General features: G+C 62.3%; 57 protein-coding genes, 1 tRNA gene and 1 pseudogene (2 of these 59 running past the window's edge). 15 read left to right on the forward strand and 44 right to left on the reverse strand.

Features of this window, described 5'->3' with window-relative positions; all coding sequences use genetic code 11:
* Both ACOGJC_RS17970 and ACOGJC_RS17975 read left to right on the forward strand, forming a co-directional pair.
* Positions 1-1,003, forward strand: the 3' portion of a protein-coding gene (locus ACOGJC_RS17970; RefSeq protein WP_419846361.1) for a HipA domain-containing protein. Its footprint begins 452 nt before the window's first position; the window shows 1,003 of its 1,455 coding nt (coding positions 453-1,455); its start codon lies off the left edge, out of view; the stop codon is at positions 1,001-1,003.
* A 172-nt stretch (positions 1,004-1,175) separates the two neighbouring features.
* Positions 1,176-2,381 (forward strand): hypothetical protein, encoded by a 1,206-nt coding sequence (locus ACOGJC_RS17975; RefSeq protein WP_419846362.1) that lies wholly within the window; start codon positions 1,176-1,178, stop codon positions 2,379-2,381.
* A gap of 61 nt (positions 2,382-2,442) precedes the next feature.
* Here ACOGJC_RS17975 and ACOGJC_RS17980 read toward each other — a convergent pair whose 3' ends face one another.
* The 6 genes from ACOGJC_RS17980 to ACOGJC_RS18005 form a co-directional block, all read right to left on the reverse strand.
* Complete coding sequence (locus tag ACOGJC_RS17980) at positions 2,443-2,862, reverse strand: type II toxin-antitoxin system VapC family toxin (RefSeq protein WP_419846363.1); 420 nt, start codon at positions 2,860-2,862, stop codon at positions 2,443-2,445.
* 3 nt (positions 2,863-2,865) lie between these two features.
* Entirely contained in the window at positions 2,866-3,114 is a 249-nt protein-coding gene (locus ACOGJC_RS17985; protein ID WP_419846364.1) for a hypothetical protein, read from the reverse strand.
* A gap of 156 nt (positions 3,115-3,270) precedes the next feature.
* On the reverse strand, positions 3,271-3,627 hold the full coding sequence (locus ACOGJC_RS17990) for a type II toxin-antitoxin system PemK/MazF family toxin (RefSeq protein ID WP_419846365.1): 357 nt from the start codon (positions 3,625-3,627) through the stop codon (positions 3,271-3,273).
* A complete protein-coding gene (locus ACOGJC_RS17995; protein ID WP_419846366.1) occupies positions 3,617-3,781 on the reverse strand; it encodes a hypothetical protein in 165 nt (54 codons plus the stop codon). The genes ACOGJC_RS17990 and ACOGJC_RS17995 overlap by 11 nt, the downstream gene beginning before the upstream one ends.
* A gap of 154 nt (positions 3,782-3,935) precedes the next feature.
* The gene (locus ACOGJC_RS18000; RefSeq protein WP_419846367.1) at positions 3,936-5,168 is read right to left on the reverse strand and encodes an NAD(P)/FAD-dependent oxidoreductase; all 1,233 of its coding nucleotides are present in this window, start codon (positions 5,166-5,168) and stop codon (positions 3,936-3,938) included.
* Positions 5,169-5,259: 91 nt separating this feature from the next.
* Entirely contained in the window at positions 5,260-5,538 is a 279-nt protein-coding gene (locus ACOGJC_RS18005; protein ID WP_419846368.1) for an SDR family oxidoreductase, read from the reverse strand.
* A gap of 349 nt (positions 5,539-5,887) precedes the next feature.
* On the opposite strand from ACOGJC_RS18005, the gene ACOGJC_RS18010 reads away from it, so the two are divergent.
* Together ACOGJC_RS18010 and ACOGJC_RS18015 are read left to right on the forward strand one after the other, a co-directional pair.
* Positions 5,888-6,625 (forward strand): SDR family NAD(P)-dependent oxidoreductase, encoded by a 738-nt coding sequence (locus ACOGJC_RS18010; protein WP_419846369.1) that lies wholly within the window; start codon positions 5,888-5,890, stop codon positions 6,623-6,625.
* A 31-nt stretch (positions 6,626-6,656) separates the two neighbouring features.
* Positions 6,657-7,475, forward strand: coding sequence for an alpha/beta fold hydrolase (locus ACOGJC_RS18015; protein WP_419846370.1), 819 nt, complete (start codon positions 6,657-6,659; stop codon positions 7,473-7,475).
* A 41-nt stretch (positions 7,476-7,516) separates the two neighbouring features.
* Here ACOGJC_RS18015 and ACOGJC_RS18020 read toward each other — a convergent pair whose 3' ends face one another.
* From ACOGJC_RS18020 to ACOGJC_RS18040, 5 genes are read right to left on the reverse strand one after another with little or no spacing between them, the layout of a single operon-like run.
* Positions 7,517-9,898, reverse strand: coding sequence for a xanthine dehydrogenase family protein molybdopterin-binding subunit (locus ACOGJC_RS18020; protein ID WP_419846371.1), 2,382 nt, complete (start codon positions 9,896-9,898; stop codon positions 7,517-7,519).
* Positions 9,895-10,377 (reverse strand): (2Fe-2S)-binding protein, encoded by a 483-nt coding sequence (locus tag ACOGJC_RS18025; RefSeq protein WP_419846372.1) that lies wholly within the window; start codon positions 10,375-10,377, stop codon positions 9,895-9,897. Before ACOGJC_RS18025 ends, ACOGJC_RS18020 begins: the two co-directional genes overlap by 4 nt.
* A 2-nt stretch (positions 10,378-10,379) precedes the next feature.
* Entirely contained in the window at positions 10,380-11,240 is an 861-nt protein-coding gene (locus ACOGJC_RS18030; protein WP_419846373.1) for an FAD binding domain-containing protein, read from the reverse strand.
* Between the two features lie 48 nt (positions 11,241-11,288).
* Positions 11,289-12,329, reverse strand: a complete 1,041-nt coding sequence (locus ACOGJC_RS18035) for a Rieske 2Fe-2S domain-containing protein (protein ID WP_419846374.1) — start codon at positions 12,327-12,329, stop codon at positions 11,289-11,291.
* A 33-nt stretch (positions 12,330-12,362) separates the two neighbouring features.
* On the reverse strand, positions 12,363-13,379 hold the full coding sequence (locus ACOGJC_RS18040) for a Rieske 2Fe-2S domain-containing protein (RefSeq protein WP_419846375.1): 1,017 nt from the start codon (positions 13,377-13,379) through the stop codon (positions 12,363-12,365).
* 119 nt (positions 13,380-13,498) lie between these two features.
* On the opposite strand from ACOGJC_RS18040, the gene ACOGJC_RS18045 reads away from it, so the two are divergent.
* Positions 13,499-14,080 carry a helix-turn-helix domain-containing protein gene (locus tag ACOGJC_RS18045; protein ID WP_419846376.1) on the forward strand — a complete coding sequence of 194 codons (582 nt, stop codon included), beginning with the start codon at positions 13,499-13,501 and terminating at the stop codon, positions 14,078-14,080.
* A 179-nt stretch (positions 14,081-14,259) separates the two neighbouring features.
* Here the strand turns inward: ACOGJC_RS18045 and ACOGJC_RS18050 are convergent, their stop codons facing one another.
* The 14 genes and pseudogenes from ACOGJC_RS18050 to ACOGJC_RS18115 form a co-directional block, all read right to left on the reverse strand.
* Complete coding sequence (locus tag ACOGJC_RS18050; protein WP_419846377.1) at positions 14,260-15,204, reverse strand: ABC transporter permease; 945 nt, start codon at positions 15,202-15,204, stop codon at positions 14,260-14,262.
* Positions 15,197-16,315, reverse strand: a complete 1,119-nt coding sequence (locus tag ACOGJC_RS18055) for an ABC transporter permease (protein WP_419846378.1) — start codon at positions 16,313-16,315, stop codon at positions 15,197-15,199. The genes ACOGJC_RS18050 and ACOGJC_RS18055 overlap by 8 nt, the downstream gene beginning before the upstream one ends.
* Before the next feature lies 1 nt (position 16,316).
* Positions 16,317-17,870, reverse strand: a complete 1,554-nt coding sequence (locus tag ACOGJC_RS18060) for an ABC transporter ATP-binding protein (RefSeq protein WP_419846379.1) — start codon at positions 17,868-17,870, stop codon at positions 16,317-16,319.
* Between the two features lie 76 nt (positions 17,871-17,946).
* Positions 17,947-19,191, reverse strand: coding sequence for an aminomethyltransferase family protein (locus ACOGJC_RS18065; protein WP_419846380.1), 1,245 nt, complete (start codon positions 19,189-19,191; stop codon positions 17,947-17,949).
* 48 nt (positions 19,192-19,239) lie between these two features.
* Entirely contained in the window at positions 19,240-20,406 is a 1,167-nt protein-coding gene (locus ACOGJC_RS18070; RefSeq protein ID WP_419846381.1) for a BMP family lipoprotein, read from the reverse strand.
* Positions 20,407-20,720: 314 nt separating this feature from the next.
* Entirely contained in the window at positions 20,721-20,903 is a 183-nt protein-coding gene (locus ACOGJC_RS18075; RefSeq protein WP_419846382.1) for a ferredoxin, read from the reverse strand.
* 33 nt (positions 20,904-20,936) lie between these two features.
* Complete coding sequence (locus ACOGJC_RS18080; RefSeq protein WP_419846383.1) at positions 20,937-21,482, reverse strand: nucleoside deaminase; 546 nt, start codon at positions 21,480-21,482, stop codon at positions 20,937-20,939.
* Positions 21,479-23,755 carry a xanthine dehydrogenase subunit D gene (gene pucD / locus ACOGJC_RS18085; RefSeq protein ID WP_419846384.1) on the reverse strand — a complete coding sequence of 759 codons (2,277 nt, stop codon included), beginning with the start codon at positions 23,753-23,755 and terminating at the stop codon, positions 21,479-21,481. The genes ACOGJC_RS18080 and pucD overlap by 4 nt, the downstream gene beginning before the upstream one ends.
* Positions 23,752-24,243: a (2Fe-2S)-binding protein gene (locus tag ACOGJC_RS18090; RefSeq protein ID WP_419846385.1), complete on the reverse strand. Its 492-nt coding sequence runs from the start codon at positions 24,241-24,243 to the stop codon at positions 23,752-23,754. The genes pucD and ACOGJC_RS18090 overlap by 4 nt, the downstream gene beginning before the upstream one ends.
* Positions 24,236-24,382 (reverse strand): annotated as a pseudogene (locus ACOGJC_RS18095) (molybdopterin dehydrogenase); the annotation flags it as partial. The gene ACOGJC_RS18090 and the pseudogene ACOGJC_RS18095, both read right to left, overlap by 8 nt.
* A 753-nt stretch (positions 24,383-25,135) precedes the next feature.
* Positions 25,136-25,223 (reverse strand) — tRNA-Leu (locus ACOGJC_RS18100).
* 113 nt (positions 25,224-25,336) lie between these two features.
* Entirely contained in the window at positions 25,337-26,119 is a 783-nt protein-coding gene (locus tag ACOGJC_RS18105) for an MBL fold metallo-hydrolase (protein WP_419846386.1), read from the reverse strand.
* Positions 26,120-26,137: 18 nt separating this feature from the next.
* A complete protein-coding gene (locus ACOGJC_RS18110; RefSeq protein ID WP_419846387.1) occupies positions 26,138-26,944 on the reverse strand; it encodes a TetR/AcrR family transcriptional regulator in 807 nt (268 codons plus the stop codon).
* 37 nt (positions 26,945-26,981) lie between these two features.
* Entirely contained in the window at positions 26,982-28,220 is a 1,239-nt protein-coding gene (locus ACOGJC_RS18115; protein ID WP_419846388.1) for an amidohydrolase family protein, read from the reverse strand.
* A 306-nt stretch (positions 28,221-28,526) separates the two neighbouring features.
* Here ACOGJC_RS18115 and ACOGJC_RS18120 point away from each other — a divergent pair, with 306 nt between their 5' ends.
* The 5 genes from ACOGJC_RS18120 (at position 28,527) to ACOGJC_RS18140 (ending at position 33,642) form a co-directional block, all read left to right on the forward strand.
* Positions 28,527-29,354, forward strand: a complete 828-nt coding sequence (locus tag ACOGJC_RS18120) for a 3-hydroxyacyl-CoA dehydrogenase family protein (RefSeq protein WP_419848272.1) — start codon at positions 28,527-28,529, stop codon at positions 29,352-29,354.
* 101 nt (positions 29,355-29,455) lie between these two features.
* Positions 29,456-30,670 (forward strand): ABC transporter ATP-binding protein, encoded by a 1,215-nt coding sequence (locus tag ACOGJC_RS18125; protein ID WP_419846389.1) that lies wholly within the window; start codon positions 29,456-29,458, stop codon positions 30,668-30,670.
* Between the two features lie 76 nt (positions 30,671-30,746).
* Positions 30,747-31,892 carry an extracellular solute-binding protein gene (locus tag ACOGJC_RS18130; protein WP_419846390.1) on the forward strand — a complete coding sequence of 382 codons (1,146 nt, stop codon included), beginning with the start codon at positions 30,747-30,749 and terminating at the stop codon, positions 31,890-31,892.
* An 86-nt stretch (positions 31,893-31,978) separates the two neighbouring features.
* Positions 31,979-32,812: an ABC transporter permease gene (locus tag ACOGJC_RS18135; protein ID WP_419846391.1), complete on the forward strand. Its 834-nt coding sequence runs from the start codon at positions 31,979-31,981 to the stop codon at positions 32,810-32,812.
* Positions 32,813-32,886: 74 nt separating this feature from the next.
* The gene (locus tag ACOGJC_RS18140; RefSeq protein ID WP_419846392.1) at positions 32,887-33,642 is read left to right on the forward strand and encodes an ABC transporter permease; all 756 of its coding nucleotides are present in this window, start codon (positions 32,887-32,889) and stop codon (positions 33,640-33,642) included.
* Between the two features lie 360 nt (positions 33,643-34,002).
* Here the strand turns inward: ACOGJC_RS18140 and ACOGJC_RS18145 are convergent, their stop codons facing one another.
* The 7 genes from ACOGJC_RS18145 to ACOGJC_RS18175 all read right to left on the reverse strand — a co-directional run bounded on the left by ACOGJC_RS18145 (position 34,003) and on the right by ACOGJC_RS18175 (position 40,304).
* Complete coding sequence (locus ACOGJC_RS18145) at positions 34,003-34,269, reverse strand: hypothetical protein (protein ID WP_419846393.1); 267 nt, start codon at positions 34,267-34,269, stop codon at positions 34,003-34,005.
* Between the two features lie 13 nt (positions 34,270-34,282).
* The gene (locus ACOGJC_RS18150) at positions 34,283-35,185 is read right to left on the reverse strand and encodes an alpha/beta fold hydrolase (protein ID WP_419846394.1); all 903 of its coding nucleotides are present in this window, start codon (positions 35,183-35,185) and stop codon (positions 34,283-34,285) included.
* 21 nt (positions 35,186-35,206) lie between these two features.
* Positions 35,207-36,409: an aromatic ring-hydroxylating oxygenase subunit alpha gene (locus tag ACOGJC_RS18155; protein WP_419846395.1), complete on the reverse strand. Its 1,203-nt coding sequence runs from the start codon at positions 36,407-36,409 to the stop codon at positions 35,207-35,209.
* Positions 36,410-36,582: 173 nt separating this feature from the next.
* Positions 36,583-36,939: a hypothetical protein gene (locus tag ACOGJC_RS18160; RefSeq protein ID WP_419846396.1), complete on the reverse strand. Its 357-nt coding sequence runs from the start codon at positions 36,937-36,939 to the stop codon at positions 36,583-36,585.
* 54 nt (positions 36,940-36,993) lie between these two features.
* Positions 36,994-38,190, reverse strand: coding sequence for a CaiB/BaiF CoA transferase family protein (locus ACOGJC_RS18165; RefSeq protein ID WP_419846397.1), 1,197 nt, complete (start codon positions 38,188-38,190; stop codon positions 36,994-36,996).
* Complete coding sequence (locus ACOGJC_RS18170) at positions 38,187-39,020, reverse strand: hypothetical protein (RefSeq protein ID WP_419846398.1); 834 nt, start codon at positions 39,018-39,020, stop codon at positions 38,187-38,189. The genes ACOGJC_RS18165 and ACOGJC_RS18170 overlap by 4 nt, the downstream gene beginning before the upstream one ends.
* Before the next feature lie 63 nt (positions 39,021-39,083).
* Positions 39,084-40,304, reverse strand: a complete 1,221-nt coding sequence (locus ACOGJC_RS18175; RefSeq protein ID WP_419846399.1) for an amidohydrolase family protein — start codon at positions 40,302-40,304, stop codon at positions 39,084-39,086.
* Positions 40,305-40,654: 350 nt separating this feature from the next.
* Here ACOGJC_RS18175 and ACOGJC_RS18180 point away from each other — a divergent pair, with 350 nt between their 5' ends.
* Positions 40,655-41,860 carry a serine hydrolase domain-containing protein gene (locus ACOGJC_RS18180; RefSeq protein WP_419846400.1) on the forward strand — a complete coding sequence of 402 codons (1,206 nt, stop codon included), beginning with the start codon at positions 40,655-40,657 and terminating at the stop codon, positions 41,858-41,860.
* A 108-nt stretch (positions 41,861-41,968) separates the two neighbouring features.
* On the opposite strand, the gene katG is transcribed toward ACOGJC_RS18180, so the two are convergent.
* From katG to ACOGJC_RS18210, 6 genes are read right to left on the reverse strand one after another with little or no spacing between them, the layout of a single operon-like run.
* Positions 41,969-44,152, reverse strand: a complete 2,184-nt coding sequence (katG, locus tag ACOGJC_RS18185; RefSeq protein WP_419846401.1) for a catalase/peroxidase HPI — start codon at positions 44,150-44,152, stop codon at positions 41,969-41,971.
* 43 nt (positions 44,153-44,195) lie between these two features.
* Positions 44,196-44,645 carry a Fur family transcriptional regulator gene (locus ACOGJC_RS18190; RefSeq protein WP_419846402.1) on the reverse strand — a complete coding sequence of 150 codons (450 nt, stop codon included), beginning with the start codon at positions 44,643-44,645 and terminating at the stop codon, positions 44,196-44,198.
* A gap of 55 nt (positions 44,646-44,700) precedes the next feature.
* Complete coding sequence (locus tag ACOGJC_RS18195) at positions 44,701-45,573, reverse strand: metallophosphoesterase family protein (RefSeq protein WP_419846403.1); 873 nt, start codon at positions 45,571-45,573, stop codon at positions 44,701-44,703.
* A gap of 49 nt (positions 45,574-45,622) precedes the next feature.
* Complete coding sequence (locus ACOGJC_RS18200) at positions 45,623-46,009, reverse strand: type II toxin-antitoxin system VapC family toxin (RefSeq protein ID WP_419846404.1); 387 nt, start codon at positions 46,007-46,009, stop codon at positions 45,623-45,625.
* On the reverse strand, positions 46,006-46,248 hold the full coding sequence (locus ACOGJC_RS18205; RefSeq protein ID WP_419846405.1) for a type II toxin-antitoxin system VapB family antitoxin: 243 nt from the start codon (positions 46,246-46,248) through the stop codon (positions 46,006-46,008). The genes ACOGJC_RS18200 and ACOGJC_RS18205 overlap by 4 nt, the downstream gene beginning before the upstream one ends.
* A 40-nt stretch (positions 46,249-46,288) precedes the next feature.
* Positions 46,289-47,179 (reverse strand): YceI family protein, encoded by an 891-nt coding sequence (locus tag ACOGJC_RS18210; RefSeq protein WP_419846406.1) that lies wholly within the window; start codon positions 47,177-47,179, stop codon positions 46,289-46,291.
* Between the two features lie 194 nt (positions 47,180-47,373).
* On the opposite strand from ACOGJC_RS18210, the gene ACOGJC_RS18215 reads away from it, so the two are divergent.
* Positions 47,374-47,571 (forward strand): cold-shock protein, encoded by a 198-nt coding sequence (locus ACOGJC_RS18215; protein WP_419846407.1) that lies wholly within the window; start codon positions 47,374-47,376, stop codon positions 47,569-47,571.
* A gap of 51 nt (positions 47,572-47,622) precedes the next feature.
* Positions 47,623-49,293 carry an AMP-binding protein gene (locus ACOGJC_RS18220; protein WP_419846408.1) on the forward strand — a complete coding sequence of 557 codons (1,671 nt, stop codon included), beginning with the start codon at positions 47,623-47,625 and terminating at the stop codon, positions 49,291-49,293.
* 28 nt (positions 49,294-49,321) lie between these two features.
* Here ACOGJC_RS18220 and ACOGJC_RS18225 read toward each other — a convergent pair whose 3' ends face one another.
* Positions 49,322-50,428 (reverse strand): acyl-CoA dehydrogenase family protein, encoded by a 1,107-nt coding sequence (locus tag ACOGJC_RS18225; protein WP_419846409.1) that lies wholly within the window; start codon positions 50,426-50,428, stop codon positions 49,322-49,324.
* A gap of 7 nt (positions 50,429-50,435) precedes the next feature.
* Positions 50,436-50,669, reverse strand: coding sequence for a preprotein translocase subunit SecG (gene secG, locus ACOGJC_RS18230; protein WP_419846410.1), 234 nt, complete (start codon positions 50,667-50,669; stop codon positions 50,436-50,438).
* Positions 50,670-50,771: 102 nt separating this feature from the next.
* On the opposite strand from secG, the gene ACOGJC_RS18235 reads away from it, so the two are divergent.
* Both ACOGJC_RS18235 and ACOGJC_RS18240 read left to right on the forward strand, forming a co-directional pair.
* Complete coding sequence (locus ACOGJC_RS18235; protein WP_419846411.1) at positions 50,772-51,797, forward strand: M23 family metallopeptidase; 1,026 nt, start codon at positions 50,772-50,774, stop codon at positions 51,795-51,797.
* Positions 51,798-51,850: 53 nt separating this feature from the next.
* Positions 51,851-53,716, forward strand: a complete 1,866-nt coding sequence (locus ACOGJC_RS18240; protein ID WP_419846412.1) for a flavin-containing monooxygenase — start codon at positions 51,851-51,853, stop codon at positions 53,714-53,716.
* Between the two features lie 26 nt (positions 53,717-53,742).
* On the opposite strand, the gene ACOGJC_RS18245 is transcribed toward ACOGJC_RS18240, so the two are convergent.
* The 4 genes from ACOGJC_RS18245 to ACOGJC_RS18260 all read right to left on the reverse strand — a co-directional run.
* Complete coding sequence (locus ACOGJC_RS18245) at positions 53,743-54,153, reverse strand: type II toxin-antitoxin system VapC family toxin (protein WP_419846413.1); 411 nt, start codon at positions 54,151-54,153, stop codon at positions 53,743-53,745.
* Entirely contained in the window at positions 54,150-54,404 is a 255-nt protein-coding gene (locus tag ACOGJC_RS18250) for a ribbon-helix-helix protein, CopG family (protein ID WP_419846414.1), read from the reverse strand. Before ACOGJC_RS18250 ends, ACOGJC_RS18245 begins: the two co-directional genes overlap by 4 nt.
* Positions 54,405-54,476: 72 nt before the next feature.
* Positions 54,477-55,433, reverse strand: coding sequence for an LLM class flavin-dependent oxidoreductase (locus ACOGJC_RS18255; protein WP_419846415.1), 957 nt, complete (start codon positions 55,431-55,433; stop codon positions 54,477-54,479).
* A 50-nt stretch (positions 55,434-55,483) separates the two neighbouring features.
* Positions 55,484-56,861, reverse strand: the 3' portion of a protein-coding gene (locus ACOGJC_RS18260; protein ID WP_419846416.1) for an ABC transporter permease. It continues 104 nt past the right edge of the window; 1,378 of the gene's 1,482 nt are visible here — the last part of the coding sequence; the start codon falls outside the window, past its right edge — the gene reads right to left on this strand; the stop codon is at positions 55,484-55,486.

The following is a 56,861-nucleotide window of genomic DNA, read 5'->3' on the forward strand; positions in this document are numbered from 1 at the left end:
CAGCCTCGCTGGGATGCAGCCAAAAGTCGCTGTGCGCCGAACCGACGACGGCGGGTGGGCCGTGCCCTACGGGGCCGTCCCTACCACCCACATCATCAAAGCGACCAGGCCCGACCCCTACCCGCACGAAGCCATAGTCGAGCACCTCACCCAGGCCACCGCGTCCAGAATCGGCCTCCCCACGGCCCGCACCACTGTGGCTGTCTACGAAGGAGTCGAGGTAATCATCGTCGAGCGCTTCGACCGGCCCGCAGGCGGAGCGCACCGCATCCATCAAGAGGACATGTGCCAGGCACTCGGCCATCCGCCGAACATGAAATACCAGCGGGATGGCGGACCTGGGCCCGACGACATCGCAGGTGTGCTGCGGGAGCACTGCGATTCGGGGAACACCGGCGATGTCGAGAGGTTCTGCGATTACCTCCTCTACCAGTGGATATCAGCTGCCACCGACGGGCACGCCAAAAACTACGGACTCTTGCTTCCCGGCTCTGGGATCGTGCGCCTCTCGCCATTGTACGACACGGCAAGTTGGCTGCCCTACCGAGCGGGGAAGCCGATCCGCAATATCCGCCTGGCGATGAAGTTAGGCAAGGACTACCGGCTGTCGAGCGCTGACCGCCCCTCGGGGTTGCGCCGTACAGCCGACCGGCTCGGCCTAGACCCTGTGTCCGTAGCTGCCCGTGCCTCCGAGCTCGCTGCCGCAGTACCCGATGCTCTCGCCGCCGCTATTGCCGCCCTCCCGCCCGGCATGGGCACGAGCCCGGAAGTCGCGTCACTAAGGGCGGCGATGACATCTCGTTCCCAGAAGTGCAAGGCAACAGCTGAGGAGGCTGCTGCCAAGGCCCGCACAGGCGGTGCTGGCGGACCCACTCCTAGTGGGATCGCTGTGCAAGTTCAATCACTCCCTGCGAAGGCATCACCCCGCTGCGGACATATCGGGGTGCGTACAGGCAAACCGTGCATCCGCCCCCCGCATCGCGGAAACGATCACCGCTACTGAACAGCAGCCGTGCAACCGCTGTCCCATGCCGTGTTCGACGATATCGACAAGAGGCGAAACGGCGCAGGTATCGGTCGGCGGTGAATCCGGGAACGCCATCATGGGCCAAGGCTGACTGGCGGAGTCGTCTATCGCGCAGTGCTCCGCATCATCGACTGACTACCGTTCCGACATGTCTCAAATGCAGCAGGCTTGGATCGACTTCTGCGAGGAGTTGAAGGGGTCGGTCGACTACGTGTTCGCCGACGATCAGGTGACGGAGTCCCCCATCGACGAGGCCGAGGGGGTTCGCCACGTGGTTAGGTCGCTGGTAAAGGCGTGCTTGGCGACGTTCGAGAACGCCGACCCAAGGCTCCCGGAGCTTGCCTGGTTCCATCCGTCGAAGATGGGACTCGACAATCCTGATGCGCTCTATCAGTCCGCCCCGATCGATTTGGTCCACGACTACGAGTTCTCCGGCAACATCGGGTCGGTTGCGTACCTCGGTATCGCCTTGATGAGCATGAAGTGGGGCACGGGCGATTTCGAGTTCGTGAGGAACATCCACGTCTCCGAGCTCGGTGCCGACGAGAACGGCAACTTCACGGTGACGCTGAGCTCGCAACCCGATCCGGGGACCACCGGCCGTCCGTGGTTCCAGCTCCCTGCCAAGCGCACATCCCTACTTGTGCGCCAGTTTTTCTCGGATTGGGAGAGCGAGTCGCTGGCAGCCCTGTCGCTTCGATGCCTCTCCGAGGACCCGCCGGCATCTCGGATCACCCCTGAGCAACTGGCCTCCAAACTGCGCTCCGTAGCCGCCGAGGTGAACCGTGTTCCCCCGTTCTGGAACAGCTACTACCGGGAGCACATTGACCGGGGGGAGGTCAACTCGTTCGAACACATCGAGCCGACCCCACCCGAAGATGTCGGATCATTGGGCGGCGCCACCGATCAGGCGTATGCCGAGTGCTGGTACGACATTTCCCCAGGCCAAGCGCTCCTCATCGAGGTCGAGGTCCCCGATTGCGTCTACTGGAACGTGCAACTCGGCGACATCTGGGGACAGTCCACCGACTGGGTCAATCGGCAATCCAGCCTCAACGCCGGACAAGCGGTGCTCGACAACGGCACCCTTCGTGTGGTTGTGAGCGAAGCCGACCCCGGCTACAACAACTGGCTCGATCTCGGCGGCTGCACGCAGGGCCAGATCCTCTTCCGGTGGAATCAAGCCAACGTGATACCCAAACCCGTCGCCCGGCTGCTCGCAATCGAGGATCTCCCTGCCGCGATGCCCGGCTCCGAGGCCGTGCTGACCGCCGACGCACGATCAGCCGCCGACGCACGATCAGCCGCCCTCGCCCGAAGACGCCGAGCCGCCCTCACCCGCTTCCGCCGATGACCTAGTCAGCGTCGGGCGTCGATGATCTCTATGTCGTAGGAATCCAAGGCCCGGTCAGAGGTCATGGCGCAACGGTGAAGGCGAGGCGGCGGCCGGGTCCGAATCGGTAGATGCGGAAATCATTGTCGAGCGAGATGACATTATGGATCCCAAGCCGCTCCATGACGGCCCAGCTAGTGCGGTCCGATAGCGAAAAGTCCTGGTCGGCGAATGCACCCCCGATCGCAGCGGCTGCTTCGAGATCGGCCAGCCCCGAGACTTCAATTCTGGCGATTCCGCTTCGGATGGCGTTGATGAGCTTTTCGGCGGTGTAGGCGTTGTGCCGGTAGCGCATCACCGCCCAGGTCTCGTGGAGCACATGATCACTCGTGACCAAGTGGCCCCGCCGGATGCGGAGTGCTTCGGCTACAGCACCATGGGACGCCTCGGCGCTGTCTGCCATCGACACCCACGCCGAGGTGTCCGCATAGGATGACTCCATCCCCTACCCGGACACTTCGGGATTCAGCTGATTGACAGCCTCGGCGGCGATCTTGTTTCCGCCTCGGGCCATGTCGAATGGCGCGCCGCTGACCATGCCGCAGATGGCTTCGATATCTCCCTGGGGGGTGGGCGCCTCCAGCTCTTTCTCGAATAGGCGGCGGGCGAACTCCGCAAAGCTGATGCCCAATTCCGCCGCGCGCTGCTTGGCTCGGGCATGCATCTGATCTGGAATGGTAATGACCGTTCTCACCAGTGATATCATAGCATCATCCATCCAGCGACATGGGGCCTGAATTAACGAAAGATCCCCTCCCCACCAACGCATTTTGAACAAGCCCTTAGCAGGGCACCGAAGGCCTGCTTAACGCCAACGGGAGTCCCTTCATATGGACACGCAGGCCAGCAATCACAGGCTGAGCGCATTTCGCAGGATCTCATCCATTGCTCGCAAGTACATGGGATCGAGCCGACCTAGCCGTTCGACGAATCGATGAGTCGATACCGCCCGCACCTGTTCGACTTGGAACGCGGTGGCGGCAACAAGTCCAGTCCCTGCATCGGGCTCAACCACGACATTCAGCGGAACCGAGCGAATCGTGGACGTGCCCGGTACCACGATCACCATCTTCAGATTTGGGTGGTGCAGCCTGTCGTCGGAAACAATCAGTGCCGGGCGACGAAAGGCCTGCTCGGGATGCGCAGGGTCGGCGCCGAAATCCACCGACCACACATCACCCCGGGTGAACCGTCCCTCAGTGTTCATCCAAACCGTCTACTGAGCCAGTATCCATCCGCCTGCTCTCCATCTGGTAGGCGTCAACTTCCGACGGGGTCAGATCATCGAGCGCATCCCGGACCGACGACCACCACTCATCACGGCCGAGCTGATGTACCGCGTCGGCCACGACGTCAACCATGGACGTGCCTCGCTGTTCAGCGATCCAGGCGATCTCATCCCGCAACTCGCTTGGGACCCGCAATGTTGTCGTCTTTGAAGGCGCTATAAAAGTAGACTACCACGGCTATCTCACAGGCGTCTACCCCGCCAGCGCCGACGACCAAAGGAGCGTGTCAAGTTCGATTGATGACATCAACTGCGTCATCCCAGCCAACCGATCCCTGCATTGACATCCCGCGCAACCGCATGAGCGGCCAGGTCCCGTCGATCGCCAAGACGCCGGCCAACTCGGCTTCGCGGCGGTACATGGCGAAGTACCGAGCCTCCCCGACTTCGAACTCCTCGATGTCCGTATCTCGCGTACGACCAAAGAACTGAATGCGGTGGCCGTATTGATCAGACCAGAAGTACGGGATCGCGGTGCACTCACGAGGGGCGTCCGGGTTCGAGATGTTGTGGGCGACCACCTGGGCCTGCTCGACAGTGGTCGTCCAATGCTCGACCCGCATCGACTCCCCGTATCGAGGGTTGAACCATTCAGCGACATCACCGACTGCGTAGACATTGCTCGAGCCGGCGCATAGGAACTCGTCGCAGCTGACACCATTTCCCAAAGGAACCCCGCTATCCACCAGCCAGTCGATGTTCGGCTGCACGCCGATACCGGCAACCACCAGACCTGCTTCGTACCGGTCACCATTGTCGAGGACCACAGCCTCGACGTGGCCGTTGCCCTCTAGGTGCGAGACACTTGTACCGCACACCAGCGTCGTGCCGTTTTCGGTGTGAAGGTCGGCGCAGGCATGGCCGGGGCCTTCGCCGACGGCGCGGCACAGAGGGTTGGGAAGAGCCTCGATGACGGTGACCTGGAGGCCGAGCTTGCGCGCCGAGGACGCGACCTCTGCGCCGATGAAGCCCGCGCCAACGACCACCACGTCGGCGTCGGCCACGAACTCGCTTCGGATCGTCCGGGCGTCCTCCAGCGTGCGCATTGTGTGGACCCCAGCGAGCTCGGCGGCTCCGGGGAGCGTTCGAGCGCGTGCACCCGTTGCCACCACAAGGTGGCTGAACCGCACGGTCCGGTCCTCGAACAACACGCTCGAGGCGTCTAGGTCGACGGCGAGCGCCGCTGCGGCGGTCTCCAAATCGATGCCGTTCTCGTTCAGTTGGCCTTCGTCGCGGAAGCAGCACTCCTCACCCGAGACGTCCCCCGTGAGAAATTCTTTGGAGAGGGGCGGTCGATCGTATGGCAGGTGTGCCTCGTCCCCTACCAGCTTCACCGTGCCGTCGAAGCCGAGCTTCCGGAGTCCCTCGGCCACGCGAAGCCCACCCAGTGACGCTCCAACGATGAGCACGTCGACCTCTTCCGTCTGTGAGGAGTTCATGTCTTCCTCCATGTTGCGCATCGCGCTGAGACCTCGCCGGTCGCGCGCTGTACGGAGGCCCAAGCGAGGGGCGATTGCAGGGGCAAGCTCGCGTCGAGACGCATCGTCAGCCCTAGTGGAAGCCCGAACCGCCGTTGACCCACACGTTCTGTCCGGTCACGAGGTCCGACAGTGGGGACAACAGATAGACCGCCGTGCCGACCATGTCGTCGGGCATTTGCGTTCGCGGGAAGCAGCGCCGCGCCTCGATCTCGCGCACAACCTCGTCGCATCTCGCCAAATCTGCGGCCACGACTCTGGCGCCTTCCTGACAGAGCCCGAGAGCGTACGCGCGTCCGATTCCCTGGGCAGCGCCAGTCACAACCGCGACCTTGCCGTCCAACAGCCCCATAGCGGTCCCTCCTCACTGGGTTCGTGCGGATTCGCCGGCTCAGCACTTGGCGGGCACTCCGCTAGCTACCGAACCGGAACCCGGGCGAACCGAACTTTGACAGTATCAATTTCCTATCCTACAGGCCGGGCGAAAATCTTTCCAGGAACAAAATTCCGCGGCACTGTGTCGGTGGTACAAGATGTGAGTAACAACCCACCGCACAGCGTCTAAGCCAGCATGTTGGGGGTCGTCACGACCAACATCTCCGCTCGGGCCCGTGCCCCGCACTCCGATGCCAGTGGCTGAATAATTATTGACACAATCAATGGAGGTCACCTAGCATTCGGCCAGAAGAACAGGGGACCAGGTGACGGGAACTGCAATTGTGACGGGAGGGGCGCGAGGGCTCGGGCGGGCGTACTGCCTCGCTCTCTCCGATGCGGGCTTTCGGGTGGTGGTGAGCGACCTTCTCGATGGACAGTCTGTCGCCTACGAGATCGCCCAGGCTGGAGGTGAGGCAATCTACGTCACGGCCGACATCAGCTCGGCCGAGGACAACGTTGCGCTCGCGTCAGCAGCAGCGGACGCCTTCGGCTCGATCGACGTTCTGATCAACAACGCGGCCTATTTCTCCGAGACCACGCGAGGTCCGTTCTTCGAAGTACCGGAGATGGAGTGGGATCGAACATTCGAGGTCAATGTTCGAGGTGTATGGCTGTCCTGCTCTGCGGTCTACCCCTACATGCGAGAGCAGGGCTCAGGCAAGATCATCAACATCGCATCCAACACGTGCTTCAAGGGCACGGTTGGCTTCCCTCACTATGTGGCGAGCAAGAGCGCGGTCATCGGGTTGACCAGGTGTCTCGCTCAGGAGCTCGGCCCCGATGGCATCACCGTGAACACGGTGTCGCCCGACCTCATACCGGATCCATCGCTACGGCCGGCCGATTCGACGAGCGATGAGTTCGTTGTTGCGGGCCGCGCTCTCAAGCGCACCCAGGTCCCTGAGGACATGATTGGCACGATCTTGTACCTGGCGAGCTCTGGCGCCGACTTCGTGACCGGGCAGAACATCCTCGTCAACGGCGGTGCCCACTACCACTAGCGCTTCGCTCCAAGCGAGGCCAAGGATCACCATGAACTCCACCCTCCCCGTTTCCCACCACTACGTCGACATCCCCGACGGAAGGCTCCATCGGCTCGAGTATCCCGGCACGGGGCCTCCACTAGTGTGCGTTCACGGTGTCACTGGGACCGGCTGGGTGTGGCACGACGTCGCCGACCATCTCGCAGACGTGGCGAGCATTCACGCCGTGGACATGCGGGGACACGGCGACAGCCTCTGGTCTCCTACCCACGACTACTCGACTGCATCACAGGTCGAGGCGCTCGCTGCCCATATCGACGACGTAGGACTCGATGGCGTGAATCTCTGCGGAGCTTCTTGGGGAGCGCTTGTCGCACTCGAGTACGCCGCGGCGAATCCTCAGCGCGTGACCAGGCTGATCATCGTCGACATCGAGCCGTCCTTTGGGGTCTCGCCAACCGACGTACCGCCGCGTCCGCAGTGGTTCGACACATTCGCCGACGTGGAGGCCTGGTTGGCCGACAACCAACCTGATGCGCCGGCCAGTGCTATCGCGGCGATGGCGAACGGCTCGTTTCGCGGTGCCGATGGCGGCAAGATCGTCGCCCGGCACGACCCATTCCTCTACGAGCAGTGGCCGTTCCGCGACGGCGACCACTGGCCCGCGTTGTCGAAAGTCGCCTGCCCCACGCTGTTGGTGCATGCGACTGCAACGTTCGTGCAAGCAGACGCGATGGAGCGGATGGCTGAGCTGATCAACAACTCTCAGCTGGTGCAGCTGGAGCAGTCCACGCATGTGGTCCCGCTCGATCGGCCCGCCGATCTGAGCAATACCATCCGCGACTTCTTGGCGGCGAACCCCAGCTGAGCCCGCCACAGCTCGAGCCCACCGGTAACTGCGCTCGGTGGTCACGACGTGGATTTGAGCGTTTCCACGAGTGCAAGCACGTGCTCGGGAGACAACGGAGTCGAATCGATGGCTACTCCGGGCCCGAAGGCATCGGCGAGCGCGTTACCGATTGCTGCCAAGGCTCCGACGCAGCCCCCCTCGCCAACACCCTTGATGCCCAGTGGCGTGTTCGGAGACGGCGTGTTGTGGTGGAATATCTCAACCGTCGGCATCTCTTCAACCGATGGCACGAGGTAGTGCATGAAGGGCGTAACTGGTTGGCCGAACTCGTCGAACCTCAGATCTTCATACAGAGCCCCGCCGACGCCCTGCGCGACGGCTCCCAGGATCTGTCCCTCCACGATCGGGGGATTGATCACCCTCCCACAGTCGTGAGCTACGTGGTAATCCAAAATCTTGAGCTCGCCGGTCTCGGTGTCGAGGCGGATCACTACGCCATGCGCCGAATTGGGATAGGCCGCATTCGCATTGATCTTGCCCTCGTGATCCGGCACGTGTTGCACCGTGTCCGATTCATACCGCGCCGTCGACTCGAGCCCGGGCTCGACGCCGGGCGGCAAGTCCAGAGTGCGCACTGTCGCCACGGTTGCGATCTCGGCCAGGATGACGGATGGAGCCTCGCTCCCGGCCACATGAGCCCGACCGGCCTCGACGACGATGTCGTCTTCATTGGCCTCGAGGAGGTGGCCGGCGATACGCCTGATCTTCTCTTGGATTGGGCGGGCTGCCTTGAGGATTGCGCCACCACCGAAGATCGCCTGGCGTGAGCCGAACGCACCCAATCCGTAGGGTGTCGAGTCGGTGTCACCGAGCTCAACGCGGACGCTACCGCGCTCGACGCCGAGGGCATCGGCAACCATCGTCTCGACGAATGTTCTCGTGCCTTGACCCTGGTCGGTCACTCCCATCGCGACTAGCACGCTCCCGTCGGGTGCGACCGAGATCGAGCACGACTCATGCCCGGTCCAGTGGCTCGATGCGCCGAAGTGCGTCGGCCCCGTTCCTTCCCGATACACCGCGTAGCCAACGCCGATCTTGTAGGGCCCTTCACCGGAGTACTGGCGGCGGGCAGCCTCGACCGCGGTTTCGCCGGCCGCGACCACAGCGTCCAGGGTCTCGCGGAAACTGCCCGAGTCGAGCAACGCGCCCGAGGGCGTCACATACGGCATGTCAGCGTCGGACACGAGCATCTTGCGCCGGAGTTCGATGCGGTCGACGCCGAAATGGACGGCGATCTCGTCGACATAGCGTTCGAGGGCGAAGATCGCCTCTGGGACGCCGAACCCGCGGTAGGCGCCGCTAGGAGTCTTGGTGGTCACCCCCGCGGTAACCGAGACGCTGCACGTTGGAATGTCGTAGGCGCCGGTCATGTGACCGGCGGTCGTGAGGGCTGGCGCGAACGCAGCGGGAAAGACCTCCGCGGAACCCAGGTCCTGGAGGACATCGACCTTCAGTGCGGCGATGGTTCCATCGGGTCGGATCGCTCCATCGATCGTGATCACTTTGTCGCGCGCATGAGTGCCAGCGATCATGTGCTCGGCCCGGTCCTCCACAAACCGGACCGGTCGCATGTGACGCATGGCCAGCCAGCTGACAAGCACGTCTTCGGGGTAGACGTGTTGCTTCAGTCCGAACGCGCCGCCGATGTATGGGGCGACGACTCGTATGTCGCGCTCGGCCAGTGGGAGGACATGGGACAGTGTCGTTCGTGCGATGTGCGGGAGTTGGTTCGTGCTCCACAGCGTGAGTCGGTCGTTGACGAACTCGGCCACCGCGCCTCGGCACTCCATTGGCATGGCAGTGTGGCGGCCGATGACGTACTCGCGTCGAAAACTGCCGAGTTCGTCGATCAGTCGCTCCGCATCGGTGTGGTCGGGCTCGAGGCTGAGCAACTTGTTGCTGGCCCAGTCGTCGTAGAGCAAGGGGGCCCCTGGCTGAACGGCTGCGCGGATCGAACGGATCGGTTCCAGCTCTTCGTATTCGACGAAGACGAGTTCCGCTGCATCCTCGGCTACGTATCTATCAGTCGCCAGGACGCACGCCACCGGGGCTCCGACATAGCGGACCTTGTCGCGAGCCAGCGGGAACGTCGCCGGCGTCTCGGTGTGCGTTGCGAAGTTCGGGAATGGGCTCACATCCACGAGGTCTGCCGCGATGATGATGTCGAGAACCCCTGGAACCTCGCGTGCCAGCTCTGAGTCGATGCTCACAACTCGTCCGTGGGGCACCGTGCTGCGCACGACCGCAATCTCAGCCATGTTGGTGCGGCGGATGTCGGCGACGTAGGTGCCGCTGCCCATAAGCAGGGCGTCGTCTTGGGAGCGGGTGACGTGCGCGCCGACGTACTGGGGGCGATCCCCGATACTGCCCAGATCGGTCATGGTGACTCTCCCCAGACCGACTCAACGGCAGCGATGATTCCGCCGTAGCCCGTGCAGCGACAGAGGTTCCCCGACAATGCTTCTCGGATTCCCTCGGCCCCGGGATAGTCCGCGGGGTCGACTGTCGACAGTGTCATCAAGAACCCCGGCGTACAGAAGCCGCACTGCAGGGCGTGATGTTCCTTGAACGCAGCCTGCATCTGACTGAGCACCCCGTCCCGCGCGAGTCCCTCCACCGTCCGGACCGATGCGCCATCGGCCTGCACTGCAAGGACGATGCACGAGCGCACTGGCGCCCCGTCGAGGTCCACGGTGCATGCTCCACACACGCCTTGCTCACAACCCACATGTGTGCCCGTGAGCCCGAGGTCGTCTCGCAAGAAGTCGGCGAGCAGGCGGCGAACTGGCACGACGGCATGAACAGGCTCCCCATTGACCGATAGCTCCACTCGAATTTCGGCGGCGAGTTCTGTGGCCACTGCTACGCCGCCCGGGCCATGAGTGAACGCCGAAGCATCGTGCTGATGAGCTGTCGTCTGAATGTGGCGGGCCCATGGTTGTCATCCCACGGCTCGACCTCGCGAGCTGCGGCGGCACCTGCTTCATCGGCTGCTTCCTGACCGAGGACCCGGTCGACGAGGACCTCTTCTGCGGCCCGAAGCCGCGCCGGCGTCCCCCCGATCCCGAACGCGGTCAACCGCGAGCTCCCGACGGTCACGCCATCTTCGGACATCTCGACAATCCCCGCGATCCCGGCAACCGCGAAGTCACCTTTGCGACGGGCGAACTCGTCGAATAGGTACAGCGTCCCCACCGGCAGCTTTGGAAACTCCACGCTCACCAACAACTCCCCCTCGGCGAGCCCGTTCGCATAGGGCCCAACGAAGAACTCGTCGGCAGCGATATTGCGCCGACCTCCAGGACCCTCGGCAACGACCGTTGCATCAACGGCCAAGGCGACGGCTGGCAACTCAGCTGCTGGGTCTGCGTGGGCGACGCTGCCACCAACGGTGCCGCGAGCCCGGATCTGAAGATGACCGATGTAAGGCACCGCTTTGCCAACCAACCCGCAGTTGGCTACCAGGTCTCCGTTGCGTCCCAGCTCGGCATGCGTCGTCGTCGCGCCAACAGACCAACCGCCGCCGTGTTCTGTCATGACCCTGAGCGTTTCCACGCGAGCCAGGTCAACGAGGACCTCGGGTCGAGCCAGCCTGTAGTTCAGCATCGGGACCAAGCTTTGCCCTCCGGCGAGTGGCCGAGCCTCGTCGCCATGTTCGACGAGCACTGCCACGGCCTCCTCAATCGACTCTGGGCGGGCGTAGAGAAACGGCGGTGGCTTCATCTTCGTCCCCACGCGGTCGGACCCGGCATGGCCTTCCCCGCGGTCTGGCTACTCATTCGCGATCTCGAGGAGCCAGCGGCGGTACTCGAGCAGGGCGAGGTCAGCTCCTTTGACGAACATCTCCGCAGGGAGCACCGCTGGCACCTCGGTGGGGCGCTGAGACTCCACGATCGGCCGATCCTGGTCGGTGACCAACTGTGCGAAAGCCATGAACTCGTAGTGGTTGTCGAACCCATAGTTGCGGCCCTGATAGGTGAAGCACCGGGTGCGCTCGGGTCCAACCGGCGCCAAACACACCCACAGGACGTAGTCCTCCGTTTCGCCGGCGGCGCTGTTGAGCCGCATAGCGTTCGGAATGAAGACGCGGTACCGCTTCATTGCGCCGTAGACGGCCTCACCGCCATACGAGGATTCGGGCGCGTTCTTCACGTTGTCGGTGAACTCGGGGAACGGCCCCGCTTCGAACCGAATCTCGCCCTCTACGCGCTCGACTTCGTAGTCATCGATCCGCGGTTGTGAACTGTCGCCGAGAATGCCGTCGTGGACCCAGGCAAAGTGAGAGAAGTCGAAATAGTTCTCCAAGCGGCGTGCGAGGGAGCAGTCCCACTCGTAGATGTCGAGGTGCAAGAACTCGTAGGCGGGATCCTCGAACTCGGGGATCGACGGAGGCGGGTATCGGGGCTCATCCCCAAGGCAGGTGTACACGAGCCCACTCGTTTCAACCGTTGGGTAGCGTCGGAGCTTTGCCTTCACGAGGCCTGACAGTTCCTCGCGAGCCGGGATCCTGACTATCGAGCCGTCGGGGCTGTACTTCCAGCCGTGGTAGGGACAACGCAGGCAACCGTCGTCGACCACACCGAGTGACAGAGCTGTCCCTTTGTGGAGACACTGATCGTCGAACACGGCCGGCTCGCCATCGAGTCGAACCACCACGAGCCGTTCGCCGAACAACGTGACCGCTTGCGGTGAGTCATCGAGTTCATCCGAGTACGCGACCGGGTACCAGAACTTGTCGCGGATCGACTCGTACAAACTGCTTTCGGTCTCTGCATCGAGATAATCGACTCTCGACTCGGCTTCGGCTGCCATTTCGCCCCTCCCCGCTTGCTGGCTCCATGAGCGTCAGGCTGACAACTCGGTCAGCCATCTGCGGTAGCCCAGCGTGATCTCGTCCGCGGTCTTGACGTACATCTCCTCGCCGAGGGCGGAGGGGATGACCCCTGGCTCCAGCGATTCGACGATAGGCTGGTCTTGGTTGAGAATCTCCCACTCGAAGTCCAGGAACTCCTGATCGGCGGACTCCTCTTTCGCATAATTGCGGCCGATGAACCAGAACGACCTCGTACGGTTCGGCGCGATCGGGCTGGCCGTCATGAACAGCACATAGCGCGCCCCGCCTTCGAAGTGACGATCGAGCAGGACGCTGTGCGGCATGCTGATCCAGTACTCGTTCCGGGCGGTGATCATGTCTCTCAGATCGCGCAGGTGCTTCTTCATCTTGCCCGACGGCGGCTCGATAACCGTGGCTTCACACCTCAAAGCTCCGTCTTCCCGCCAGGTCTCGTGAACTCCCACTTCGGGTTTGTCACGCGAGCCGAGAAAGCCGTCGTGCACCCACGCGAAGTGACCGAAGTCCACGTAATTCTCGAGGCGGCGCACCGACGCGCACTCCCACTCGTACGGCTCACAGGAGATGACCCGAAACTCCGGGTCATCGAGGTGGGGAAAGTCAGGTATCTCGAACACGGGATTGTCGTTGAGACTGACCCACACCAGCCCGTGCTTGACTTCGCAGCGGTACTTACCCAGACCAATAGTGAGGTTGGCGCCCACGGCGGGGTTGGCAGGGACCTCGACAACGGCTCCGTCGGCGTTGTACGCCCAGCCGTGGTAGGGACACCGGAGGCAGCTTCCGTCTACCTCCCCGAGCGACAGCGACGCGCCCCGGTGAAGGCATTGGTCGTCGAACGCGATCCAGCATTCGTCGATACAGGCGATTGCCAGCCTCCGTTCGAGGAGGGTCACGAGGTGTGGACCATTGCCGACGTCCTCAACCCGGGCCACCGGGTGCCAGAACTGGTCGAGGCACTCGTAGAAACGGCGATCCTCCCGAGTGCTTTCCTTGTCATCAGTGAGCATTCGCACCCCCGGTATTCAAAGGTCCTCCATTGGGCAGTGCTGGCTGTTCCGCAGCTACGATAAGCAGCAGGATACATCGTCTGTATTGTTGTCGTCAATATTCACCGTGGGAGCTTTCGATGGATGCTGATGAACTCGAGACGGATGTCGACAAGGTCGCGATCGCCCCTTCGCTAGGTCCAGAGCTTCGTCGCCGCCGGAAGGCTGCGGGCCTCACCATGAAGGAGCTCGCGGCCGAGTGCGGCCTCTCCCAGCCGTTCCTCTCCCAGATCGAGAACTCCCACGCAATGCCCAGCCTCTTCGCGCTCCACAAAGTGGCCCAAGCGCTCGACACCACCACGGTTGCGCTGCTCGAGCCGAACTACTCGGCCCTCACCTTGGTCCGCCAAGGTGAGGGCGAACGGTTTGTTCTCGCTGATGGGGCCACTGTCCGCTTCCTCACCCCAGGCGAGGGTCACCGGCTCGAGGCGAACGAGACCACCGCTGCACCTGGGGTTGCGATGTCTCACAAAATCGTGCACGCCGGCCAGGAGCTGGTGAGCGTGATCGAGGGCCAGGTGACAGTTCACCTCGACGGCCAGGAGCCGATTGTGCTCGAGCCCGGCGACACCCTGTCCTACCCGGCCACAACACCCCACCGTTGGAGCTCCGGTGAACTCGGCGCCAGATTCCTGATGGTGTCGAGCCCGCCCTCGTTCTAGATGTGAGCGACCCGGGGGGGGGACCGGCGTCACTTGATGACCGCGTCACCGCCGATGGGATTGAAGGACCGGTGATGGATCCGGGCGGTGGCCGCAACCCCGTGGGGTGATGGTCCCGCATCACGTTGCTTTGACTAGGTCAATACTACGTGATCCACCTCTCGCCGCGCCCGCATCGATCATCGCTCACCGCGGTAGTACGGGACTCCGAGATGGAGCGGCTCCCGGCTTCGAGCGCGGTTGAAGACGAGCGCCACGATCGTGAGGAGGAACGGAAGCGAGAGCAGGAGTTGGTCGGGGATGTCGACGCCTCGGCTCTGAAGCGACAGCTGGTAGGCCTCGAGAAAGCCGAAGAACACCGCACCGATCAGGATCCGGCCCACGCGCCAGTTCCCGAAGATCACGATGGCCAACGCTATCCAGCCCCGGCCGCCGACTATGTCCGGGAAGAACAAGCCGGTGGAGAAGATGCTCAAGAAGGCACCGGCTAGTCCGGCGGTGAAACCACCGAAGAGAAGAGCGGCGTACTGAACCCGGTGAACCGGGATGCCCCGCATGTCACAGGCTTCCGGATTGTGGCCAACACTGCGCAGCTCCAGCCCATAGGTCGTCCGCTCCAGTCCGACCCAAACACCCACGGCGAGCACGACCGAGAAATACGTAAGCCAGTGCTGGGAGAAGAAGATGTTACCGATTGCCGGAATGTCCGACAGTAGAGGAATCTCGACGGGCGAGAACGTCGACACTGTTGGCACGGTGGTACTTCCCGAATCGAAGATGGCCCGGAGCAGGTAGAAGCTGATCCCGAGGCCGACCAGGTTGAGAGCGAGCCCGGCAACCACCTGCTCGACCTTGATCGTGACTGTGAGAAAAGCCATGAGGGCGGCAAGAGCCATCGCCCCCACGATCCCGCCGACGATGCCGAACCAGAGCGAACCGGTCTGATCGACGACGACGAACGAGGAGAAGGCACCGACAGTGACCGTTCCCTCGATACCGAGATTGAGGATTCCGGCCCGCTCGGTGACCATCTCCCCGATCGCGGCGAGCAGCAATGGGGTGGCGATGCGCAGGCACGCCGAGAGAACGCTTACGCTGACGATCGCTTCGAATACGTCACTCATGGAGGTCTACCCGAACGAGGTCGTAGCGCACCGCGACCGCCGCAACGAGGACGCACATCAATGTCACGCCCAGCAGAACATCGACCAGAGCGGCCGGAACGCCGGTCGCCACTTGCATCGACGTGGCGCCGTTCAGGATTGCGCCGGTACAGACGGCAACCAACACGACGCCCGGGGCCCTCAGCCGGGCCACCAGGGCGATGATGATGCCCGTGAACCCCACCTGATCGGAGATGTCGAGTTGAAGACGATGATGAATGCCCGTGAGCTCGCTCGCACCTGCGAAGCCGGCGATGGCACCGCTCGCGGCCATGATCAGCACAATCGACCTCGCCACGTTGATTCCCGCGTACTCCGAAACCCGTCGACTGGCTCCGATCCCACGGACCTCGTAGCCGAACGACGTATACCGCAGCATCCACCAAACCAGCGCGGCCGCCCCGATCCCAACGATTAATCCGAGGTGCAGCCGGCTCCCGAAGAACTGCGGGAGGAATGTCGAACCAGCCATGCGCTCGGTCTGGAAATAGTACGTGTCCTCGGCTTGCCACGCATCGCTCAACAGGTACGACAACAGAAACAGGATGAGGAAGTTCATCATGACCGTGGTGATGATCTCGTTGACCGCGTAGTAGGCCTTCAACGCACCCGCGATCGAAGCCCAGGCAGCACCGGCAACTCCGGCCGCGAGGAAGATCACGATCAACATGAACGCCCTGGGCAGGCTGTCGGCCCAGAGGTCGGAGACGAACCACGCAGCCATGGCGCCGGCGAAGAACTGACCCTCCGCGCCGATGTTCCACACCTTGGCCCGGAAAGCGAACGCGACTGCCAGTCCCGTGAAGATCAGCGGTGTGGCTCGGACCAACGTTTCATAGATGGCCGGCCGCGATCCCAGAGCACCGTCGAGGAGCGAGCGGTATGAGGCGAGCACTGGTGCATCGGCGGCGGCGATCAAGATCCCGCATATGGCGACGGCAACCACAACTCCAGTCGCTATCGCCACCGTCTCGCGGCCGGGTCCGACGTAGATCCGGCGCTGGAGCTTCCACCAGCGACCTCGGAGCACGCTCTTCGGGCGCGTTCGGCGAGCAGTTTCCACCGAAGCCACGTCAGGCCCTCCCATCGGTCGTACCGCTCATCGCATGACTGCTGGCGCCCGTCATCCAGCGGCCGATTGTCTCGATATCGAAATCCTGGTTCGCCACCTCGCCCATGATCTCTCCGTCGTGCAGCACCGCTATGCGGGTCGACAGGCTGACGATCTCGTCGAGGTCCTCCGATATCAGCAGGATCGCGGCTCCTCGGTCTCGTTCAGCCAGGAGGCGGCGGCGCACGTAGTCGGTGGCACCGATGTCGAGGCCCCGCGTCGGTTGAGCGATGATCAACAAACGGGGCTCGCCGGCGAGCTCTCTTGCCATGACGACTTTCTGGAGGTTGCCGCCTGACAGCGTCCGCGTGATGTGCGCCGCCGATGGGGCTGCTATCTCGAAGGACTCGAAGGCCTCATCTGCGAAGCGAGCAATCGATTTTCGCCTGAGGATGCCGCGCCGCGCGTACGGAGCGCGCCGGTGGCGGCGGAGAACCAGGTTCTCACCGATGGTGAAGTCCATGAGGAGGCCCTGTTGGATGCGGTCGGCGGGGACGCTGCCCACTCCCATGGCCGCCACCGACGCCGCGGTGGCGTCGGTGATGTCGGTGCCGCCGATGGTGATGGTGCCGGCATCGGTGTTGACCATGCCCACGAGTGCGTCGTAGAGCGCCCCTTGCCCGTTGCCCGAGACGCCGGCGATACCGAGGATCTCGCCCTCGCGGACGACCAAGTCGATCCCGCGTAGGGCGCCGCGGCCCGTTTCCGTACCCATCCGCATGCCCGTTATCTCGAGCACCGGCGGCCCCGGCGCTGGGATCTCGGCTGTCGCGGTGAGCTCTACATCACGTCCGACCATCAACTTGGTCAGCTCCGCAGCTGAGGTCTCGGCAGTCTCGACCGTCTCAACCAGACGACCGTGTCGCAGCACCGTGACCCGGTCGGAGATTCCCATGACCTCGTCCATCTTGTGGCTGATCAGGATCACGGCCAACCCCCGCTTGCGCATTCGATTCAGGGCCTCGAACAGGCGCTCGACGCCAGACGGGGTCAGCACCGCGGTTGGCTCGTCGAGGATCAACAGGTCGACGCCCAGGTACATGGCTTTGAGGATCTCGACCCACTGTTGCTGGCCCACGGGCAATCCGCCGACAGGCGCGTCGAGATCGAGGTCAACGTCGTAGGTCTCGCAAAGCTCGGCGAGCGCGGATCTGACATCGGTGAGGTCCAGCCGACGCTTGCTGGACGTGCCGATGAGGACGTTCTCGATTGTGGACATGGGAGTCACGAGCTCGAAGTGCTGGTGGACCATGCCGATCCCCGCGGCGATGGCATCGCGAGGCGATCGGAGATCGATGCGCCCGCCGCTGTGCTCGATGGTGCCGAGGTCCGGGCGCTGGACGCCGTAGATGATGCCGGCCAGCGTCGACTTCCCGGCACCGTTCTCACCCAGCAGACAGTGAATGCTGCCAGGCAGCACATCGAAGGAGATGTCGTCGTTGGCGACAACACCTGGGAAGCTCTTCGAGATGCCTTGGAGCCGGAGCGTCGGCTCCATCGTGCCGTGAGCGATCACTGGTCTCCCTGAGAAATGTCGAGCGCGGGGCTCGGCGCCCTGTCGGGCAGATTACTGCTCGGCAGGGCGCCGTTGCTTAGGACCGCTTTCGCTTGAGAAACGGTAGTTCCGACAACGTCACTCCGACGTCCCAAGTTTCTCCGGCCTCAGACCATGACAGGCGAAGGTCGCTGCCGGGGTCCGCAAGTTCATCCTCGATTCGGGCCAGACCGACAAGTCCGTTGACCCAGGAGCTCCAGACGACACTCGACGCATAGCCGGCGTGATGTTCGGTTGAACGGATCGGCAGCAGCGGGAACCGCTGAACGCGTTCTGGGACTCGCGGCGGACGCCCGATCCGCTCCTGGCCCGCCACGATGTCACGCCAGTTGAGCTCGACACCCACGAGGCGAGATGAAGGACCCCCACGCTCCTGCTCCGCGAGCAGCGCCTCCCGGCCCAGGAAATCGGCCTTGCCGAATTCGACGAATCGTTCGGCACCGATCTGGGCTGGGGTGGCCAGCCACTGAACGCTTTGCGGCGCGGTTGGGTCGCTGTCTTGTTTGAAGAGATCTGGGCCCGCCATCGTGTAGTCGATCACCGGGAGAACCAGACCCGCCTCGATACGACAGACGTCCTCGGCCAAGTCACCGAGATGCTCGAGCCCGTACGGCTCACCGGCACTGACCAGAGCATCGAACGCTGGTAGCGCTTCAGCGGCAGGCACCCATAGTTCGAAGCCACGCTCACCGGCGAAGCCGACTCGCCAGAGTCGTATGTCGACGCCCCCGAGCCGCGTCCGCGCACCCCGGCCGAACTTCAGCTCGTCCCAGTTCTCGCCTGTTGCCTTGGCAACGACCTCGAACGCATTTGGCCCTTGCACGTGGAGGATGCCCCAGTCGTTCGTCGCCAAGCTGATCTCTACGTCAAATCCAGCGCGGTGCTCCGCGAGCCACTTGTCAATTGGCGTTGCCGTATAGCAATACTCGTTCTCGCCGAGCCGAAACAGCACACCATCGATGACGACGTGGCCCTCATCGTCACAGAAGACGATATAGATCGAACTGTTGATCTGAAGCCTCGACACATCGCGAATGACCAGCTTCTGAAGAAATGCCTCCGCATCGGGGCCGCTGAAGAAGTACATCGCCAACGGGGACTTGTCCTCCAGCACGGCGCTCTCGCGCATGGCAGTCACCGCTGCGTGGTGGTTGCCGAACGACTCGGGCCGAAGCCAAACGAGGTCACCATTCGCCCATTCTGCCCAATTGTTCGAGCTGTTCAACCGCCCTAGGCGCGGCGTGAATGGTGTCCCTGTCAACGACAACAGTTCCTCGCTCATTCTTGAACTCCACTCGTCTGTTGCGATGCCTGCGATGGGACGGACGTCCTATTCCACGGGCCCTTCATTGAGCTCGACGACGACTTCGCCGCTCAGGATCTGCTCGCGCACTTCCATGACGGCGGCTGCGACATCTCCGGGGACAAGAGTCTCTGTCAGCGGCGCGATGTCGGCACCGCCCTCGGACATGAAGAAGCGGATCCGTTCGAGAGGAGCGTCGTACGGAGCGTCGTTGACGGCGTGGTCGAACCAAGCATCGATCAGCACGCTGACCGCAGGATCCCAGAGAGCAACCGTACTCGTGACGATCGCGTGCGGGGCTTGGGGGGCCTCATCGATCAAGTCCCCGATTCCAAGGACCGGGTCCCCCTCAGCGATGGGTGAAAACGTGCCCGGCGTCGAGGGCGCGTACAAGACGTCCGCTCCTGATGCAATCAGTGCCGCCGATGCCTCGCCTGCCTTTGCAGGATCGAACCAGCTTTCGATGTAGGTCACGCTGGTGGTGATGTCCGGACTCACGGACCTCGCCCCATCGAAGAACGCGTTCACAGGGCCATTCACATTCGGGAACGGAAATGCTGCCACCGCGCCGATGCTGTCGGTCTCGGACATCAAGGCCGCTGCGACACCTGCAACATATGCAGGTTCATGGAGCAAGACGTCGATCCAGTATCCGTTGCCACCACTCGGCTCATTCCCGGAGCCGGAGTAGGCAAAGAGCATGTCGGGGAAGTCGTCTTTGACGGCCGCAATTGCTTCGCCGTACGTGCTGTGACCGAGGATGATGTCGTACTCACCGCCGGACGCGAGCTCGCGAATCACCCGCTCCCCGTCCGCGTACGCAATGTTCTCGAACACTTCGTACGTCACTTGCAGGCCGTGGGGTTCGGCCTCTGCGACTCGATCGAGCGAACCGATGAGGGACAGATTCCAGGAGGCTTCTTTCACCGCGAAGACGACAACCGCGATGTTCACCTCGTCCGGCACCTCCGTACCTGCTGACGGCTCGGTCGCGTCAGGCTCATCCGTATCCGGCGCCTCCGCACTCGCGGGCGTCTCGGTTGCGTCAGGCTCATCCGTATCACCGTCCGAGTCGCCACACGACGCGGCGAGCAGACACACCGTGACTAGTGCGATGGCAAGGCCCACCCAATGGCGTGCCATGGCTGACGTAGACGTTCGCATGCGATCTTCCTCCTCATCCACCCAGTTCACCCGTCGCAACCGTTGCGCTGGAGTGGGTACCTGGGCACGTCCTCTGTATTGTTGCAGTCAATATCCACTGAGTCAATATCCTGTCGGCCTGCCGTGAGCGACGACGAGGCTTCCACAACGCGCCACGGCTTGGAGGTCGGCAACCACGACGTTGGCCCTAAAGCAGCTGAACGCCGAGACTGACGCCGAACCAACCTCTTCCCTACGAGCGCCGGCGATGATGACATCCAACGGCGAACATTGATCTAGCCAATTCGTGATGGATGCGCTCTGACTCGAGGCACCTCAGCCGGCGGCAGCCCGTTGCGGATCTCTCAGTCGGCAACCGAAATCGCCTCAGTCGGGCAGCATACGACCGCAGACTCGATGGCGACTCGCTGATCCTCTGTCGGATCAACGACCTTCAACGTCGCTTTTCCACTGCCATCAAGCTCGAATAGGTCCGGGGCAACGCTCAGGCACATCCCCGCCCCTATGCACTTGTCGGTGTCAATCACCACTCGCACGTCGATCTGCTCCTCTACCTCGCCCTAGCTGTCCCAGTAGCCGACGTGAGCGGCTACGGCCTCGTCCACCAGTGTCGGGCCGATCACCTCGATGTCACGTTGCCCACTGGCCAGAACAGCTCGGCACCCGACACCAGTCATGGTGGCATTCTCACCGTGATCGCCTTCGTCGAACGGCATGAGATCAGCCTCGTTCATGCCGTAGACAAGTCTGGTGACGCCGGCCCAGTACATCGCGCCTGCGCACATGGCACACGGCTCGCAGCTGGAATATAGCGTGCCACCGGCGACAACTTCGGGATCGAGCCTCATGCCGATGTCGCGTGCCAGGTTCGTTTCGGCGTGTCCGATCAGGTCGCCAGTAGTCCTCACCGAGTTCAAGCCCTCGACGAGGACCTGCCCATCAGCATCGACGAACAGGGCGCCAAACGGATGATCCCCACGTTCGCGCGCACGGCGCGACACCTCTATCGCCTGCCGAACGAATTCCAGGTCAGTTTCTGATGGTTTTGCCGGGCTCATGTAGCTCTCCTTTGGGTTGGATTTCGCGTTCCCCAGCGATGCGGTCACACCCCACAAATGTCCTGAGGTCGGACGGGCACGCGGGTCAGCGCCGCCCCGCACGCATCGCGAATCGCCGCAATGACCGCCGCAGTGGAGGAGATCGTGGGTGGCTCACCGATCCCCTTGGCTCCCAGCGGCGAGAGGGGCTCGGGCTGCTCGATGAGACGGGCGATCTCGACAGGCGGCATGTCCAGGACCGTCGGGATGAGATAGTCGGTGAAGCTCGGATTCACGACGCGGCCCTCGTCGACTTGAAGCTCCTCCATGACGGCGAGACCAACACCCTGGGCGATCCCACCTTCGATCTGTCCGATGGCCTGGACCGGGTTCAAGATCCGACCAACATCCTGAGCAGTGCAGATCTCCACGACCCGGACGAGGCCCAGTTCGACATCGACGTCCACCACCGCTCGGTGTGCCGCAAATGCGAAGGCGACGAACGCGTTGCCCTGGCCCTGGCCGTCGAGTGGCTCGGTCGGCAGATGGTGGTATTCCTCTCTGGCCCGGTAGACCTTGCCGTCAGCGAGATCGGCGACACTCCCGAGCTCCTGGTCCTCAAGGGTGCACACCACGTCGTCGCGGATTATGAGGCCTTCACTGCGAGTTAGGGTTTGTCTGCTGATGTCCTGGAGGAACTGGGAGCGGACCGCGAGGCACGCGGCCTGGATCGCTCCGCCAGACATCCAGCTCTGTCGACTCGCAGAGGACGAGCCCGCATCTCCGGCGTCGCTATCTGCCACTGCTACTTCGACTCGTGAGGTGCCAAGGGTCTCGGCAGCGATCTGCTGGGCGATAGTGACGAATCCCTGACCGACTTCTACCGCAGCACAGCGGATGGTGACGACGCCATCGACCAGCTCGCAATCAGCGGTGGAGAAGTCATCGAATCCTTCGCTGAACATGAGATTCTTGATGCCGACGCCGTAGCCGACGCCGCGGCGGATGTCTTCGGGGTCAGCCGTGCGCCCGTATCCGCCTGGCATCGCGGCGAATGGGTCCTCTGGGTCCGGCGAAAGCACCGACGGCAGCGGGTGGTCGACGCAAGCCTGGATCAGTTCGGCCACCGGCGCCGGGTACGGCACCTCCTGCCCAATGCTGAGCTCATCGCCCGGCGCCATGGCGTTGCGGAGCCGAACCTCTGCCGGATCCAGCTTCAGTTCCGCTGCCAGTCGATCCATCTGGGCTTCGTGAACGATGCAGGCCTGGACTGAACCGAAGCCCCGCATCGCCCCACAGGATGGGTTGTTGGTGCGAACGGCAAACCCATCGATCGTGGCGTTGGGCACCTTGTAGGGGCCGGTGATAAACACCGACGCGTTCAGGATCACGGAGTTCGAGGTGGACATGTAGGCCCCGCCATCAAGGAGAACACGCGCCTGTACCGAGACGAGTCGTCCTTCGGCGTCGGCTTCATGTCGGACCCATACCCGTCCAGGGTGCCGATGAACGTGGGCGAGGAAGGATTCCTCGCGGGAGTAGCTCACCCGGACCGGGCGCCGGGTCTTCAGTGCCAAAAGGCCGAGATGGATTTGCATTGTCAGGTCTTCGCGGCCGCCGAAGGCGCCGCCGACTCCTGAGAGGATGAGCCGCAGCCGCTCCGGTGGCAGTCCGAGACATTCGCTGATCTGTTGGTAGTCGCTGGCTAGCCACTGCGATGCCAGGTAGAGATCCAGTCCACCGTCCGCGGTAGGCACCGCAAGCCCGGCCTCAGTTCCCAGGAACGCTTGGTCCTGCATGCCGATCTCATAGGTCGCCTCCACTGCGACCGCTCCCCGGACTTGGGGGTCACCTCGCCGGATCTGGAGGTGCCGAAACACGTTCCCGTCGGGATGGATCGGCTCGGCCGTGAGCGATTCCTCGGGATCGTGCACCCCTTCCAGCGGGGTGTAGATAACATCGATGAGGTCGAGGGCCATTCGAGCTGTTCGCGGATCCTCGGCTGCCACAGCGGCTACGGGCTCGCCGTGGTAGCGGACGACCTCGGTGGCGAACACTGGCTGATCTCGAATCTCGATCCCATAGGAAGAGGCCGCGGGGAGGTCGGCGCCTGTGATGACGACGGCGACGCCAGGCAGCTCCTCAGCGCGTGACGTGTCGATCGACTCGATTCGAGCGCTGCTGTGCGGCGACCTGAGTGTCGCGGCCCAGAGTTCGCCGGCGGCGCTGAGGTCGCTGCTGAATGCGAACCTGCCGCTGACCTTCAGGTTTGCATCCGGTCGCTGGGTCGAGTCCCCGAGCCGGGGTGATGCCGTGTCGTCGACGATCTGCGTGGTGCTCATCGCGGCTCCAGCTCGGCGCCGTGATACTCGCGGGCCGCCAGCGCCACGGCCTCGAGGATGCGACCGTATCCGGTACACCTGCACAGGTTTCCCGAGAGCGCCTCGCGTACTGCCGACGCTGTGAGCGCCTCGGTCTCGTCAATGAGACTACGGATGGCCACCACGAATCCAGGGGTGCAGAACCCACATTGCACCCCGCCCGTCGCTACAAGAGCGCGCTGGACAGCGGAGGTCATCGGGTCGTCTTCGAGTCCCTCGAGCGTCACGACTTCTGTGTCACCCAGGACCCCGGTCATCGTCAGGCACGAGCACACCGGCCGTTGGTCAACCAAGACCGTGCAGGATCCGCACTCCCCTTCCTCGCAGGCGCCCTTGGCGCTCCGGAGCTCGAGTATCTCGCGCAAGACCCAGAGCAGTGATTCGCCGGCGCATGACGACGGCACCGTCGTTGCGGTCCCGTTGACGTTCAACGACAGGGACTCACTCACGACCGATCCTCCTGAGCGCTCGCCGGACACACGTCGCCACTACATGCCTCCTATATGACGCAGCGGAGCGGTGATCCTCGATAGGCGACACCTCCTCGCTCGCTGCGTCCGCCACGGCGGCGATGTCCGCGTCGGACCATCGTGGGCCCGTCCACTAGGCGGTGGTAGTGGCAAGTTGCTCTGCTTTGGACCCACGAGCAGCACAGCATCCGGGCTATCGCGAAGGATCTCGAGTGCCTCGTGCAAAGCGGCAACGCTGTGGACCTTCATCCGAGGTGTGCCCATTAGGCCGGTTCTTCCGCCGCACCGCACGCGGAGGCGGACGTCGATGTCGCTGGCGAAAGAACGTTCCTCATCGTGGATCCCCCTCCTCGGCGCGCTAGGACCCGGCGTTGATGTGATCGAGTACGAATTATTGCTGTGATCAAAACTCCTTGTCAACAGCGCTCCGAACGTCCGGCGGTCCACGACCATTTGTGGGGCCAGAACCGGCCCGTCGCAGGCATGCAACACTTTAAGACAGCGAGCTTGAGGACCATGTCGAAATATTGATCACACGGATTGCGCGATGCATCTTCATGATGAGCAGGTCCGGTTCCGTCCCTCATTGATCGCGGCGACCCGGACTCGCTTGCCGGCTTCACTCGGCGGATCGAGCGGGCCCGCGCCGAACGCACGACTGCCGAGCTACGGCTGCGCCAAGCAACCACGGGACCGGTATCACCGAGGCCGAGATCCGAGAGGCTGCTCGAAACCTTGCTGACGCGATCTCACTGCTATCGGCTGCTTCGCCTGAGGACTGCCGCCGCGTCTACGAGACCGCTCAGCTCGAAGTGCTCTACGACCACGAGAACCGGCGTGCTCAGCTCTCGATCGCATCAAGGGTCAGTGGTGGTGTCGGAGGGGGGACTTGAACCCCCACGCCCGTGATGGGCACTAGCCCCTCAAGCTAGCGCGTCTGCCAATTCCGCCACTCCGACGTGGACGCCGGGCAAACCGGCGCAGAGGGCACCCTATCGCGCCGGATGCCCAGGGCTCTATGAGATTGACGGCTGCTTCCTCGGGAGCGGGGCGGCGTTCGAGTGACGAGGCGTTATCCGCTGCGGCGATCGAGATAGGCATCTGCGATCGCGATGAGGCGACTGCGGCCGAAGCTCTCTTCATGCCCGCCATGGACCGCTTCGGCTGGCAGTGCGCGAAGTCTTGTCATCGTTTGGCAGTAGTCGTCGATATTTGATTCAGGCAGCTCGTCAAGGAGCGGGCCATCGTAAATGGCGTCACCCGAGAACAGTACCGAGTTCTTCCGATCCCACAGTCCAATGCTGCCTGGTGAGTGCCCCGGAAGATGCAGAACTTCAAATGCCCTGTCTCCGAGGTCGACGGTGTCTCCCTCGTGAAGACACACCGTTGCCCTCGTGGGTACCGTTCGAAAAAAGGACATGTCGAATCCACGGGCTGGCAGCGCGGACAGAAGGTAATCGCCGAGCGAATATCCTGCTCGCTTGAACATTGCGCGCTTGCTGGCGGGCATATCAGCCCCGACCAAGGACACGTGTGAAGGGTCCAATAGGTCATTCGCCTCATCAATGTGCACCCAACGCTCCTCGAACTCGTGGAGTCCGCCGACGTGATCGAGGTGTGAGTGAGTTGCAACTACTATTAGGCGCTTATTCCGACTGCGTTCCAGAACCGGCTCAAGAGGAACAATACCCATTCCAGTATCGATTAGGAGATCGCTGGTTTGGCCACGCACCAGCCACATGTTGCAACGGAGCAATGGGTCGACATGCGGTTCGAACAGCAGGCTAGTTGTCGAGTCGATTCGCTTGGTTCGGAACCACTCGGGAATCACCGGAAGAGCGGGGTTTGCTCCCATGGGTCTAATTCTCGCATATCACAGTGTGATCGGGTTCCCTTCATCGAGGTGATCGGCCTCCGCAGCAATCTTGTCCAGGTTGTGTGGGTTGACGAGCAGCGCACGGAGCATGAATCGAACCAGTTCGTCGGGAGACGGAACGTTGTCTTCGGCGTTGTGGCGGGCCGCCGAGCGAATGACCTCCTTGAACACCCCATCGATCGTCAGCTCGACGAGGCTCGCGTCGTAAGCCACGAAGTCCCCCTCCCGAATCCCCTCCTCGATAAGGGCGCGCCACACCTTGTGGAGCTTCGCTAGCTTCCTACCCCACTCACGAAACTCGGGACCGAGGAGTATGTAGTCGTCAACGGTTCCGGACAGGTCATGAGGCACTTTGAGAACGTTCCGGAGGTCATACCGCAGCACGCTATACAGACGTGCCGCCCCACTTCCGTCTGCGCCGAGCATCGCGGTGGCGTACTCCACGGCCTGGTGGAATTGCAGCACCAACAGATGTTCCATAATCGCTTGCTTCGAGTCGAAGTGGTGGAAGAGCGTCGGCTGCTGGACCCCGACATTCCGGGCGATCTGTCGCGTCGACGTGCCGTGGAACCCGCGTTGTGCAAACAAGCGGGCCGCTTCGAAGAGGATGCGATCTGATGTGGCTTCCGGGCGCCAGGTACTAGGCGCGTTTGCGTTGGCCTCGGAGCCGAGTCGTGCTTTTTCCTGAATCGAGCCGTCGTAGCTTTTCATCGCCGTCCTTTTCATCTCCCCATCGTTGCTCCGGTCGCCTTCGCTGGCCCCGTCGAAGCCTAGGCGACACCTGGGCAGTACCTGGTGCACCATCCGGAGATGTTCGCGACCGACGTCACGTGTCGGGATCCTACGAGCCCGGCGCGTTCATGCCACCGACGACCGAACGAGCTATGAGGTCGGGTGCCGGGGGTTCATGACGGTAGAGCCGGCTGGCATTGCCGAAGCACAACTTCATGATGACCTCAGGGTCGAGGTGGGCGAGGCCCTCTTGAACGAGGGCCTGGGTATCTGGCCAGGAAGTATCGGGATGGGGGTAGTCCATCTCGAGCATCACCTTGTCCTCGCCGATGATGTCGAGCATCCGGAACGCCGAGGGATCCTCGATCGAGGTGAACCAGAAGTTGCGATGAAGCATCTCGACTGGAGTCGGATCGCAGGGGTCCCAAATCATGCCTTGCCCCTCGATTTCGCGAAACTCCTTCGTCAACCGCTCGATGATCATGGGCACCCACGAGACTCCGGCCTCCGAGAGGACCACCTTCAGGTCCGGGAAACGGATTGGGATCTTCGCGAAGATCCAGTCGACGAGCGCTGACAGGCCATTCAAGGGGAACAACACGGCGGTCACGATCATGGGCGAAACCGAGCTAGGCCGCGCGATGGAGCCTGACGACCCAATGTGAAGGTTGATGACCGTCTCCGTCTCCTCACAGGCTCGAAAGAACGGGTCCCAGTGTTCGCTGTACAAGTGGGGAAATCCTTGCCCTTCGGGATTCTCCGAGAACGAAACGGCCTTGAAGCCGCGCTCGTGGTTCTTGTGGACCTCTTCGGCAGCGAGCACAGGATCGCGCAACCACGGGATCTGACATGGGATGTACCGACTGGGGCAGGCCCCGCACCACTCATCGATCATCCAATCGTTGTAGGCCCGCACAGACAAGAGCGCCGCCCGCTCATCTTTCATGAGGTTGAGTCGCGTCCCCGCGAACCCCCAGAGTGCCGACGCGAAGTTGAGCGAGGCCGAGATCCCGTTGAGGTCCATGTCGGCGAGACGAGCCTTCGGATCGTACGTACCAGCGCGGAACTCCTCGAACTTCGCCGGCGCGAACGTCCACTCCGACTGCGGGCGGCCCACCGCAGAGTCCTGCGTGATGAGAGGAAAACGCTCGCCATCGACCACCCAATGCGGCAACCCGTCGTCGTCGGTCACGACATAGGGGACGAGGTCGCGATCGGCCGTGGGCACGCGGTCAACAAAGGTCCCAGGAGGCTCAAGCACGTGGTCGTCCACCGAGATAATGGGACACCACAGCTCCCGTGGAGCGGGGTCGGGAAGAAGCGTCACGGTTCCCCGCTCGGTCGACATTCCGAATCCTGAGTCACCAGAGAACATGTCGTCGAACGTTTCTTGTCCTTGCACTGGAGTCTCCCCTTTAAGCCCGATACCGCGGCGCCCATAATGTCGGTTTCCGCACCCCAACCGGAAGCGTGATTCGGCTGGGCGCAGACCTGATCGACGTCATCGGCGACCAGGATCTAAAGTCTCTGCCATCGGCAGTCTATCGATTGATCGGCTACCCTGCAATAGCAAGGAAGATCGCTAAACAATCACTTGCCCAGGAATTTGAGCACGGAATCCAGGACCTCTCTGCCGGCACGCCCTCACGTCATCGTGATCGGTGGTGGGACGATGGGCGCCGGGATTGCCCAGACGCTCCTCGAGGCAGCCGATCGCGTGACCGTCGTCGAGGCCACTCCGTCCCTTGCCGAAGCGGCCTACGGACGGATCGTTGAAGGCCTCGGTCGAAGGTTCAAGCGAGCCCACGATCCCGATGCAGATGTGGCGGCGGCGTTGTCGCGACTTGAACTACGTGTTGACCTGCCGCCCCGCGTCGATCCGGAGCTCGTGATCGAAGCCGTGCCGGAGTCATTCGGTCTCAAGCGCCGGGTCCTGACGGAAGTCGACGCGTCGTACCCAGAGCTACCACTGCTCGCCTCCAACACAAGCTCGCTTTCGATCACCGGTCTTGCCGCCGCGCTGCGTGCGCCGGAGCGGTTCCTTGGCATGCACTTCTTCAATCCCGTGCCCATCTCGGAACTGGTCGAGATCGTCGCTGGTACAGCCACCTCGACTGCGGCAATCGAGACGGCCCAGGCGTGGGCCCATTCGATCGACAAGCACGCCATCGTCGTGCGCGACTCTCCGGGATTCGCGACGAGCCGGCTCGGACTTGCACTGGGCCTCGAGGCGATCCGGATGGTCGAAGCAGGCGTCGCCACCGTCGAGGACATCGACACCGGCATGGTTCTCGGCTACAGGCATCCGATCGGCCCGCTCCGGCTCACCGACCTCGTGGGCCTCGACGTGCGCCTCGGCATCGCAGAGCACCTGGCAGTCACACTTGGCCCGCGATTCGAGCCGCCCGAGCTGCTTCGCACACTCGTTGTCGAGGGCAAGCTAGGCAAGAAGTCCGGCCAGGGGTTCTACACATGGGCCTGATCCGCCCGTTCTTGACTCCCCGAGTCCCGACAGCTACATTCGTAACTGATCAATCGATAGATAAGTGAATCGGTCCTGTGAACGAGAGAGGAGGACTCTCTGTGGCTCACGGCCTGCCGGCACCAGAGCTCAAGGCTCCAAGCCGCGGCAGCGCGCTGACAGTTCAGGGATTGCACAAGGTCTTCGGGCGCGAGGTTCACGCGCTCCAAGGGGTGGATCTGGGTATTGAGGAGGGCGAATTCGTGGCCGTTCTCGGCCCAAGCGGCTCCGGCAAGACCACCCTACTCATGATCGTCGCAGGCTTCGAAACACCTACTGCTGGAAAAGTATTCTCGGGCGAAGCGGATATCACAAACACGCCACCTCAAAGAAGAAACTTTGGAGTTGTGTTTCAAAGCTATGCGCTCTTCCCACACATGAGCGTACGCGGAAACATCGCCTACCCGCTCGCTGTACGCGGAACGCGGCGAAAAAACCGTAATGAATTGGTGAATCACGCGTTGGAACTAGTTGGACTCGAGGGCTTAGGTGCGCGACGCCCCAGCCAACTCTCAGGAGGTCAACAGCAGCGAGTCGCGTTGGCGCGAGCCCTTGTATACCAGCCATCTGTTCTGCTGTTGGATGAACCGCTGGGCGCGCTTGACAGAGCATTGAGAGAACGTATGCAGGTCGAGTTGCGAAACCTCCACCGAAAGGTCGGTGCCACCCTTCTCTATGTTACTCACGACCAAGACGAGGCCTTGACTATGGCCGACCGAGTCGTTGTGATGCAGGACGGTAGACTAGAACAAGTCGGCACCCCTAGGGAACTATACGAGCGTCCGGCAACAGAGTTCGTAGCGAGCTTTATCGGCTCGGCCAACCGTTTGAGTGTTCGTGTGAAACATCCAAAAGCAGGGTTGGCGGTTGTGCGCCTGGCATCAGGAGGCACGTTCGAAGTACGTAGTTCAGCCCGCGTCTCGGCGTGCGGTGAATCACAGGGGCTATTGGTGTTTCGCCCAGAGAAGGTGGAGATATCGGCTGCAACCGACTCCGAAATTTCCACAAACGAGATGAGCGTTGTCGGGCGCGTCGAGAGCCTGGTATTTGCCGGGAGCACTTGGAGGTGCAGTGTATCGACGGCACTTGGTGACGTACAGGCCTTTGTGCCCAACAAACCAGATGAACGTGTTGGCGACCAAGTCCGTCTGAGGTGGAAGGCCGTTGATGCATGGGTTCTGGCATCGACACAACACGAATCGCAAGTACAGCAGCAGCCTCAGGTAGAAGACGAAGATATGCATCATGAACAAGATTGTATGGTCCACAGTCCTTAGGTTGGTATGAGCAAATGAATCGGCATGAACAAAGAAATTATTGAATGATCCACAACTCTTATGGGGGGATAAACAAATGAAACAGCATGAACAAATGAACCAATGGTCACGCGGTGTGCGCAGTGGCCGGAGATGGAGGCTGCTTACAGCCTTCGTCGTGTTGGTCGTTATCGCATTGGTCGGGGCCGCGTGTGGTAACGATGACGACGACGGCGCCCCTCAAGGCGATCGAAAGCTGGTCATAGTGCCCGCCGGTGGCAGTGTGACCACAAATATGAACGCAGCGTTCCTGGTTCCCTTCTCCATCGAGACGGGCACAGAGATCGAGATTGTTGAGGCGGGTCAGCAGGTGGGTGCACTGGAGGCTCAGGTGAGTTCGGGCAATGTCCTTTGGGACCTAGTTGACTGCCTCACCGCTGATGTCGTCGCGCGTCCAGAACTGTACGAGGAGCTTGACACGTCGGTGGTCCAATCCACGTCAGATTACGTCATCGAGGACTCGGGGGAGGCGGCCAGCCGATCAATCTTCACTGAGTTCGCAGTATTGCCCAACATTGCGTACCGGACCGACACGTATCCGGATGGGGGACCCACCTCTTGGGCAGACTTCTTCGACACCACAACGTTCCCAGGAGCGAGGGGGATGTTTGACCTCGGCCTGTTCTCGGCGTGGCGAATTGCCACCGTGGCACTCATCTCAGACGGTGTGGATCCCAATCCGGAGAGCCTGATTCCCCTGGACCTGGACCGCGCCTATGAGGTGCTCGACCGAATTCGGCCGGATGTTCGGGCCTTCTTCAGCGGGTTTACGCAGGGGCAGGACCTGCTGCGGTCGGGCGAGGTCGACATGATGATGCTCGCCGACGGGCGCACTTTCCAACTAATGCAGCAAGGGGCTCCAGTGGCGAATGTGTATCCCACCGACAAGACATTCCTGTCTGGGGCGCGCCTCTGCGTACCGAAGGGAGCGCCAAACAAAGAGGTCGCGTTCGAGTTTATGGAATATGTACTCTCGAACCCACAGCAGCAGGCTGTCTTTGCTTCACTTTCAACCTATGGCCCTCCAACCAACGCGGGGGCTCAGGCGGCTCTGGACCTAGGTATTGATGATTTCAATACGCTCCATCCGGAGCTCTTCATGGTCGATTCCGACTTTTTGGAATACGTTCAAGAGAACGCCGACGAGCTACTTTCGCGGTGGAACGCATGGGTCGCCAGTTAGCCGGTTAACCGCAACGACCCTTGAATTCATCCCGGAGCGCGACGCCTACGGGGCCCCCACGCTGGGCTGTACGGCGTCGCGCTCCGATGTACGGGCCGGCGCTCATCGTGGCGCTGTCACTGCCATTTCTGGCCATGATGTCGGTTGGGTTTGTATTACCCCTGTCCGAATCGGTCATCAACAGCTTTCGATCTGATCCTGAGGCAAACAGGCAGTTCGCTGAGGCATACCGCGAGATCCTCGCCGACGAACTTTTCCGGACGGTGTTGATCCGCACCTTCACGACCGCTGCCGTCGTTAGTCTCATCTCGCTTGTCCTTGCCTATCCCACCGCGGAATTCATCGCGAGCTGCTCATCGCGCACTCGACCCTTTCTGCTTGCATTGGTTGTTGTACCCCTCTGGAGCAGCGTGATCGCCCGGACTTATGCATGGTACGGCGTTTTCGTGCGTGACGGGCTGGTGGACCGTGTTGCCGATCTTTTCGGGTATGGACCCCAACAGCTGCTGTTTTCCCGGCTGGCGGTGACCCTGGGCATGGTGCAGGTGATGCTTCCAATCATGATTTTGCCCATCTATGCAGCGGTGATTCGTTATGACGAACGATTGAGCCGAGCATCATTGAGCCTCGGTGCGAGCCGACTTCGGACACTTCTTCTAGTCAAACTGCCGATGCTCGCGCCTACGATTGTCGCTGCAACTGCGGCGGTCTTCATCATTACCCTGGGGTTCTTCATAACACCTGCGATTCTTGGAGGGCCACGCACTCAGCTCATAAGTAACCTCATTTGGCAGCAGATTTATCAGACTTTCGACTTGCAACGGGCTCAGGCAATGAGCGTAACCCTACTCGGCACGACGCTACTCCTCCTTTTGTTCTTTGGCGGCCTGCTCCTCTTAACCCGGCGTTATCTACGATGAAGAGCTCACGTCCGTTTGATGTCCGGCTGTTTCGAGTCATTGGGGTGGCGACTCTCCTCATGCTCTCGCTCCCGATGTTGATTCCAGTCTTGTCTGCGCTCGATCCTGGTGAATTCTTCACGTTCCCGCCAACCGATGTCTCGAGTCGTTGGTTCCGTGAGTTCTTGGCCAATAGGTCGTGGCGGTCTTCCACCCTTCTGACATTCTCGATCGCGATTATGACAGCTGCCGTGTCGTCCGTTGTCGGCGGACTTGCCGGAATAGCGTTCGCGCGTGTGCATTCTCGCATGCGGCCGATCTTCTACCCGCTACTGGTTGGTCCTCTGATCGTTCCCGTGATCATTCTCGCGGTGTCCTTCTACGGCGTGGCGCTCGAATATGGTCTTGTTGGCAATCTCTTCGCATTCGTCGTAGCAAACGCACTCCTCTCTGCTCCCCTGGTTGCCTTGTTGGTTTCGGGCGTAGCCCTCCGCATGGATTCGCGAATCGAGCTCGCATCTTTGTCCTGCGGCGCGGGACGATTGCGTACATTGGCCTTTGTCACCGTTCCAATGGTGGCGCCGTCCGCGCTGGCGGGCGGTGCCCTGGCATTCCTCTTGGTGCTCGACGAAGTCCAGATGTCGATATTTCTGGTCGCGCCAGACCGCACTCCGCTCGCGGTCAAGATGTTTCTGGCGGCCTTTCAGGGGACTACACCCATCGTGACGGCCGCGTCGAGTTTTCTCCTTGTGTCGGCGGTCGTCATCATCGGCGTTGTGACCCTGGTCCGCAACCGGCTTGCTGCACGCGGCACCACCATGGCGGTTCCCGGGCTGGAAGAGCAGGGTTGAATTCTACAACTCTTGTGTTTCCCGAGGAGTGCCCAGCTTTATGCCTGTCTCTGACGCCAATTGAGTAGTGGCATCCAGTTGCAAACCTAAGCCATCCGCTAACCGTGTCAGGTAATTGAACAGCCCAACGATATGCGCCACTTCCAAGCAGGCCCTGTCATTGAATCCCAAGTCGCGTAGTGGTTGCCAATCACTCTCTACCATGCGAGTTGGAGTAGCGCTCAGCTTCTCAGCCAGAGTGCATAGTGCTGTCTGGCGGTCAGAAAGGCCGACGACTTCACGCCAACGTTTCTGTGCGATTGCGTCTACTAGAGCAGGATCGCCATCTTCTGCACGTAGAAACTCTACGTGAGATTGTGTTCAATAGTGGCAGTCCTGGGCAGCCGAACTAACTGCCGCAATCATTTCGCATTCTTGTTGGCTGAGAAACTCAGTGTTGTGCATTACTTCCCGACTCAAGGCAGAGAATGCCGGGCCAATTCTGTCATGGGTAGAGATGAGCCGCGCCATAGCCGGAATAAAACCGTAGTCCTCATTGACTGTTCTTGTGCCCGAAGCGAACTGATCACGTATTTCTTCTTCTGTAGGTATGCGAACCCAGGCCTCGGGAACTTGTTCAGTACTCATAGTCCTCTTCCTATCAATTTGCTATGCCTTCGGAAAGGCTGAGAATGTCGGCGACGAGTTCGGGAACCTGAGCCGGAGTCATGTTGTGCCCTGCGCCGTGGTATACCCGTAGCTCGGCGCCTGGGATCTTCGCCACGAGGTCCTCCGAGTAGTTGAGCGGCAGCAGGGGGTCTTCTGAACCGTGGATGACGACCGTATCGACCTCAAGTTCAGCCAGCCGTTCAGCTGTGACGTCAGATGCAATGAAGGCCGCGAGGTTTCTGAGATTTCCGGCTGCGTCATATCCACGCTCCATCATTGATCGGGCGGCCCTGGCAGCGACGTCGCCGGGCATTGGGAATGTCGGACTCGACTGGACCCACTGGAGCCAACTGACAGACTCGAACGTGAACTCGGGCATGTACTGCGGAGTACACACCTCCTCGATGACTGCCATCCTCCCCGGCGGGCGGGGTCCCAGTCGCTCTGTTTTCTCTAGCGACGCAGAGATGATAACCAGGCCCTCAAACCGGTCAGGCCTGCTCAGCGCGGCCAGCGCCGCCACCACTCCGCCGAGCGAGTGGCCGACCACGGTCCCGGACTCGACGCCGCAGGCGTCCATGACACAGAAGACATCGTCAACCATGTCCTCGAGTCCATATGGCAGCGAAACGGGCTGTCCACGCTCCAGACGGCCTTGAAGTTCGCTGAAGGACGGCAACTCCGCCGTCTCGAATCGCATCGACAACCCGCAGTCGCGTTGGTCGTATGCCACTACCCGCCTTCCGCTCTCGAGGAGCCGGTTGGTCAACCCGATCACGTCCCATTGCACGAGCTGCTGTCCTAGTCCATGAATGAGGATGACCGCCTCAGCGTTTCGCGGGCCTGAATCTACGTAGTGGAGTTCGACACGTCCGTCTCCGCGGGTGGTCGGCATGCTTTGCCCCCTTTCTCGGAGCTATTTCTCCCCTAGCGCTTCGAGAACCATCTGGCTGAACGCGTGATGCATGACGTCCCAAAATGGTGCATAGAACATCTGATTGACGGCGGGTGAGTGCCGAGCGCGTTGTACTCCCTCGATAACGCGCTGATCCTCCAAATGCGCCATTCGCCACAAATGGTAGAGCACTTCCCGCGAAGTTCGTAAGGTCGGATCCGTCGCGGCGTCTCGGCGAAAGTAGTATGACTCGTAGAGTGTCGTATGGTCTGGCCGCTCCGGGAACGCGAGCACGGCAACAATCGAATCGGGCGCAATACCGATGTGAAGGTTTGGGAAGAGTGCGCCATAATAGGCATTGACTGGTTCCTCTTCGCGGCCAAGATGTGGAATGTCTAGAAACGGATACGTATTCGCGAAATCTTCGGCCTTATAGGAGAGTGCCAAGAAGTTTCGATCGACATGATCCCAATAGGTCTTCACGCCATCATGTACGCGCGGCACCTCGGGTGAATCAGCATAAAGCGTGTGTGCGAACGCTTCGTGGAGAACGTTTATGCACGTGTTCTCATAGTATGTCTTCCAGTTCGCAGCCACCTCGTAGCTGAAAGTGGTTTCACCCTCACCCATCGACATGCGGCCGGGCGACGCCGACGCGAGATCCCATGGCTCCAAGATTTCGGCGAGCGGCGCGATATAACTGGCAAAAGGCTCGGACTGCTCCGCCAAGCTTACAAAGACAATACCCATGAACGTCTCGCACGCAACGGGCAGAAGGTCGGCTCGGCGTTCACCCAGTGAGGCAAGGCTGCCTTCAGGAGTGCCGTCCCAATATGGGATCCCTACAAGTCTTCCGTTCAAGTCGTAGAGCCAGCCATGATAGGGGACACGCAAAAATTCACGGCGGTGTTGTTGTTCCAGGACCACCGGACAACTGTCGTAGGGGCACACGTTGTGGAAGACCCGCACCTTTCCGTCCGTGCCACGAACAGCCATGAGCGGAAAGTCGATGATGTCCCGTGGCATGACATCACCTTCGTGAGGCAGTTCGTGCTCGAAGCAGTACGCTACCCAAGATTGGCGATAGATCTTTTCTGCCTCCACTGCGAACCACGCCTCGCAGGTAAATGCTCGGTTAGGCAAGGTCAAGGCCTCTTCGATCGGCCGCCACACGGCCTCCCGTTCATCCTCGGTTAGGAGGGCACTTCGCTCGTCTGTAGCCATCTCTTGTCGGGGGTGCGGTGCTGGTGAATGCCCGGTTCCCCATCCCCTTTCGATCTGTACGTGTGCCCGGCGCCACGCCTCCCACGGCACGTCATCGCTGTGAATGCGGTCATTCAGGTCGTTGAATCAGCGATCGGGACGAGCAACACGTAGGTAGCCTATCGGTCGATAGATTACGTGTCAAGGCGATCGACCGGTCGTTTGAACGAATAGTAAATCCGCAAGGGCGTAGTGACCTCGTGGAAGCCTTGTGCGAGTGAGATGACGGCCGAAGCCATTGTTTGGCTTTCGACAAGCTCCCATCCCTCGTCCCCTAGCTCGTTGCAGAGGGCAAGCCACCCGACGACACTAGCCCCCTCGACAGCGAGCTCGGAATCACCTTGCTTGCCCTCCGTTCGCTTCTCAGCGAAGGTGTCGCCAGGTCGCCAGATGTAGTGGGCGTTCTCGAAATCCCACCGAACCCCCTCCTTCTCGGACTCCCTCGCGACCTGCTCATAAGTCACGATCAGGTATTCCCATTTTGTCGCCATTCGGCACCTCCATTGTGCACTAGTACGACACCCGGTTCGGCGGACAACGCCTCGTCACTCGAACGCCGCCCTGCTCGCGAGGAGGTCGCGAACCTGGTCGGCTTCGAAGCCGAGCTCGCCGAGTATGTCGTGGGTGTCACAACCCCGAGGGCGAGCTGGCGCACCGCCGTCCGGGTACTTGCCATCGAATCCGATCGTCGGGCGGATGCGCACGACGCGGCCTTCGGTCGGGTGTTCCTCGTCGCCAAGCAGACCGACCGCGGTGAGGTGGGGATCGCTCGGCAACGTCTCGAGGGTGTGTATGGGCTGGGCAGGGATGTCGACCGATCCGAGGAGCTCCAGCCAGTCGGCCGTGGATCGCTCGGTGAGCGGAGCCCCGCGCACCACGAACCAGTCGACGACGTTCGTCGCTCGAGCGGCGACCGACGAGAAGCGCGGGTCGCCGACGAGCTCGCGGCGTCCGGTGACTTCGAGGAACGCTCGCACCTGTGCGTCGGTGTTGACGGTGAAGGCGATCCATCCGTCGAGTGTCTGAACGGGTCGATTATGAGGAGTGAGGAGCCTCCGGTCGCCGGGCGGTCCGACCGGAGGGTCGAAGCTGTGCTGGGCGAGGTGCTCGTGAAGGACGAATGCCGCCATCGTCTCGAACATCGGTACCTCGATCAGACATCCGCGGGCGGTGTGCTCACGCTGGTGCAGGGCCGCCAGGATCGAGCCGGCTGCGATCTCGCCGACGATGTGGTCGCAGAGGAGCAACGGGACGTACCGAGGGGTGCCGTCGCGTTCGAGCATCAGCCCAGCGATGCCGCTCGCGCCTTGGACAACGCTGTCGTACGCGGGCTGGCCAGCGTAGGGGCCGTCTGTTCCGAACCCGGTGATCAAGCAGTAGATGGCGCGTGGAAACCGATCGACCACCGCGACGGGATCGAGGCCCAGTCGCTCGAGTGCCTGGGGCCGCATGTTCGCGACGACCACGTCAGCCCACTCGAGAAGGCGCTCGACGACCGGTTGAGACTCGGGGGCCTTGAGGTCGAGGCCGAGATTCCGCTTGCCCCGATTGAGGTGGAGATAGGTGCCAGAGTGCTGACCGGTCGGCGACTCCCCGCCGAGCCCTCGCATGAGGTCGCCGTTCGGGCCCTCGACCTTGATGACGTCGGCGCCGTACTGAGCGAGGCGCAACGTGCATGCCGGGCCGACGACGACGGTGGTCAAGTCGAGGACGTGCAGTCCGTCGAGCGCAGGCCCCGTCATCGGACGAAGGCCTTCATCCCGACGGCCACGCGACCGGTGTCGTCGAGCGCGCGCAACTCGTAGTGGTCGTCGCGCTCGTCTCCGGTGAGTGTGATCGGTCGTTGTGCGAACAACGGGGCGCTGTAGCGCAGGTCGACTCGGTTCGGGGTGACGCCGATGTCGCGGCGGAGGAACTCGGTGAGCAGGAGCGTGCTGAGACCGCCGTTGACCACGAGATCGGGAAACCCCTCCACCTCCCGTGCGTAGGTGCGATCGAGATGGATCCGGTGGGAGTTGAACCCCAGCGCCGAGTACTGGAACAGCAGCGTGTCGTCGGGAACGACCACGCTGATATACGACGACTCCGGAATCTCGAACTCCTTCGAGCCGTCGGCGGACGGCGGGGCACCTGGCGACTCCCCGAGGAGTAGGTACGTCTGCTCCTCTGTGATCGCAGGCGCGTCCGATGTCGAAAGCCAGATCTCGTGAGCGATCGTGACCACTGCCATCGGTCCCGACGCCGTCGATTTCTCCGACTGGCTCACGAGTCGACTCACACGACGGACGTTGGCCCCGATCGGCACATCGTGGGCATAGTGCACCGACCGACTTCCGAGGAGCAGGCGTGGCAGGCCGAGGTCTGGCATCCGGACACCGAATCCCCCAAAGCCGTCGCTTCGCAGCTCGGATCGACGAGTATCGGCGCCGAGCAGGACGAACTGCCAACCGCGAGGCAGCGTTCCACCCGCCAGGACGCTCGTCGGGTCGATGTCGAGCATTGCCGACACCCGCCGGACCACAGACTGACCGCAGGTCTCCTCGCGAACCACTTCATGGGTGTCGAGCGTCATTGCGGCCCCGAGGTTCTGCGGACCGACGAGAGCGCCGGCGCGGTCATCGACGCGAACTCGTCGTCAACTTAACAGCGCCGAATCGGAGCGCCGCGGCGGCTCTTTCGCGAGGCCAAAGAGACGAGCCGCGTTGTTCCAAAGTAGGTCCTTCGACACAGCATCCCCGAGATTGTCCACCAGACGAGCGACGGTGGGTGTGCTGTTGGGGTAGGTGCCTTCATCGTGGGGGTAGTCGTTCGCCCACATCATCCGGTCGGAGCCGATGCGCCCGATCAATTCTACTGACACCGAGTCGTAGGAGAACGTGATATGGCCCTGGCGGCGGAAGTACTCACTTGCCCGTAGCTCGAGCTTGCGCACATCCGGCCGACGCTCCTGCATGTAGTCCATCGACTCCAAGACGAATGGCAACCAGCCGGCCTCTGCCTCGACGATTGCGAACTGGAGGCGAGGGTAGCGATCGAATACGCCTGATGAGGTCAATTGCAACAGCGGCGACATCCCGGCTGCGGTCCCCATCACCGTGTGGGCCATGCCCATCCACGACGATTGAAGCCCCGTGAGTTCAAAATCCTTGGTACTGAGCTCCTCTCGGCCGAGCTCAAGCAACTCCGGAGAAATCGCCAGGGCGTTGGCGAAGTCGGCGCCGCCAAAGGATGCATTCCCTGCGAAGACGTGGAACGCCGGGACGGAATCGGTTTCGTCGAGCGCCCGCCACACGGGCTCGTACAAGTCAAGGAAGTACGGAAGCCACGGGATCGAAGGGGGCATCAACATCGCCTTGAAACCCATGCCGGCAATTCGCTCGATCTCCGTCACAGTACCTTCGACATCCCCCACCGGTAGGATGGCGACCGGCACATAGCGATCGGGCTCACTGAAGAACGTTTCGACAAGGAAGTCGTTATAGATGCGCGCCATCGCCACCTGGTATTCGGGATTTGGGTGCGCAGTCAGCGCCAGGTATCGATTCGGGTACACCACCTCAGCACCAACTCCGTCGGCCTCCTGCTTCATTCGCCGCACAGCCAGGTCACGGCCTCCCGTTGGGTCGGTCCGGTACTCTCTGGCGCGAACCTCGTCGCTGGCATTCTCGACGAAGCGCATGGCGATGTCCGCGTTGATGACGCCGAGACCCGGGACGATGCGCAACTTCTGCCCGTCACGCTCCTCCCAGCGGGGCGCCTCGGGCTTCAGGTGATCCGGCAGCCGGGCTTGGAGCGCATCGTCGTCCTCGTCGACGTGATTGTCAGCCGAGAACACCAAATAGTCGATGTTGGCCATTGGGCGAACTCCGATCGTGGTCAGCGCCGATCCCCGAGTTTCTCACTGGGGGACTAGGGCCCGAAGGGACACAGCCTATCGATCGATAGCCTAACGGAATTCGCGCCGCCTCGTCAACTTGGGCCTTGACCACAAGGGTTTGAGCGCGTGGTTCTTGCGGACCTCTTTGCCTGGCCTGATTCTCGCTCTTGACTTTCCGAAGTGCCTATGGCTACAGTCTCGGCAACGTTGGCTCCCAATCAATCGATAGGTTGGTGCATCGGTTTTGTGAGTCCACCTGTCCGGGAGGCGCCGCCATCGTGAACAAGCCCGGCGATGTAGAGGGATACTGTGACCCGCGATTTGCCTCCGTGGCTGAAGAGTTCGAGCGCAACTTCATTGAGCGGGGTGACCTGGGCGCCTCGGTCGCTGTGACGGTCCACGGCGAGACCGTGGTCGATTTGTGGGGCGGGTGGGCAACGGCGGATCGCGCTACACCCTGGGAGAAGGACACATTGTGCGTCATGATGTCCTGCTCGAAGGGACTTATCGCTTTGTGCGCGCACCTCCTGGCCTCCGCCGGGGAACTTGACTTTGAGGAGCCCGTCGCCACGTATTGGCCAGAGTTCGCTGCTGCGGGCAAAGAAGGCATCCTCGTCCGCCATCTCCTCAGCCACCAAGCGGGGCTACCCGGGCTGCGGGAACCAGTGAAGCCCGGTGGGTTCTATGACTGGGACTACATGGTGGAACGTCTTGCTGCCCAAGAGCCGCTGTGGGAGCCAGGCTGTGCTTCCGGTTATCATGCGCTGACCTTCGGCTTCCTCGTCGGTGAGGTCGTTCGGCGAGTCTCAGGACAGCCGATTAATGAGTTCTTTGCGACCGAGGTAGCCGGGCCTCTTGAGCTCGACCTTTGTCTCGGCCTGCCTGCCCCTGAACATCATCGGGTGACCCAGCTCCTTCCGGCTCCCGAGCCGCAGCCAGGGGAACTACTCCCGCCATTCTTCGAGGTGGCGGCGAAAGATCCGACCTGTATTACCGGGCTCGCCTTGGACAACAACGGGGGGTACTTCCTGCCTGATGAGTGGAACTCGTCCAGGGCTCTCGCCGCCGTGGTGCCATCCACCGGATTCGTCGGTAACGCCCGCTCCCTAGCCAGCGTCTATCGCGCGATCGTATGGGACCATCGGATCGGCCGGTTCAGCTTCGATGCTGAGGATCTGAACCAAATGGAGGAGGTTCAATCGGCGGTGCTCGTGGATCAAGTCCTCCTAGGCGCGAACCGGTGGTCGTTGGGCTACGTCAAGGGCGTTCGCAGTCCCGTGCAAGTGCACCCTCCGTTTCGGATGTCACTTAGCGCAGCAGCGTTCGGTCACAATGGTATGGGCGGGTCGATCGGCTTTGGAGACGTGCCCGCCGGGCTGTCTTTCGCCTACATCATGAATCAAGCGGCACCTGACGTCGCGATCGGTCCGACTGCTCAGTCGCTGATTGACGCCGTGTACAGGGTGCTCGGGTACCAGCGGTCGCGCTATGACACGTGGGTACGTCCGCTCCCGGTGGCACATCGAGAGTCCTGACTCTAAAAAGGGCGCCCTATCGCGCTGATTGCCTGCGGTTCTATGAGATTGACGGCTGCCGGCCAGCGGGAGAGGGGGATCCCGCTGGCCGGCTGGCCGTTACTGGGCTCAGGTCAGGTCGAACCGATCCAGGTTCATGACCTTGGCCCAGGCTGAGGCGAAATCGTTGACGAACTTCTCCTCGCCGTCGTCGCACCCGTACACCTCGGCGATTGCCCGGAGTTGCGAGTTGGAGCCGAACACCAGGTCGGCCGCGGTGGCCGTCCAGCGGAGCTCGCCGGTGGCGCAGTCCCGGCCCTCGTAGGCGCCGGGCTCATCGATTGAGGCCTGCCACTCGGTGTCCATCGTCAGGAGGTTGGTGAAGAAGTCATTAGTCAGGGTGCCTGGCCGGTCGGTGAGAACACCGTGTTGGGACTGGCCGGCGTTGGCGTCGAGCGCCCGCATTCCGCCCACCAGCACCGTCATCTCCGGGGCGGTCAGGTTGAGCAAGAAGGCCTTGTCCACCAGCAGCTCCTCGGCGGGCCGCTTGTGGAAGTCGGCCAGGTAGTTGCGGAAGCCGTCGGCGGTGGGCTCGAGCACGGCGAAGCTATCGACATCGGTCTGCTCGGCGGTGGCGTCGGTGCGCCCCGGCGAGAACGGAACCGCCACATCGTGGCCGGCGTCGCGGGCCGCCTTCTCCACGGCGGCGCACCCGCCCAACACGATCACATCGGCCAGCGAGACCTGCTTGCCGCCTTGGGCGTTGAAGTTGGTCTGCACCTGCTCGAGGGCACCCACCACTTCGGCTGTGCCGGACTGTACGTTGATGTCCCAGCCGCTTTGCGGTGCGAGCCGGACGCGAGCCCCGTTGGCCCCGCCACGCATGTCGGTGCCTCGGAACGTTGAGGCCGAGGCCCAAGCGGTGGACACCAGCTGGGACACCGACAGCCCCGAGCCCAGGACCCGGGCCTTGAGGTCGGCGATCTCATCGGCGCCGATGGGCTCGCCCTGGGGGGCGGGCACCGGGTCCTGCCAGATCAGCTCCTCTTCGGGAACCTCGGGGCCGAGGTAGCGGGCCACCGGGCCCATGTCGCGGTGGGTCAGCTTGAACCAGGCCCGGGCGAAGGCGTCGGCCAACTCGTCGGGGTTTTCGTGGAAGCGGCGCGAGATCGGCTCGTAGATGGGGTCGAACCGCAAGGCCAGGTCGGTGGTCAGCATCATCGGCGCCACCCGCTTGGCCGGATCATGGGCGTCGGGCACGGTGTCATCGGCGGCCCGGTCGGTTGGACGCCACTGGTGGGCGCCAGCGGGGCTCTGGGTCAGCTCCCACTCGTAGCCGAACAGGTTGTCGAAGAAACCGTTGTCCCACCGGGCGGGATCGTTGGTCCATGCGCCTTCGAGTCCGCTTGTGATGGCATCGGCGCCCACACCTGTGCCAAAGGTGTTCTTCCAGCCCAGACCCTGCTCTTCGAGGCTGGCTGCTTCGGGGTCAGCCCCGACGTAGGTGTCGGGGGCCGCGCCGTGGGCCTTGCCGAAGGTGTGGCCGCCGGCGATCAGCGCCACAGTCTCCTCGTCGTCCATGGCCATGCGCCCAAATGTCTCCCGGATGTCGATCCCGGCCGCAATCGGGTCGGGATTGGCGTTGGGACCCTCGGGATTGACGTATATGAGGCCCATCTGCACCGCCCCTAGCGGGGTCTCCAGTTCGCGCTCGCCGGTGTAGCGCTCATCTCCCAGCCACTCGTTCTCCGAGCCCCAGTAGACGTCTTCCTCCGGCGCCCAGATGTCGGGACGGCCGCCTCCGAAGCCAAATGTTTCAAGTCCCATCGACTCCAGGGCCACGTTGCCGGCCAGGATCAACAGGTCGGCCCACGACAGCTTGCGGCCGTACTTCTGCTTGACGGGCCACAGCAGCCGGCGGGCCTTGTCCAAACTGGCGTTGTCGGGCCAGCTGTTCAGCGGGGCGAACCGCTGCGCCCCGGTGCCGCCCCCGCCGCGGCCGTCGCCGATCCGGTAGGTGCCGGCGGCATGCCAGGTGAGGCGGATCATCAACGGGCCGTAGTGGCCGTAGTCGGCGGGCCACCATTCTTTGGAATCGACCAGCACATCGGCGATGTCCTGCTTCACTGCCGCCAGATCGAGGGACTCGAACTCGACGGCGTAGTCGAAGTCGTCTCCCATCGGATCGGCCTCAGGTGAGTGCTGGTGCAGGATCTTGAGGTTCAGCTGCTCGGGCCACCACTGCTCGGTGGCCGAGGTTCCCTTGGCGGTATTGGCTCCAGAAAACGGGCATTGGTTCGCACTTTCTGTCATTGGACTCTCCTTTGAGTTTGAGTTGTGTGGATTGTTGGTTGGTTCATTGGGCCGCTGGCTCCTTGTCAGCGGCAAAGCACTCGGGGCAGCGGCCCCAGTAGATGACTTCGGCCTCGTCGATCTCATAACCCGAGTCGTCGGCCGCGGTGAGACAGGGGGTGTAGCCCACCGCGCAGTCGACATCGACCATCTGATTGCAGCTGCGACAGATCAGATGGTGGTGGTTGTCGCCGACCCGGTCCTCGTAGCGGGCTGGCGATCCGGCGGGCTGGATCCGGCGGATCAGTCCCTTCTCGGCGAGCATTCCCAGCGAGTCATACACCGCTTGGCGCGAGATGGCGCCGATCTCGTTGTGGACCGCTTCGGCCACATCCTCAACGGTACCGTGAGGGCTGGCTGAAACGGCACGGATGACAGCAATCCGCTGAGCGGTGACCTGCAAGCCGTGCTGCCGCAACAGATCGGCGGGAGAGGGAGTGTCGCTGGATCCCATGGGGACACTATAGCAACAACTCTGGACTAATTCAAAAATTCTATCTTATCTATTTTCAGAATATATCTGCAGCCTGCTCGGCCTTCATCTCCTCATAGCTGATCTCGCCGCGGAGCATGCGCTGAGCAAGTACGGGGAGTTGGCTCCTCGGCCACCGGTCTTCCCCAACGAGGTGTGCTTCGCTCGTGATCGAGCCGTCTTCGGCGAACTCGTATGTGCGGTATCCAGGCGGGAGAGTGGTGTTCTCCCCCATGTCCAAGTTGACCGAGAGTGAAGGGCACTGGTGGATGGGGCGCCCCGCACACTCCAAGATCGTGTTGGTGTGGGTGTGGCCAGCCCCGACCCCGCGGATGGCGGGAGCCATCTCGATCAGTCGGGCGAATTCAGCGTCATGGTCGGGACTCCTAAAGAAGCCGACCACTCCTGGCGGGTGGTGAGTCCAGACGAAGGCGTGGTCGGCATCAGTTTGCCCCACGGTCTCAGCCATCCACGCAACCTCGGGGTCTCCGAAGCGTCCATGCTGCATGGTCCGATCCTCGGTGTCTACCAGAGAGCCATCTGGGCGACGCTCTCGCCCGTCGGCATTGGAGTCGGCGAACAGGAACAGCCAGTTCTCGACCCTCCAAGTGCGCCCGTTGCTCAGCCCCGGCCGAGGCAAAATGGCGTCGAAGGGCACCTGCCGGTCGTGATTTCCCGGACACACGACGGCGGGAACCGGTATACGATCGAACTTTTCAGCAATCTTCATGTACTCGGCCTCAGAGCCGTCGTTGGCGATGTCGCCGGTGATCACCACCAGATCCGGTGTCGGCCGAGCAGAGTCGAACGCGTCGGCAAACACTGCGTCCCAGGTGTCGTCGGTATTGCGCGACTCCCCTTCTGGGTTGGTGCTGAAGTGCGTATCTGAAAACTGGGTGACGCGAAACACCTCCTGAGTATTCCAGAACTGCTCCCCTCAGGTCGTGGATCAGCAGCCTTCAGCCGACTAACGCGTCGGTCTGAGAGAAGTCGTCGCCCACAAACACCAGGGGTTGGCCCAAGCGGCGGGCGAGGGCGTAGGAGAAGACGTCTCCGTAGTTGAGGGCCGCGGGATGTCGTCCCCTGCCGAAGCGCCGCCAGCAGGCCAGCGCTTCTTCGGCCAGACCGGCATCCACTGGTTCAATCTGGATCTCGATGCGGGACAAGAGCTCTTCGAGGAGCAATACGCCAGCCGCCCCGGTCTTGGCCTCCACAACGATTCCAAGCTCAACTCGAGTGGCGGCCGACATCACGCACGGAGCACCCATCAGCTTGCGCTCGATGTCTTCGCTGCCCGGCTCACTGAACAGCACCGCAACGATCGCTGAGGTGTCGACCACGTTCATGCGGGAAGACCGTGCTCGCCATAGCCGATGATCTCGTCGGGCGAACGCTCGTCGAGAACGGGCAAATTACAAAACCTCTCAACAATGTCCCCTAGTGCCGGTCGACGCCGACGACGACGCTCCAGTTCCAACTGGGCTTCCAGCGACGCGGTGACCGCATCGGTGATGGACGTTCCCGTCAACTCCGCCAGATCTCGGGCCAGTTGATCAGCTCTCTCGCTCTTGATGCTCAACACCATAGGTACCAATATATAGAAAAAGGTAGAAAGATGCTACCGCTCAAGACCCCCGGGTGAAGAACAGTTGGAGTTCGACGATGCCGTGGTCTTCGGCTGACAACACGATGGGGACGCGGGGCACGGTTACGTCGTAGTCGGCGAAGACCACTTCTGTGGAGCCCACTACCACAACGGTATCGTCCACTAGCTGGGCTTCCAGTTGGATCTCCACGCCGCGGGTGATACCTCTTATGGTGAGCTCACCCACCGCAACGGTGGCAATGGGTTCGCCCGAAGCGGGATCAGGCCCGAGGTCGATGGGCGCGGTGAGGGTAAACACCGCGGATGGGAACTCAGCGGTATTTAACGCGGATTGGACAGGGCGGTCACGGCGGCTGTCGTTGGTGGTGATAGCGCTCATATCTGCTTCCACCGTGACGGCGGTCACCGTTTGGCCGTCAATGGTGATCGACCCGCTGACCATCGGCGTTCGGCCCACGGCGGTGGTCGATCCGATGCTGGCCAATTCCTCGTCGACCCGGAAACCCACGAACGTCCCGGTGGAGTCTTCGTAGCTGAACTCCCCGATAGAAGTGTCCACCGTCCACTCGCCGCTCACCTCCCGAGCATCAACCCCAGCGTCGGATTCTTCCGTCGCCTCAGCGGAAGCAGGAACTGCTGTCGCCGCGGGAATTGCCACTGCCGCCGATGTGGGTTCAGGAGCTGGCTTTGTTGGTGGTGAGGCAACCGTGGGGCCGGGAGTAGGGGCCGCGGTTGCAGCCGCCCCACCGCCATCATCTTCAAGAGAGGAAACCGCGGCGCCCAGATCCACCGCCGCCGGCGCATCATCCCTGGTCAACCACCAGATGAGGACAACAGCCAGGACCGCCACCACAACTACGGCAGCCAGAACCACCCACAGGAGGCGTCGCCGTCTGAACCGCTCAAGCATTGCGTCAGGGTAGCCGTGGGATCGGTTGACGATGGCACGAGGCCGAAGTGCATTCCGTATGGGGCGACGTACTAGGGGTGGACTGCACAACGAATTGCCGCAAAGTCGGTCTGGCTTAGTAGTTCCGGCCCTGCGCCGCCGTACAGTCATGGTTGAGTGGGTCACGAGATCGACTCCAAAGAGAGCATGAGGACATGCAAGGAACTGTCAAGTTTTTCAACAATGAGAAGGGCTACGGCTTTATCTCGCGAGACGGCGGCGATGACGTCTTCGTCCACTATTCGAACATCGCCGGCGAGGGTCACAGATCCCTCAACGAAGGCCAAACAGTCGAGTTCGAAGTTGCCCCAGGCCGCAAGGGCGAGGAAGCACAAAACGTGCGAGTCGTCTGAACAATCCACGCGGTGACCACGCCGCAGAACCTCCTTGCCAGGGCACGTCTCATGACTCAGTATTACGACGAGTACACGCCTTCGTATCCGGACCGGGGGTCGTGGAGCTCTCCCCGGGTGCTTCGGGACCGCGCCGCTCGGCATCCGGATCGCACCTATCTCGACGTGCCGTGGTCCGGCGAGTCTTACACGTTCGCCGAAACCCTCGATCTGGCCGAGCGGGTCGGCTCGGGAATGCTGGCTTTTGGGGCCCAGCCGGGCGACCGGGTCCTGGTCATGATCTCGAACTGCTCCGCATACATCCTCGCGTGGCTGGGGTCTTCGGTCGCCGGCCTCGTGGAGGTGCCGATCAATACGGCCTACCGAGGATCGTTCTTGGCCCATCAGGTCCGCACTACAGAGCCAGTGCTGGCCGTTATCGCCCCCGAGTTCGTGGAGCGCATCGTCGACGTTCCCGACGCGGTGACATCCATCCGCCACTACTTCGTCGTCGGAGATGATACCGCGGTTGCCGCCGCGATCTCCCAACTGAGCGCCGCTGGCTACGAGGCCAGCCCGTGGAACTCGCTTCTCACCGCCGCAAAAGCCGAGTTGGCCGATGTGGAGGCTGGCGACCTCGCGTCGGTCTTCTTCACCTCGGGCACAACCGGGCTCTCAAAGGGCGTCATGATGCCGCACGCCCACATGTATTTGTTCGCAGACGAGTGCGTGTCGTTGACCCGGCTGACGGAAGCCGATACCTACATGTCGGTGGGCCCGCTGTTCCACGGCAACTCGCAGTTCTTGGCGGCCTACCCAGCGCTGATCGCCGGTGCCCGCTACGTGTTGCACGAGCGCTTCAGCGCATCGGAATGGATCGACCAGATCCGAGCAGCAAGAGCAACGGTGACCAACTTCGTCGGCGTGATGATGGACTTCGTCTGGCAGCAGGAGCCCCGGCCCGACGATGCCGACAACCAATTGCGCTGCATCTTCGCGGCACCCACGGCCAGTTCCATCCTCGACCAGTTCAAGGAGCGTTTCGGCGTCGAGGCCTTTGTGGAGGTATTCGGCCTCACCGAGACCTGTATGCCGATTCTCACGCCCTATGGCGTCGACCGCCCACCGGGCGCCGCCGGGCTTCTCAACGCCGACTGGTTCGACATCCGCCTGGTGGACTCCGACACCGACGAAGAGGTGCCGGTTGGCGAGGTAGGCGAGCTCATCGTCCGGGGCCGCTATCCGTGGACCACCTGCCAGGGGTATTTCGGCATGCCCGACAAAACGACCGAGGCTTTCAGAAACCTGTGGTTCCACACCGGCGACGGGCTCCGTCGCGACGCCGACGGCTGGTACTACTTCGTGGATCGCCTGAAAGACGCCATCCGGCGGCGGGGCGAGAACATCTCGTCGTACGAGGTCGAACAGGGTTTGGTTTCCCACCCGGCCCTGGCCGAGGTCGCGGCTATCGGCGTCCCGGCCGACCAGGAGGCCGGAGAAGACGAGGTAATGGTCTTCGTGGTGCCCGAACCGGGCGCCGAGGTCAGCGTCGAGGAGGTCTGGGCTTATGCCGACAAGCAGCTACCGGCCTTCGCGGTGCCCCGCTATCTCCGCGTGGTCGACGAGCTGCCGAAGACGCCGTCGGAAAAGGTCCGCAAGATGGTGCTGCGCGAGCAGGGAGTGGACGCCGAAACCCACGACCGCGGCCCCCAGCCTCGCCGTAGGAGAAATACGACGAACTAGAAGCGAATTCCACTCGGTTGTGAGGAGTTCAGCGGGGCTCCCGGGGCAGACCCAATACGCGTTCGCCCAGGATGTTGCGCATGACGTTGGAGGTGCCGCCGGCGATGGTGTACGAGGAGGCGTAGCAGATCGCCTCGGTCCACTCGTCGTCGAGCAGGGCTGCCGGACCCAGGGTGGTGGCAGCGAATTGGGCTACCCGCTGCTCGTGCTCGGTGCAGAAGGCCTTGGTGGCTGCGCTAAAGCCGGCGGGGGCTTGGCCCAGAGCCTCTCGATACACCAGCAGGCGGCCCACCCGGTACTCGCTCTCCAACCGGGCGATCTCCTGGCGGACCCGGGGGTCGTCCCGGTTGGCCTGGGAGCGGGCGTGGAGGAACAGCGCCCGATTGGACACCAATCGGTCGATACCTCCGCGCTCGTGGGCCAACTGCGCCATGGTCTGCTTAAAGGCGTCGCCTTCGGTCCCCACCAGATTCTCGGCTGGCACCCGCACGCCAGTGAAGTAGATCTCGCAGAAGTGCCGGTTGGCGATCATGTCGGTGATCGGTCGCACCTCGATGCCAGGGGTGTCCATCGCCACGATGATCTCGCTGACCCCCCGGTGGGGCGGCCCTTCATCATCGGTACGACAGATCAGATAGCAGTAGTCGGCCAAGTTGCCGAAGCTGGTCCAGATCTTCTGGCCGTCGATCACAAAGTGGTCGCCGTCGCGAACCGCCCGAGTGGCAATGGAGGCCAAATCGGAGCCGGCGTCCGGTTCGCTCATCCCGATACACCAAGTGGACTCCCCCGCCAGCATCTGGGGCAGGAACTCGGCCTTTTGCTGTTCGGAGCCATAGGCGATCAGCGTCGGCCCCATCTGACGGTCGGCGAACCACATGGCGGCCACCGGGGCGCCGGCGCTGATCATCTCCTCGGCCACGATCAACCGCTCGATGGGCGGTCGGGCCCGACCCCCGTATTCGGTGGGCCATCCCATGCCGATCCAGCCCTCTTGGGCCATGATCCGGGCAAACTCCTTGGAGTAGCCGTTGATCCACGAATCGTTGTGGCGTCCGAAGCGGTTCACGCCATCGGCGGCTATCGCTCGCGCCCGTTCGCGCAGGGCCAGCAGTTCGGAGCTGAGCGCGAAGTCCAACCGGCGGCTAGCTGGAATCCAGCAACAGGGCCAGCGCCAGCGTGGAGAAGGCGAATATCAACGCGGCCACGATGGTGAGCCGGTCGAGGTTCTTCTCGATGACCGTCGACCCGGCCGCCTGCGTGCCGAACCCGCCGCCGAACATGTCGGACAGGCCGCCTCCTCGGCCGCTGTGCAGCAGCACCAAGAACAACAGCCCCAACGCGGAAACCACGTCGATCACCACAAGCGCGATGGTCACAGCGGTCAATCCTACCGCTCCACCACACCGCTGACCCACCTGTATGGCCTCACCGAGCGGGTCCGCAATTTTGAGCTTCCAGACAGTTACCCTGACCCAATAATGAAGGCCGTCTTTCGCCGCTGCTGGAAGCTGGTCAGCGCAGTCAGGAGGCACGTCTTCTCCCCCAGGGGATTCGCGGTGCTCGCTCTCGTCGCGGTGGGGTTTGTATTGGGAGTCTTGGTCGCCCAGGTATGGACTTCGGATGACTCCAGCAGCGACAACGCCCGCCAACTCCCTGCTGGCGCGGACGACTCGAGGGATCCCGCCTCCCAATCAGACGTCGAATCGACCGCGGCCGACCAGGGAGCAGCGTCTGATTCAACGGGCGGCGCGAATGAGCAGCCGCCAACCGATTCGGCTTCCTCAGAATCCGCGGAGGATCAGTCATCGACCACGCCAGGAACAGGCACCGATCCGACGACCCCAGAAACCGAAGCATCCCCCAATCCAGCAGTCGTCGTCTTGGACCAAGAACCGCCGACCTATGAGGAGGCCCTGGCAATGGCTGCAGCCTTGGCACCCCTGACGATTTATCCCAGCGATTGCATGTCTCCGCTCCCCCATCCCGACCTGATGCCCAACGCTCCCCGCGCTTACCGATTCGGAATTCACCAGGGGGTGGACTTCCGCTGTTTCACCCTGGGCCATGATGCGGTGGCTGCACTCGACGGTCGAGTGGTTCTGGCCGTGGGCAACTACCAAGACCCCGACTCCGATGACCGGGATGAACTGCTGGAGATCGCTGGCGATCTTCAGGCGACGCCCCCTTTCACGCTGTTGACGCTCTACGGGAACTTTGTGGTCATCGACCACGGCGTCTTCCCGTTCCTCGGTCATGTGGTGACGGTTTACGCCCACCTCCACGAAGTAGACCATGACATCCGCGTCGGCCAGACAATCAGGGCAGGGGCGCGAGTGGGCGAGATCGGGAATCGCGGCACGCATGCGGCGGCCAATGGGGACTTCTACGAAGATCCCCATCTCCACTGGGAGTTGCACATCGACAACTTGTACCTCGGCGCGGGCCTGTCACCCCAAGAGACCCGCGAGGTGTACACCACCCTCTTCTCGGAGGCTTTGGGCTAAACGCCCCTCTGAGGACTAAAGAAATCCAAGTTGGCTCTGCCAAACTTCCGGGTATGGATTCCGAGTTCATTAGACGAGCAGTGGAGCTGGCCGATTTGGACGCGGTGCGGGTGGCGCTGTTCCACCACACCGACGACCCGGAGATCGAGGCACTGCCGCGGATGCTGGAGCTCGACGACGACCAACGCGAGCTGCTCATCACCAAGACCACCGCCTGGCTCATGGAGAACGCCGGTCCGGGAATGCCCGAGGAACCGCCCCAGCCCCGACTGCGCCAGCTGATGAATTTCGCCACCAAGGAGGAGATGGGCGACCTGGAGTTCGAGTCTCGGCGCGAGCTGATGGCATTCAAGCCCTTCCCCTGGACGGTCGACTGGACCAATGGCAAGCCCGAGCTGCCCGAGGGTTTCCAGGTGGCCATCATTGGGAGCGGGTTCAGCGGGTTAGCCGCGGGCATCCAGATGGAGCTCTTGGGAATCCCCTATGTGATCCTGGAGCGCCGGTCCGAGCCCGGCGGCACCTGGAGCCGGCACCGCTACCCGGATATTCGGGTGGACACCATCTCGATCACCTACGAGTTCGCTTTTGAGAAGAACTACCCGTGGCCCGAGTACTTCGGAAAGGGCCAGCTGGTGCGGGAGTACTTGCTCCACATTTCCCGCAAGTACGGCATGTACGACAACACCAGGTTCGACCACGACCTGAAGCGGGCCACCTACGACGAGAGCCGCGACGTGTGGGTGCTCGAAGCCGACACCCCCGGCGGCATCGAGACCATCGAGGCCAACGTTGTGATCAACGCGGTCGGCGCCTTCGCCAACCAGAGAACCCCCAACTTCGAGGGTTTGGAGGACTTCCCCGGTCCGATTATCCACCCATCCCAATGGCCGGAGGACTACGACTACAAAGACCGTCGGATCGCCGTGATCGGCAACGGCTCGACCGGGGTGCAGCTGCTTTCCCCCGTCGCCGAGGAAGCCGAGCAGGTCTACGTATTCCAGCGCTCCAAGCAGTGGATCAGCCCCCGTCCCAAGTACGGCGAGCCCATCGAGCCGGAGGTGCGCTGGCTGCTGGACAACTTCCCGGGCTACTGGAATTGGTGGCGCTATATGGCCATCGCCGCGCTGTTCAAGACCCACGACCAGCTCATTCCCGATGAGGAGTGGCAGGCCCAAGGGGGCTATTGGAACGAGGTGAACGACCAGCTTCGCTCGTTCCTCACCAACTACATCCACGAGCAGACCGACAACGACCCCGCCCTCGTCGACCGGCTGATCCCCGACTACGCGCCCTTCTCCCGGCGCCCCGTGGTGGACAACGGCTGGTACCGGGCCCTCACCCGCGACAACGTCGAGCTGATCACCGACCCCATCGCTCGGTTCACCCCCGAAGGCGTCGAGACCGAGGATGGAACGGTTTACGAGGTGGACACCGCCATCACCGCCATCGGCTTTGAGATCGTCCAGTTCCTGTACCCCGCCGACTACATCGGCCGAGACGGCCTCAACGTGCACGACTTCTGGTCCAAGGACGGCCCCCGCGCCTACATCAGCATGATGGTGCCCAACTTCCCCAACATGTTCATGCTCTACGGCCCCAACTCTCAGCCGCTGTCGGGCGGCACGGGCCTTCCCATCTGGTATCAGGTGTGGTCGGGCTACGCGGGGCAGTTGATCGTGCGAATGCTCGAAGAGGGCAAGTCCAGCGTCGAGGTCACCATGGACGCCTACGAGCGCTACAACGAGGCGCTGGACAAAGAGGCCTCCAAGCTCCTGTTGATGCACGAGATGGGGTCACCAGGCAACAACTACTACGTCAACTCAACCCACAACCGGCTTCAAATGAGCGCCCCCTGGTACGGCCCCGAGTACCACCGCCTCTGCACCGAAGTCGAATGGGACGACCTAGAGATCACCTGACCTGACCGGTTGCCTCCTGGTATTCGCTAGGGCCGCAGCTCAATGAAACCGGCGGCTGCGAAGTCCTGATCGAAGGCCAGCGCCTCTCGCATTCGGCGGTCGCGCATGACTTGGAAACTGGTGGCGTCCACAAAGGAATAGTTCCGCTCATCGTGGAGGCGCAGCCAATTCCAGGCTCGGGCCTCTTGCTCGGGAGTGACCCGGTGGACAGTCAACGTCCCGTTGAGCCGGAGCTTTTCGATTCGGTCCATGAAGTCGACTGCCACCGGGTGAACATCTCGACGTCGAAGCAGTGTCCAGCTTTCCCCCAACACGAGGTTGGTCGTCAATATCCGTTCAGATGAACCGATGTGGTGAATCATCCCGCTGGCGTCGCCGTGGCGGGAGTCGTTAGGCAGCGTGATGGCCACCCACCAACTGGTGTCGACGAACTTCACGCGCCATAGATGACTGCGTCGATGTCATCACCAGCTGTCACGCCGGGACTTCCAAATCCCCCAAATCTCCGCAAGACCTCCGCGGTAGACATAGAGCTGTCGATTTCTGGCATAGGACTGGGCTCACGCTCAGGCAGAACCTCGGCCAAGCCCTGGCGGATCAGCTCTGACTTGGAGATACCACGCCGCCGGGCCTCTTCCGCGGCCCGATGATCGAGATCGATGGGAATGGTGATCGAGATCGTCTTCATGCCCGCCATTCTACATATATAGCGATACAACACATATATATTTTGACGTCTATTGCCAATAGAAGCGGACGATCAATCGCTGCTCACTGCGGGCAGCACTTGCTCGCCGAATGACTGCACGTGCTCGACTTGCTGACTGGGGCGGATGTTCAAGATCACCATTTCCACTCCAGCGTTCTCGTATGCCCGCAGCACCGAGATCATGTCATCGGGAGAGCCCACCATGACTCGGGAGCGCACTTCCTCTGTCGTACCGCCTCGATTGGCTTGGAACGCCGCCACCATGCCGTCGCCTGCCGCCTGGTCTCCGGACAGTTCCGAGAACACGAAAGCGGTGCGCATGAGGTCGGCGGGCTGGCGGCCGTAGCGGGCCAAGTCTGCGTCTAGTTGCTCGTTGACCTCCCCCCACTCCCATGGAGCCCAGAACCCGTTGTACCAATCGGCACAGCGGGCCGCGATCCGGCGAAGGCGCTCACCTCCCCCTCCGATCAGCACCGGAATTCCCTTGGGCCGCAGCGGTTTGGGATCGAAGACCGCGTCGTTCAACTCGACGAAACGGCCCGAATGGCTAACCAGCTCAGACGGGTTGCACAGCAACTGGAAGGCCTCGACAGTCTCTTCCAGCAACTCCATGCGATCCCCGACCCCCGGATAGTCGATTCCATACATGGCGTGCTCGGCGTCGTGCCACGCGGCGCCTACTCCGAGAATGGCCCGACCGCCGGTGATGTGGTCGAGCGTGACCGCCATCTTGGCCAATAGCGCGGGGTGGCGGTAGGTGACGCCAGTTACCAAGGTGCCAACCTGAAGGTTAGAGGTGAGCGCTCCGAGCGCCGCAAGGGCGACCCAGCCCTCAAACTGGGGGCCAGACGGCACTCCACCCAAATCTGGTCGGGGACCGGGATTGAGGGGCACAAAATGGTCGAAGGTGAATCCGGCCGAGAAGCCCAGCTGATCGGCCGCTTGCCAAAGGTCGCGCAAGCGGGAGAAGTCAGTGTGTTCCGGGGGCGTTTGGATAGCCAGTTTCATTTCAAATCACTCCTTATGTGGTTTTGTTCTGACTTGGGCACATCACTCCCCTATGCCCAGCGTTCCTTTCCCCAGCGCTCCAGCGCGCTGGCCGCTTGATAGGTAATGACGGCGAACACCACCGCAAACACGATCGCCGCCCAAGCCTCGGAGTTCTCGAATGCGGCCCGCCGAGTGCTTAGGTGAAAGCCGAGGCCGTCGGAACCCATTAACCATTCAGCGGTCAGAGCGGCGAGGAAGACAATGGAGGCGGTGATGCGAATGCCGGTCAGCACGTTGGGCACGGCAGAGGGAATGGCCAAAAAGGTAATCCGCCGCCAACCCGGCGAGCCGAGGGCCGAGAACACGCTGTCGGCTCCTGGAGGGCGGGCCCGCAGACCTGAGAGGGCGAATACATAGACCGGAAAAAAGGCGATGAGTCCGGCAACGATCAAAACCGTGGTTTGGGAAAACCCCGCAATACGGGCGATCAGCGGGATCAGCACGACGATGGGGACGGTCGGCATGACGACCACGATAGGGGCCAGCGAATTTCGCAATATCGGCGACAGTGAGCTGATCAAGGCCAGCACAGTGCCCAGGAAGAGCCCGATGGCGAGACCACCAATGGCCGAGGACAATGTGACGAGCGTCAACTCGAAGTAGAGCCCGGGATCGTCGATGATCGCTTGCAATGTGTCGTACGGCGACGGGGCAATGAGCTCGGGAACGTTTTCGATCTCAATCCAGAGCCACCAGCAAGCAATCAGCGCCACGACGACCCACAACTGGGTGGCAGCAGAGCGAGCCCATCCCTGTTCGGTTCCCGACCGATCGGTGTGGGCCCCGCCGACGGCCACGACCCGGCCGAAGACCCGTTCCACAATCCGCTCAACTGCACCGAGCAGCACGTAGGCACCGCCGGCAAGAAGAATGAGCACTACTCCGACGGCCCAGAGTTGCTCGACTTGGAAGTTCCGCATTGAGTTGAGCAGCAGCACGCCGAGGCCGCGCTCAACTCCGAACCACTCGCCCAGCACCGCTCCCGACACCGCGGCCGGTGCGGCGACTCGAAGGCCGTCAATCAGATTGGGGACGGCAGTGGGCACTTGGAGGAGGCGGAACCTGGTGAACTTGCTCGAGCCCAAAGCCGAGAACACGTCGTTGGCGGATTCGGAGCTGCTCCGAAACCCTGCACCGGCCGCCACCAGGATGGTGAAGAACACGAACATCAGCGCGAACAGGACCGGTGTCTGCGACGTCCATCCCAGGGCGTAGATGACCGGTCCAAGCGCGATGGCCGGAATGGCGTGAACCACGACTGCTCCGGTGTAGGTGCTGTTCTCCAGCCGCGGCACGAGCAGGGCTATCACTGCCAACGAGATGGCGATGAGCGCCCCGAACAGATACCCCCACGCGGCCCGCTCCAGAGTGGCCGCAGCCGCTCGC

This window comes from Candidatus Poriferisocius sp. (assembly GCF_965204015.1).
GTDB lineage: Bacteria > Actinomycetota > Acidimicrobiia > Acidimicrobiales > Bin134 > Poriferisocius.

Excerpts from the sequence above, each read along its gene's own strand:
- ACOGJC_RS17975 (WP_419846362.1), top strand. The coding sequence starts at position 1,176 with ATGTCTCAAATGCAGCAGGCTTGGATCGACTTCTGCGAGGAGTTGAAG.
- ACOGJC_RS17980 (WP_419846363.1), bottom strand. The coding sequence starts at position 2,862 with ATGGAGTCATCCTATGCGGACACCTCGGCGTGGGTGTCGATGGCAGAC.
- ACOGJC_RS17990 (WP_419846365.1), bottom strand. The coding sequence starts at position 3,627 with ATGAACACTGAGGGACGGTTCACCCGGGGTGATGTGTGGTCGGTGGAT.
- ACOGJC_RS17995 (WP_419846366.1), bottom strand. The coding sequence starts at position 3,781 with ATGGTTGACGTCGTGGCCGACGCGGTACATCAGCTCGGCCGTGATGAG.
- ACOGJC_RS18000 (WP_419846367.1), bottom strand. The coding sequence starts at position 5,168 with ATGCGCAACATGGAGGAAGACATGAACTCCTCACAGACGGAAGAGGTC.
- ACOGJC_RS18005 (WP_419846368.1), bottom strand. The coding sequence starts at position 5,538 with ATGGGGCTGTTGGACGGCAAGGTCGCGGTTGTGACTGGCGCTGCCCAG.
- ACOGJC_RS18015 (WP_419846370.1), top strand. The coding sequence starts at position 6,657 with ATGAACTCCACCCTCCCCGTTTCCCACCACTACGTCGACATCCCCGAC.
- ACOGJC_RS18020 (WP_419846371.1), bottom strand. The coding sequence starts at position 9,898 with ATGACCGATCTGGGCAGTATCGGGGATCGCCCCCAGTACGTCGGCGCG.
- ACOGJC_RS18030 (WP_419846373.1), bottom strand. The coding sequence starts at position 11,240 with ATGAAGCCACCGCCGTTTCTCTACGCCCGCCCAGAGTCGATTGAGGAG.
- ACOGJC_RS18035 (WP_419846374.1), bottom strand. The coding sequence starts at position 12,329 with ATGGCAGCCGAAGCCGAGTCGAGAGTCGATTATCTCGATGCAGAGACC.
- ACOGJC_RS18040 (WP_419846375.1), bottom strand. The coding sequence starts at position 13,379 with ATGCTCACTGATGACAAGGAAAGCACTCGGGAGGATCGCCGTTTCTAC.
- ACOGJC_RS18045 (WP_419846376.1), top strand. The coding sequence starts at position 13,499 with ATGGATGCTGATGAACTCGAGACGGATGTCGACAAGGTCGCGATCGCC.
- ACOGJC_RS18050 (WP_419846377.1), bottom strand. The coding sequence starts at position 15,204 with ATGAGTGACGTATTCGAAGCGATCGTCAGCGTAAGCGTTCTCTCGGCG.
- ACOGJC_RS18065 (WP_419846380.1), bottom strand. The coding sequence starts at position 19,191 with ATGAGCGAGGAACTGTTGTCGTTGACAGGGACACCATTCACGCCGCGC.
- pucD (WP_419846384.1), bottom strand. The coding sequence starts at position 23,755 with ATGAGCACCACGCAGATCGTCGACGACACGGCATCACCCCGGCTCGGG.
- ACOGJC_RS18105 (WP_419846386.1), bottom strand. The coding sequence starts at position 26,119 with ATGGGAGCAAACCCCGCTCTTCCGGTGATTCCCGAGTGGTTCCGAACC.
- ACOGJC_RS18110 (WP_419846387.1), bottom strand. The coding sequence starts at position 26,944 with ATGGTGCACCAGGTACTGCCCAGGTGTCGCCTAGGCTTCGACGGGGCC.
- ACOGJC_RS18115 (WP_419846388.1), bottom strand. The coding sequence starts at position 28,220 with ATGTCGACCGAGCGGGGAACCGTGACGCTTCTTCCCGACCCCGCTCCA.
- ACOGJC_RS18130 (WP_419846390.1), top strand. The coding sequence starts at position 30,747 with ATGAAACAGCATGAACAAATGAACCAATGGTCACGCGGTGTGCGCAGT.
- ACOGJC_RS18135 (WP_419846391.1), top strand. The coding sequence starts at position 31,979 with ATGTACGGGCCGGCGCTCATCGTGGCGCTGTCACTGCCATTTCTGGCC.
- ACOGJC_RS18140 (WP_419846392.1), top strand. The coding sequence starts at position 32,887 with ATGTTGATTCCAGTCTTGTCTGCGCTCGATCCTGGTGAATTCTTCACG.
- ACOGJC_RS18145 (WP_419846393.1), bottom strand. The coding sequence starts at position 34,269 with ATGAGTACTGAACAAGTTCCCGAGGCCTGGGTTCGCATACCTACAGAA.
- ACOGJC_RS18150 (WP_419846394.1), bottom strand. The coding sequence starts at position 35,185 with ATGCCGACCACCCGCGGAGACGGACGTGTCGAACTCCACTACGTAGAT.
- ACOGJC_RS18155 (WP_419846395.1), bottom strand. The coding sequence starts at position 36,409 with ATGGCTACAGACGAGCGAAGTGCCCTCCTAACCGAGGATGAACGGGAG.
- ACOGJC_RS18160 (WP_419846396.1), bottom strand. The coding sequence starts at position 36,939 with ATGGCGACAAAATGGGAATACCTGATCGTGACTTATGAGCAGGTCGCG.
- ACOGJC_RS18165 (WP_419846397.1), bottom strand. The coding sequence starts at position 38,190 with ATGACGGGGCCTGCGCTCGACGGACTGCACGTCCTCGACTTGACCACC.
- ACOGJC_RS18170 (WP_419846398.1), bottom strand. The coding sequence starts at position 39,020 with ATGACGCTCGACACCCATGAAGTGGTTCGCGAGGAGACCTGCGGTCAG.
- ACOGJC_RS18175 (WP_419846399.1), bottom strand. The coding sequence starts at position 40,304 with ATGGCCAACATCGACTATTTGGTGTTCTCGGCTGACAATCACGTCGAC.
- katG (WP_419846401.1), bottom strand. The coding sequence starts at position 44,152 with ATGACAGAAAGTGCGAACCAATGCCCGTTTTCTGGAGCCAATACCGCC.
- ACOGJC_RS18190 (WP_419846402.1), bottom strand. The coding sequence starts at position 44,645 with ATGGGATCCAGCGACACTCCCTCTCCCGCCGATCTGTTGCGGCAGCAC.
- ACOGJC_RS18200 (WP_419846404.1), bottom strand. The coding sequence starts at position 46,009 with ATGAACGTGGTCGACACCTCAGCGATCGTTGCGGTGCTGTTCAGTGAG.
- ACOGJC_RS18205 (WP_419846405.1), bottom strand. The coding sequence starts at position 46,248 with ATGGTGTTGAGCATCAAGAGCGAGAGAGCTGATCAACTGGCCCGAGAT.
- ACOGJC_RS18210 (WP_419846406.1), bottom strand. The coding sequence starts at position 47,179 with ATGCTTGAGCGGTTCAGACGGCGACGCCTCCTGTGGGTGGTTCTGGCT.
- ACOGJC_RS18215 (WP_419846407.1), top strand. The coding sequence starts at position 47,374 with ATGCAAGGAACTGTCAAGTTTTTCAACAATGAGAAGGGCTACGGCTTT.
- ACOGJC_RS18220 (WP_419846408.1), top strand. The coding sequence starts at position 47,623 with ATGACTCAGTATTACGACGAGTACACGCCTTCGTATCCGGACCGGGGG.
- ACOGJC_RS18235 (WP_419846411.1), top strand. The coding sequence starts at position 50,772 with ATGAAGGCCGTCTTTCGCCGCTGCTGGAAGCTGGTCAGCGCAGTCAGG.
- ACOGJC_RS18240 (WP_419846412.1), top strand. The coding sequence starts at position 51,851 with ATGGATTCCGAGTTCATTAGACGAGCAGTGGAGCTGGCCGATTTGGAC.
- ACOGJC_RS18250 (WP_419846414.1), bottom strand. The coding sequence starts at position 54,404 with ATGAAGACGATCTCGATCACCATTCCCATCGATCTCGATCATCGGGCC.
- ACOGJC_RS18255 (WP_419846415.1), bottom strand. The coding sequence starts at position 55,433 with ATGAAACTGGCTATCCAAACGCCCCCGGAACACACTGACTTCTCCCGC.